Source organism: Proteiniphilum sp., assembly GCF_034927365.1.
Lineage (GTDB): Bacteria > Bacteroidota > Bacteroidia > Bacteroidales > Dysgonomonadaceae > Proteiniphilum.
This window is the reverse complement of sequence record NZ_JAYFQD010000010.1, coordinates 1-57,671: the sequence shown is the minus strand read 5'-3', so window position 1 is coordinate 57,671 and position 57,671 is coordinate 1. Positions and strand designations below refer to the sequence as shown.

Genomic DNA, 57,671 nt, shown 5'->3' with positions numbered 1-57,671 from the left:
CCAGAGAGACGGGGATTGATGTAGTTGGTCAAGATCGACTTCACTGAACGAATCCTTATTCAAAAAATAGAGTTTATCATGATGTAGAAACATATCGGGAGAAGCTTTCAGAGTCGCCACCGATTTGTCCGAATTGTCGAGCACAATAAAGTCTGAGTCATTTTTCGATATTAATGTATACTGTGGATTGCTGGCCTTTTTATAATACAAGTCATTCTTGCCATAAATTAAAACAGTTTCTAAATTGTCGGTTAGTACGAAAATACGATCTTTAGATGTCATCATCAAGTTGTAATTATAAAATTCGGAAGCCAGCTCTTTGAAAAAAGGATCATTGCCCTTACAATATATTCCGGACTCAACAAAACTGTCTAAATATTCACCCTCCTCTAATTCTAAAACTTTTTCAGCGGTCCGTACACCATCATTCAACGAATAGGAAACAATTTTTTCTTCAAAAACCACAAATATCTTATTATTTACTACCTGAAAATTACGGATAAACTCTTTCTTCTCCGGAATAGAGGTAAAGTATAATTGCTTGCCACTCTCTAAGTCGAAAGATGCGAGATAGGGATCGCCGATCATTGAAAAATTCCCGTTGTATTGTGCATAGCCGCGGTTAATCATATAAACTGTGGAATCAATCAGAAATAATGATGATTTAGAGGTCTTTTTCTTCGGTAACGAAGTAGACCATACTGTTTTGCCAGAACTATCAATCCTGGATATCTGATCTTTTGATGCGAGTATGGTATTCTCGTAAGGATCAATAAGCATGTTCGATACCATATCCGAAGATACATCCGGCTGAGCCTGATAGACATAAAGTCCGGTAAACATGCCCATGATGATGCCAAAAAGATTGATGCCAACCATTTTGCCAATTTCTTTCCTGGTGGTATTTGCCTTGTGGCTCCACCCATTTCCTGTTGCCAGATTGATGGCTTTTATGCCATCCACTGAGATCAACAGAATAGAATCATTCAGCATATATGCGTCATTCCATCCTGACGAACGGTTGATTCTTTTCTTCCATAATTCCTTTCCGGTCGTTAAATCAATAGCGGTAAGTTTATTGGACATGGATTGCAGTGGATAGCCGATACCGATATTCAGAAACGGATCAACAAAGTAAAACTCATTCCTGTTTTCCCACAACACATTGCCCGTTTGGGGGTGCAGGCAGAAATTCTTCTTCTTTTCAGAAAGAAAGTAGTAGTTTCCCTGTTGTCTTACCTCCGAAGATGTATAATTCATTGGGCGGTTCCATTTCACTTCTTTGGTTTTCAGGTCGACCATCTCAAGTATGCCACTATTTTTGAATGAAGCCTCTTTATCGTTTGATTCCTTCAATTCGAGTAATAAGTTGTCGGAAAAGCCATCCCAATGCCATCCGGATATTTTTCCGCCTGCCATATATCGTATTGTGGCAAGAGGAAGCCCTGTCACGGATGAAGTGCCAACGGTCGAATCATTTATTGAAAATAATTGAGTTGATGTTTGTGCGATTATTACCCGGAGAAAACAAAACAGTGCTATAATGGCTATAAGTCTTCGTTTCATACGGTTGCAAATTTAGGAATATAGTATTGAAAATCTCAATTATTGTTGCAAATCATATCACTTCCCATCGCTCGGGGATATAATTTGTATCGAAGCCTGATATGAACCTGTAGGTGTTGCAGGAGCCGAGGATACCGATACCGTTGACAATATTGCTATGTACCTGCACCGGTTCGATGAACGGAGTATCGTAGGATCCTTCCGATTTGTAGCCGGAGATGACGTATTGATAGAGATCTTTTGAAACTTCGGCAATTTCAATGACCAGTTCCACTGTTGCATTCATGTTACCGCGCCCGTCATCTACTTTATTTCCTTCGTAATAACTGGCAGTTTCAAGTTTATCGATGAACGTGAAGTCGAAAATGATATCTTTCCCGTTCACCAGCATGTCGGAAAAGAGATTGTCGGTCCTGTTGATCTCCCAATCATCACCATAGAGATCTTCGAAGAGATCATTATTGCCGCTAATACTATTCTTTAATAACTCGCTTAATTTCAAATCAGTTATCTTAGTCATGAAAATTTCACCATTGCGCAAGTAGTTCCGTGTGGCTTTTATAAAGTAATAATTCTCTTCACCGGCGGCATCTTTCAGTATCAGCCGGGTACTCATGTGGCGGTATGTGGTTTTGATCAACATCCGAGGATCATAAGGTGAGGTGTACTCTTCTTTCTTAACGGTGACAGTTGAATCGGCTACCGTGACGGTGGGTTTCTTCGGTACGATTGTCTGTGAGTAGACCTGATCGAAGCCATCAGCTTTCGCTTCTATCTTTATCTGATCACCGGGCTGAGGGAGGTAACTCCCCTCGTATGTCCCATTTGTGGTGTGCGAGAGTTGCTCTTTTAAAATGCCATTCACCCATACTGATACCGTACCGTTAGAGATATTTTTGACGGGATACCAGTCTCCGATGGTGAAACGGCTTTGGGAAAGGTGTACGGTGATGATGGAGTCGGGGGTAACGATGCTGTTCATCACCAATAGCGGGTCGGCAATCTCTCCTTTGAATTCGATGTCTTTTTCGCAGGAAATAAGACAAAAGGTGAAGATCGAGAGAAAAAGGGTGTATAATCTATTTCGTTGCATTGCTTTAAAATTTAATTGTATAACTTACTGAAGGAATGATGGGGAAGAGTGTGGTTTGTCGCAAAACACTCTTTGTTTTCCGTTCTCCTGTCTCCGGATTCACGATAGTCTTGCCCCAAATATATAAGTAGAAAGGGTTCAGTCGATTATAGACGTTATAGATACTGATATTCCAGGTCCGTAGGTTCCCCCGTTTGGTTATTTTGTGGAAATTCACGCCGAAATCCAACCGATGATAATTGTCATATCTGAAGTTGTTGCGGGCATCCACATGATAATAGGTATCCGGGAAATAATAGGAATCACCCCGGTAATTGGGAGAATTGATCGCGGCATATTCATGAAATGCGAAGGTGGCTGCATTTCCCGTGCTGAAGACCCACGAGGCCGACACATCTATCTTCTCTGAGAATTTGTGCGTACCGGTAATGCTGATATCGTGCCGTCTATCGTATTTCGCGGGAAACCACCTTCCTTTGTTGATGGTATTACCGGGACGGTCGAAGAGCCTGTCGGATTTTGACCAGGTGTAGCCAATCCATCCGGTTGTATTGCCGAATGACCGTTGGGCCAGGAATTCAATTCCATAGGCAACGCCACGCCCCATGCTCACCTTTTCTTCCCAGTTCGTGGAGGAACCAATAAACGATGCGCCGTCTTTATATTCGAGTAGGTTATGCATTGTCTTATAATATCCTTCCACGGAGAAATCGGCTATGTGCGGGACAGAATAGAAAGCACCCAAAGCGTACTGATGCGATTTCATCGGTTTGATCTTTGTTGTGGCGGGTACCCATAGATCGGTTGGCATACTGATACTGTTGTTGGAGAGCATGTGGATATACTGGTTCATAGAGGCATAACCCGCTTTCAAAGAGAGATTTTCAGCAAGCAACACACGTAATCCTGCCCTGGGTTGTAATGAGAAATAGTGGCTGTTTTGTACATGGAAGGAGGAGAAATGGGCTCCTAAGTTTATTTTCAGCACTCTTCCGAGGGAGAAGTTATCCTCGAGGAAAGCCATCGTTTCATGAGCATACACCTTGGGGCTACCGGCTATGGTATCAATATTTTCCTCATTATTATCGCCTGTACTGTTGAATTTCAGAGAAGTAACATCGGGTGAGAAAGTATGGTAGGTGTAGGATGCTCCGAATTTGACGTCGTGATTCACATTCGGTGTGAAGTCGAAATCGGTTTTCAGTGTCCAGTCCCGTATACCGGAGTTATAGGAGAGGCGTGTCTCTTCTTCCCGGGTAACTTTACCCTGACCCGAAAAATCCTGGCTTTCGTAGGCGCTACCCAATGCCGACCGGTAACGGGTGAATGAGGCGGTGGTATTCATGAACAGCTTGTTGTTCACAACCCGGTTCCAGCGAAGGGCTGCAATGGTATTGCCCCAGTTCCAGTCGAGTTTCGTATGCTCTTTGCTCTGGAAACTCTCACCGTAAGTGCTTTTTTCCGCCACGTCCATATAAATCGCATCGTCACCCATATAGGTGCTCAGGTATAGCTTGTCCCTGTCCGATAGCTTATGGGTGAACTTGGCGTTTATATCGTAGAAATAGTATCCCGCACTTTTTACACCTCCGTTCCCTTCGTCCTGCATCATTTTGATGATCGGCTGTGCCAGCACATCGAGATAGGTTCTTCGCAGTGATATATTGAAAGTGGTCTTCTCCTTGATGATAGGTCCTTCCAACTGTAATTTTGATGAGATCAGTCCGATGCTTGCTGTACCCCGTATTTTTTTGTCATCTCCGTCTTTCATACGCACGTCCACAATGGAGGAGAGTCGTCCACCAAACCGTGCCGGGAAGCTGCCTTTATAGAGTGTCACGTTTTTCAATGCGTCACTGTTGAATACAGAGAAGAAACCGAGCATATGGTTGACATTATACAGCGGAACACCGTCCAACAAAAGCAGGTTTTCATCCGGTCCGCCCCCACGCACATACAATCCTGCTGAACCTTCGGTGCCCGATTGTACACCCGGTAGTAGTTGTAATGCCTTGATCAGGTCATTCTCACCCAGGAGGGTAGGGATATTCTTTATCTGTTCGATGGGTACTTCCACGGTACTCATTTGGGTTCCTTTGACCCCTATCTCGGAACGGTGACCGATCACTGTCACTTCCTGCAGCATGTTATCCTGAGCCAGTTGGATGTTTAATACGGTGTCGCTTTTCAGTTGAAATTCCTGCTTCAAGGTACGGTATCCGATATACGAATATTCGAGTGTTACAGTTCCGGCAGGCAGCGTGAGCGAATAGTAGCCGAAATTATTGGTTACCGATCCTTTCGATGAGTTCGAATCATAAATTGTAGCGGAAAGGAGGGTTTCTCCGTTTTCCTTATCGGTAATGTAGCCGCTGATAGTGTAACGTTGTGCCAAAATCGGGTAGACCGACAAGCACAGCAGCATCAGGAAAAGTGTAGTGAGTTTTTTCATAAAATAAATGATGAGCAATGCTCAATTGTAATACTTCTAAGTGATATGTATGTAAGATGCACTACAAGTCAAAATAACTCACCATAGTTGGTTAAATTATTATAATTATTTTATTTTGTACAACAAAGATATTACATGCGATGATGAAATTGAAAAAAGAGTTTATAATTTTTAAGGATGAATTCCCTGAAAGTGTAGGAAAAGCAGTCACGAGAATATGGGATAAGGGAAAAAAAGAAATTATATCCCATTATGGTAAAGGATATTATGGATTTAAGTTTAAGCAGGTAGATTGGTTGGTGAACGAAAAGAAGCGTACATTGATGAATTAAAACGCCAGTACGCACCGGATGAAGAAAATACCATTAACCGTACCGGGAAAGTGACCGGGTAAAAGAGGATTGCTGCAACATTCCATTGAGTGATTTCGTCTATACAATAGATCCAACTTCGGATTGTTTACTTTGAAAGTGCTCTATGCTGCAATAAATTTTGTGAAACAACATAGAACAGAATTATTAAACACTTTTATTATGAAACCGTTAAAGCTATTTTCTCTTTTATTCTTATTATGGGTATCGATACTTTTATCCTGTTCCAAAGAAGAAAAACCACAGGTGCTTGATGTAAACAAAGCAGAACTACAATTCCCTACCGGTGCTTCCACTCGTGAATTTAACATTACAACGTCCGGAGACTGGTTAATAGAGGCAAACGGATTAGAACTTTTGTATGGAGGAAACATGGGGCGTGCCGATTGGTACACTGTAGAACCACTCGGAGGAAAAGGAGATACAAAAGTAGCCGTGACTTCAAAAGAAGAAACGGCTGGCAACACAGCCACACTTAAAATCAAATACGACGGAAAGGAAAAAACTGTTGTGTTGAAACAGGACGCCGCTCTCGAAAGTGAATAGTATTATGCCCAGATTATTATTGATTGTGGGAATCTGGCTGTTGACACTTATTGTCGTAGAAGCCCAACACTACACCATCAGCGGTTATATCAACGACCGCTCCACCAAAGAAATTCTTATCGGGGCCACCATCTTCGATGCCCGATCCGGTAAGGGGGCATCAACCAACAGTTATGGCTTTTACAGCCTGACATTACCGGCACGAGAGGTGAAAGTAAAATTTCAATCGGTTGGATATTCACCTTACGAAGATGGTTTTCATCTCACCAAAGATACGGTCATGAATATTTCCCTTTCCCAAACCGCATCGGAATTGGAGGAGGTGGTTGTGACTGCCCGGCAGGGTAGTGTCGACGCAAAACACGGTGTCACGCATATTCCCATCGAAAAGATAAGGAATACCCCGGCGCTATTTGGGGAAAGTGATTTGATGAAGTCGTTACAGTACATCCCAGGCGTGCAGAATGCCACCGAGGGTAAAAGCGACCTGTCGGTGCGGGGAGGGAGTCCCGACCAGAATCTTGTGCTTCTTGACGGAAATCCGCTTTACAACATCAATCACCTGTTCGGATTTCTCTCCGTGTTCAATACCGATGCATTGAAAAATGTAACGTTATATAAATCCGCTTTTCCTGCCCGTTTTGGGGGACGGCTTTCTTCTGTCGTCGATATCAATACCAAAGACGGCAACAAACAGAAATTCGGTGGCTCGGTTACCGCAGGTTTGCTTGCCTCTAAATTCAGTATGGAGGGTCCGATTGTAAAGGATAAAACCTCTTTCACCCTTTCTGCCAGACGCTCCTATGCCGATCTGTTCATGGGGAAATTGCAGGAATGGATAGACGAAACATCGAACAGTCGTGAAAGTTTTTATTTCTACGACTTCAATGCGAAACTGCATCATAAGGTCGACGATAAGACCTCTTTCTACGTGGTGGCATACAACGGAAAGGACAGTTATAAAAACAGGATATGGGAGAAAGATATTCCGGGCGAACGAACCAATTCTATCATCCATCAGGACTGGAGTTGGGGCAATACCATTCTGGCAACCCGTTTCAACAGGGCGCTTACCAGCAATCTGTTTATGAATGCCAATCTCTCCTACAACCGCTATGCTTACCGGATTTACATAGATGAAAAATTCAATCTCGTTGAAGATGAGAAAGAGAAGAGTGTGCGCAACACGCTACACTACGACTCGGGAATCAGGGATTATACCGGAAACCTCGAATGGGAGTATATTCCCTCTGCAAACCATTACGTAAGGGCAGGAACACAATTGATCCGGCATCATTTTAAGCCGGAAGCGTTCCGTTTCTCCGAAAATGCAGAGAATCGATCTCCTGCTTTCTCCTCGGCAATGATTAAAGCTACGGAAACCGCCGTCTATGCTGAAGATGAATGGAACCTTATAAGACAACTAACGCTGAACGGCGGATTGCGTTTTGCAACGTTTCACGCAAAAGGGAAAACATATACGGCGCTCGATACTCGCGCTTCGATAAAGTATCTTTTGGGTAGCAATACTTCCATAAAGGCAGGCTACAGCCATATGCAACAGTACATTCACTTGTTGTCCAACAACTCCCTCCTTTTTCAAACCGACCTTTGGGTACCGGTAACCGATAAGGTTAAACCGATGAACTCGGTGCAATATTCATTGGGCGTATATCAGCATCTCAACAAGTTATTCGATTTCTCTGTCGAGACCTACTACAAGACAATGGAGAACGTGATTGAATATAGGGATGGCGCTTCCTTCTCCGGTTCGCCCGTCAGTTGGGAAGAGAAGGTAGAAGCAGGCGAGGGACGCTCTTATGGTGTGGAATTCTCTGTTGAAAAGCAATCGGGCAGAGTGACCGGCACGGCATCTTATGCGTGGGCGAAAACAGAACGTCGATTTGATAAGATCAACGACGGAGAGTGGTTTCCTGCCAGATTCGACAGACGGCACACCGCTAATATTTATCTATCTTACCGCCTGAACAGGAAAATCGACTTTACAACCCAATGGACTTACACTTCCGGCGATATGATGACAATTCCCTTGATGACGGTCATTACGCCCGATATCCCTGATGCAATGGGAATTATTGATGATTTAACCCAACTCGACCACCGGAATAATTACCGTATGCCTGCCTATCACCGGCTCGATGTCGGAATGAATTATACCCGTAAGAAAGACCGTAGTACACGTTATGGCGTGTGGAATTTCAGTATCTACAACCTGTACAACCGGATGAATGCGTTTAAAATCTATGTGGTCACAGATGTAAACAAGGATGCAACCGGCAGAAACATATATACAAGACAGTTAAAGAAAATAACGCTGTTCCCTGTTTTGCCGTCACTGTCATATACTTATTATTTTTAGTCATGGGAAAAAGATATTTATACAACATATATGCAGGCTTTTGCTTGCTGGCAATATTCCAATCGTGCGAAAATGATGTTCATTTCAAGGACAAGCAATCCTCCCCAAAAATGGTGGTGAACTCCATTATCAATGCAAGTGAGGGGCAAAAACAATTAAAACTGTCGGAGAGTGTCTTTGTTTTCGGTGATCAAAAGCCCAAACCGGTGGAAAACGCTGAACTACAACTTAAAATAAACGGAATTGAAACACCGTTGACCTTTGAAGAAACAAAGGAATCCCACCGGTATTATAGCTTTCGGGCTGATTTTAAATCCGGTGACAAAGTGGAAATATCCGGCAAATCTCTTGAACACAATCCGATTTATGGAGTAGACTATGTTCCTGAACCTGTAGAAATAACCGGTGTAAAGACCGAATGGTTTACCGGTAAGGCCGATAACAAAAGCTATCTGCGGACACTTATCACCCTGAAAGATAAACCCCGTGAGAAGAACTTTTACAGAGTTGTTATCCGTGTAAAAGATATTTACGAACATAATGGCAAAGATGAAACGGATTGGATTCTGTATGATGTGCACGTAGATCAGGAACCGCTGTTCAATCATATCCCCAACACTCCGTGGAATGAGAATCCCGACACATACCGGATCTTTTCGGATGAACTGATTGACGGGAAAGAATATACGCTTAACGTCTATCTGCAGATGGATAGGGATAATCCTTGGGGGGCAGTTCCGCAAACGTTCATCAAAGCAGAAATACATACCTTATCGGAAAATCTTTACAGATACCTTCGTTCCGCAGAGTTGGCAAGAGAAACCGATTATTTTGCAGAACCGGTCAAGATATTCTCCAATATACAAGGAGGATATGGGATTATGGGGATTTATAATGTCAATGAGAAAATTACAGAAGTTGAAAGATAGGCAGACTCCACATCGAGGGTATTACTATAGACAACCATCCGAAGCAGGAAAAATGGAAACTCCTATCTGGCGACTTCCAGTGCTTTTTCCAGATATTCATCCCTGCCTTCCTTTATAGCCTTGATGGTTTTATTGACCGGATAGTCGGGGTAGAACCCTTTCAGATAAAGTTGACTCCCGTCGTGCTTTAATACTTTCATGCCTGTCCATATAACCCGATAACCGCATGGAAGGATAATATGATTGACATTACCGTTACAGCCCGCTGTCAGTTCCCCTACGGTAGTTGCCAGATTGTAATGATCAATGATGCCCATCATGGTTTCGCCCGCACTTACCACTGAAGGATCATTGATGATGATCGATTGGGATTTGAAAAAGGGTTGCTGGGGTTGGACCGTCCAATATGACGAATGAAACTCTACCTTTTTCCGGTCGGGATAAATAGTTAGTGGGACATTCCACGATGCTGAAGTAGCCGGCTCTTTAATCAGGTAGGGCAGGATTTGGAAAAAATTCAACCTGCTACTACCTCTTTGGTCATAAATTACAGCTTTTGCTCTGGCTAAAATTTCTTTTTTCTGCTCAAATTCTTTTCCGGAACAATTGGACATGTTGATGTAATATATTTCGGGTTTTATTTCGACGATCGTTTCGGACGAGTATTTTCCCTCATTTATCGGGTTGAAAATTATACTTCCGTCCCTTGAATTGGCTACGATTATATTTTGTGCTTTACCGTCGCGTTCAATCAAGAGCCGGGTTCCGCTGCTTTCCGGTTTGTTTTCCTTGTTATTATTCGCAAATTCAAACGTACTAATACTGGTTGTATTGTTTTGGTCCAGTTTTCCTCCCAGGATATTCAACGCCCTATATTTCCGTAATTGGGGTGAGCCTGATATCATTTTTTCCTTTTCATCCAATACTTCCATAACTGGTTTCGCATCTATTTCGAGGATGATATCGCCCCGTTTTAAAGTGGTATCGTTTGAAGCTGTAATGACAATCTTATTTTCGATAAACTCAGTGCGTACAGGCAAAAGATATATCGGTTCCTCGAAAACGATCCCATGCCCGTCATCAACTTTGGAAATCATCTGGCTCAATGTCACAAAAAAATCTTTCTTCCGTTTGTTGGTAAATGCGCTATTCAATGTTTCTCCCAACACTTCATTCCAGTCCGTATCAATCACATCGAAATAGGGGAAAAAATGTTGAAGCACATTCCAGGTGATAATGACACTCGCCAGATTTACCTGCAGATCAAAAAAATATCCGTTGATGTTTATATGATCCAATTCAGATTGAAGCCGGGCTAAGGTTGATCTATCCGTTTGGGGATAAGTGGAGGTGTCGTTTGTAAGCAAGGTTAATGGAACCACACAAATCAGGTTATTACCAATGGGTTCTTTGATAATTTCACCGAATGGAGGTATGCGGTCAAATATCACCGTATCGATTTCGTTTTTGTAGGTCCTGATACTATTGTAAATATTGGCCGGGTTGTCCAGGTACACACCATAATGTTGCCATGCTACCGGTTTTGCTTTTGGATCGGGAGAACGAAGAATCTCCGGATCGAATATTTCTGCTTTTTGTGTTTCATAAATCTGTAACCCTTGTACTATGGGTGAGAAAAGTTGATAAAGAGTATCCCTCAACGCTACGGTTGTCTTGACATTTTCAACTTTTTGAATACCGAGTACGGCAAACTTGTCCCAATCTATTTCCCGAGCTTCGTCACTTGGGTGAAACCATCTGGCATATCCGTACAACCGGGTAAAAGACGCTATGTTTTGTACTTTCTTATCCAAGCTTTGCCCGTTGCTGCCTGGTTTATTATGGCAAGCGACGCAAAATGATACTACAATGACGGTCAGAATGACATTTGCTTTCATAATTTTTTCTGTACCCCGATACCTTTTTACTCATCTCATTTTATTTTAGATAGTTTTTGGCTTGCGGAACTCTGGGCTCCAAATATAATCATTTTTATAATAAGGCGGTTGGTTTATTAAATTTTACACATTTGTGTATTGTCTGACTGCATATTTTTCCTGACCTTTGCATCGTCGAGTCATGTATAATGTCGAATCTTAATAAGATGATAACTAAGATGAAAAAATTACACTTGATACTGCTTCTGGTAGTTGGGACGCTTATTATCAGTAGCTGTGAAAAGAAAAGTCCTGAAGACGATTTTATGAAGCTGGAATTCGAAGATTTGCCCCATTCGTCCCAAGAGTTTCTGCAAAAATATTTTCTGGGTAATAAAATTGTCGACATCAGTTTAGACAGACCGGAAAAAGCGAGTGACCCTCACAAGGTCAATCCCGGTGCGATTACGGAGGATAATCTTACGTTGTATGTTACTTTAGAAAATGATGTCTATGTTGCTTTCTCCTCACCAAATGGTAATTGGATATATGTGCAGGCTGATAAGGGGATGCCTTTTTCAGCCGCTGAAATATTACATCCGGATGTCTATCAGGAGTTGATCAAAAAAGAACCTGATGCAAAAATCAGTATGCTTTCTTATTATACCATTTATACTATCGGTATTGTATTGGATAATGGGCATAAATATGGACAAACTCCGGCATTTACCTATAGCAATACCATACTGGCAGAAGCAGGAGTTTCCGATAAGACTCTCGAATCAAAATTCGATGCGTTTTTGAAACGCAATCGCCTCGAATCACAAATTACGACCAGCGATTTCTTAAAAATAACAGAAAGGGACAGGGTATATTATCGGTTGTATGTAGCGAATATTCTTGCTCTCGCTTTTAATGAAAATGGCGATTGGATTCGCGGGGAGATAGATTTTGGCGACCAGGACAAGATGGCAGGAGCAGCCGTTTTCCTGACACGGATTTCAGAGAATGAGCTGCCCGAAAGAGTGGGAGAGGTGTTCCGCGATATGCATGGTTTAGGGGATATAGAGATTGTTGCCTCTTATGAAAATGGATACTATGGTTTCCGTTTTGAAAACAGAGATCTGCTGGTACATGAGGAGAAAGGGATCATGCCTTCCCCGGTGGGAGTTGCCGGTAAACTGGTTGCAGATCATTACGGCAATTCTTATACACTGGTTCGACCCCAGGGATCAACCATTATTGGCGTGGATGAATTCTATTACTCTTTTTTGTTCGAGAGTGGGAACGACAACATCAGCATCGATATGGACATGTACGGTAATTGGACATGGATTGATGCCTATTATTACAATAAAGGTAAACGGAAGGATCTGATCTTATCCATGAACATGGTGGAAGCTGTGCTTCCGGATAAAATCATTGATTACCTCCATGAGAATTATAAGGATGAGGATGTCTATCAGTTGAAATTCGACAGGAGATCGGAATATCGTGTCTATATCGAGAAATACATCCTTATGTTTGCAGAGGATGGTCGTTTCAGAGGGCGTGGAGAATGGAGTATTATATATCCAAGCTAAATGTTCAGTGCTGCAATTGTCTTCTTCACCAATCCCGAATGGGTGACCTGTTGTTCGTATTCCTCGATCACCACGGCAGTACCTCCCATCCTGATGTTGGGATTGCGATAGATCATGGCACTCTCCACCGGTTTCCTTGCTGAAAGATGAAATTCTCTGGCTCCAGTCTCCCTGGCAATAGTGGCTATATTGTGCATGTTAACCCCACTTCCGGGCATAATAATAATACGTTCTCCCGCACGATGTACCAACTCTTTCAGCAGTGAAATTCCTTGTTCTGCCTGCTGTTGCTGCCCCGAAGTGAGTATCCTGTCACATTCCAGGGATATAATTTTTTCCAGACTATCGAACGGATCACGACACATATCGAATGCCCGATGAAAGGTGACACTCATTTCCCCGGCTGCATCAATCAACTCCCGGTTACGTTCCATATCCACTTCACCTTTTGCCGTGAGGCAACCAATCACAACTCCATCCACTCCCAACTGACGGGCTATCTCGATATCTTTCAACATGATTTTATGTTCCAGTGTCGAATAGAGAAAATCACCACTTCTCGGGCGAATAATCACATTCAGTTTGATATTTAAAAGTTCCCTTGCCACTGAAATATCACCATACGAAGGAGTGGTGCCACCTTCGGGAATCGCAGCACAGAGTTCTACACGATAAGCCCCTCCTTTTTGCGCTTCTACGCAACTGGCGGCTGAGTTGGCACAGATTTCCAATTTATAATCCATATCTCAATATTTTTTATTTGGTGTGATCGGATTGTTTTGAAAACAATATCGATTCATCAAATCAATTCGAGGGTACAAAGTTAGATAAGAATTGTGTTATAGCCATCATATAGGTAAAAGCTATGTTCTATTAATAACTTCAATTGAAAACCAAGCACTTTTTTCTTTGTTGTTTGTTAGATTTTATATTAATAATTTAAAAACAAAGTTATGAGCACAGTAACAGCAAAACAACCGAAAGCAAAAATAAGCTCCGCTAATAAGGAAATCGGAACTTTTATTGGAGACATTTTCTCGTTTAATAATAGTTTGAAACTCTATCACTGGCATGTTACCGGTAAAGGCAGTTATGCGCAACATATTTCGCTGGATCAGGCTATAGTCGTGATTTCGGATTTACTTGACCGTATTACCGAAACGACTTACGCGCTGAAAGGTGATCTCAATATCGTAATTCCCCAGACTTCCGTTCCGGGTGATATTGTAAAGCACGCTACGGGCTTTTACGAATACGTGGATTCCAAACGTGAATTATTTACCGAAGATTTTTCGGAATCGATACTCGACGATATTCAGGAAGCTATTCAACAGCTTCTTTATAGACTCGTCAGACTACAATGACCAAAACCATAAAATGAAAAGAGTGGAGAGCGGCTTAAGTCGCTCTTTTTTATTTTAAGACACTCTTGTTGGCAATTTTTTACGCAGATACTCAGATATGTAAATTTTAACCCGATTTGTGAGCATATTATTCGTTTTTTCTGTCTTTATGTTTTACTTTTGCCATATGAACACTCTTAAGATAATCTATAAAAATGGCTATAATAAAAATCAACAATTATTCGCTCTTAACAATCACTCTTCTGCTTGTTTCACTGATTACTTTGCAAGGTTGTAAAAAGAAGGAGGGAGAAGAGAATTATATCAAGTTTAAAAAGCTCAAAGATACCCATCAATATTTTGCTTACAGGGGAGATGGCTCAATATTGATAAGTGGTCACAGAGGGGGCTGCGAGGAAGGATACCCCGAAAATAGTATCGAAGGGTTCCAGCAGGTGTTGAGCCAAATACCAGCTTTCTTCGAAATTGATCCCCGCCTCACCAAAGACAGTGTGATCGTGCTGATGCACGACGCAACACTGGATAGGACAACTAATGGAACGGGTAATCTTTCCGATTACACTTTCGCAGAATTGCAATCATTGAGGTTGAAAGACCATGAGGGAAATATAACATCTGCCGAAATACCTACGCTTAACGAGGTGATCAAATGGAGTAAGGGAAAGACTGTAATAAACCTCGATAAAAAAGATGTTCCGTTCGATATGATCGTGGATTTGATCAAAAAAGAGAAAGCAGAAAAACATGTAATGCTTACTGTACATACCGGAGCACAAGCCAGATATTATTCCGACAGATTATCCGGAATCATGTTGTCAGTCTTCGCCAGAAATGACAAGGAGTTTGAAGATATTGCTATTTCCGGTGTACCATGGGAGAATATGATCGCCTATGTGGGGCAAACAATCAACGATTCCAATAAACATATTGTAGAGCAATTACGGGCCAAAGGGGTTAGATGTATGGTCTCATACGCACCGTCACTCGATCGACTGAAAACGGCCGGAGAAAGAGAATCAGCCTATAGGGAAGCAATCAAAATAAGCCCCGACATCATTGAATCGGATTATCCCGTTGAGGTCTGGAAGGCTCTGGTATCAAACTAAAAAGGAGTTCGTATGCGAATAACCTTACCTAATCAATTGCCTTTCTATCCCTTGTTTCGGGAAGGAATTAGACGAGCACCCGACAGAGGATTCCAACTGACGGTTAGCCAGACGAGAACGGCTTTGAAAAATGCACTACGTTATATTCCCTCGGAATTGCATGTGCACTTGGCACCTGAATTTCTGGAAGAACTGAAAACGCGTGGCAGGATCTACGGTTACCGCTATCGCCCTGAAGGAGACCTGAAGGCTAAAGTCATCGATGAGTATAAAGGTCAATGTGTGGAGGGAAAAGCTTTTCAGGTGATGATCGATAATAATCTATGTTTCGATATCGCACTCTATCCCTATGAACTAGTCACATACGGTGAAACGGGGCAGGTGTGCCAGAACTGGATGCAGTACCGACTGATCAAGATGTATCTCGAAGAGTTGACACAAGACCAGACATTGGTGATCGAGAGTGGACATCCGTTAGGGTTGTTCAAATCGAAGCCGGATGCACCACGGGTAATTATCACCAACTCGATGATGGTCGGCATGTTCGACAATTTAGCTGATTGGGAGATTGCAGCACAGATGGGCGTCGCCAACTATGGCCAGATGACTGCCGGTGGATGGATGTATATTGGTCCGCAGGGTATTGTCCACGGCACGTTCAATACTTTGTTGAACGCAGGGCGGCTGAAACTGGGTATTCCGCAGGATGACGATCTGCGAGGACGACTATTTGTTTCCTCCGGATTGGGCGGGATGAGTGGAGCACAACCTAAAGCGGCAGATATTGCCGGTGCTGTTTCTCTTATTGCCGAGGTGGATGTTTCCCGTATCGAAACACGTCGTTCGCAAGGATGGGTACAGCGTGTTACAAGAAATTTGCCGGAGGCATTCCGTTGGGTGAACGAAGCAAGAGTAGGTCTACAGCCGCTTTCCATCGCTTACCACGGGAATATCGTCGATCTGCTGGAATACGCTGTAGCAAACAATATTCAGATTGAGTTGTTGAGTGACCAAACTTCGTGCCACGAACCCTACACGGGCGGTTATTGCCCTGCCGGCATCACCTTTGAAGAACGTACCCGTTTATTGCATGAAGATCGGTTGACATTTAAGCAATTGGTAGATAGATCGCTCCGTCGTCATTTTGAGGTAATCCGAAAATTGGTGGACAAGGGCACCTATTTCTTCGATTATGGCAATTCTTTTATGAAAGCGGTCTATGATGCCGGCGTGAAGGAGATTTCGAAGAACGGCACAGACGAGAAAAATGGTTTTATCTGGCCTTCGTATGTGGAAGATATCATGGGACCCGAACTGTTCGACTATGGTTACGGACCCTTCCGTTGGGTTTGCTTGAGTGGAAAAGAGAAAGATCTGATAAAGACCGACCGGGCCGCGATGGAGTGCATCGACCCGAATCGGCGGGGACAGGATCGGGATAACTGGATTTGGATCCGAGATGCAGGAAAAAACCGGTTGGTAGTCGGTACACAGGCCCGTATCCTCTATCAGGATGCGGAAGGTCGACTGAAGATCGCTCTCAGATTCAACGAGATGGTGCGTAATGGTGAGATAGGACCGGTGATGTTGGGACGTGATCACCATGATGTGAGTGGCACCGACTCTCCGTTCAGGGAGACTGCCAATATCAAAGATGGTAGTAACGTGATGGCTGATATGGCGGTGCAATGCTTTGCCGGTAATACAGCCCGTGGCATGAGTCTGGTCGTATTGCATAACGGCGGTGGAGTGGGCATAGGAAAGGCGATCAATGGTGGATTTGGCATGGTCTGTGATGGCAGTGAGCGGGTAGATGAGATCCTTCGCTCAGCTATGATATGGGATGTGATGGGAGGTGTGGCACGCCGCTCATGGGCAAGGAATCCCAATGCGATAAATACAGTGAATAGCTTTAATCGGTCATATGCGGCCGAGTATCATATCACAGAACCTTATCTGGCAGATGGTGAGCTACTGGACAATCTTATTTTATCATAACGAGGGTTGATAGCCAAAATTATGGTTACTTTTATAGAATATAGAATAAGAACAATATAAATTCAGGTTAGTACCAAATTATGAATAGAATCATGGAATGTGTCCCTAACTTTAGCGAGGGGCGCGACAAGCAGATAATTGAGAAAATAGCAGATACTTTCCGCGGCAAAGAGGGTGTAAAACTGTTGGATTACAGTGGTGATACAGATCATAACCGGTCGGTGATTACCGTCGCTGGTGAACCGGAAGCATTAAAAAATGCGGTGATCGAAGCGATTGGACGGGCAGTGGAGTTAATCGACCTTACAGAACACCAAGGGCAGCATCCCCGTATGGGAGCAGTAGATGTGGTACCATTTATCCCGATCAAGAATGTGACGATGGAAGAGGCGATAGCCCTGTCGAAAGAGGTGGCGGAAGTAGTCGGGGAAAGATACGGCCTTCCGGTTTATCTTTACGAGAGATCGGCTTCGATTGCATATCGGGAGAATCTTTCCAACATACGTAAAGGCGAATTTGAAGGGTTAGGTGATAAGATGAAACAACCGGAATGGAAACCCGATTTCGGTCCTTCAGAGCCACATCCTACTGCCGGGGCCGTTGCGGTTGGTGCACGTATGCCACTGGTGGCTTATAACGTAAACCTGGGTACAAATAATTTGGAGATAGCGACTGCCATCAGTAAAAAAGTGCGTCATATAGGTGGAGGACTCCGTTTCTGCAAAGCGATGGGTGTTGCATTGGAAGACCGGGGTATCACGCAAGTATCAATGAATCTGACAGATTATACCAAAACGGCTATCTATCGCGCTCATGAACTGGTACGTATCGAAGCGCAACGTTATGGAGTACCCGTGGTAGGCGCTGAAGTGATCGGCCTCGTTCCGATGGAGGCGCTGGTCGATTCTGCCGCTTACTACCTGGGGTTGGAGAATTTTTCGGTCAACCAGGTGCTCGAAGCACGACTGATAGAATAATAAATATTAACTATATAGCTATTGCAATGAAAACAGTATTACAATGTATGTTTCTTTCAATTGTGTTATTGCAATTTTCTTGTAATAAAGAAGATGATGATCTGAATTCCAAATATTTAAAAGGTATGTGGGTGCATACGGATACAAAAGCAGACACCATAGATTTTAGTAATAGGATGTTCATGTCTGAGAAAACATTTGAAGTGAAACGAGGAAAAGAAATCCGAAACGGTTACGAGTTTTCCAAAGCTGGAAGTGGAATTTATACATATACGATTAAGGGTGATAGTATTTATCTGAGGGATTTGGCATCAAGTTACGGAGGATTTTTTCCCTATTATTTCAGGATAGATCTGGATAGAAAATCTTTTGATATCGGGAGTTTCGCTCCATTTACTGAAGGTTCGGTAATCAATAAATTTAGAAAAATAGAAAAATGAGTCTGAGAACTTTTCTTGCACAAAGTCACGACTTCGATTTCCTTGGTTCATGGTTCTTGCGTCTTATTTCTAAAACTTGAACTATATGAATAATCTGATCATAAAAAATACAGCCCAAATAGTCACATGTAGTGGTTTTAAGGGAAAATGCGGCAAGGAGATGAGTAACCTGCACGTGATAGAAAACGGGACGGTAATCGTAACCGAAGGTATCATATCGCATGTGCTTCATTCCGGCCAAGAGATGCCTGTTAATGAGCAGGATTATAATATAATAGATGCTACAGGCAAAGCTTTACTTCCCGGATTTGTCGATCCTCATACCCATTTCGTATTTGGGGGCTATAGGGAAGAAGAGTTTTCCTGGCGGATGCGTGGCGAAAGCTACATGGAGATTATGAACCGGGGTGGGGGTATTGTCAATACGACCCGTGCTACGAGGGAAGCAACGGAAGAAGAGTTAATGGAGGTCGGTAGTCAACGCCTCGATGCGATGATGCAGCTGGGCATCACCACCATAGAAGGAAAAAGCGGTTACGGACTTGAAAAGGATACCGAACTGAAACAACTCTGCGTGATGCGCCGCCTGAATGAGATCCATCCGATGGATATCATACCGACCTTTATGGGGGCGCATGCCATACCGGCGGAATGGAAAGGTAAAGAGGATCAGTTTATCGATTTCAATATCCGTGAGATGTTCCCCCTTGTGGCAAAAGAGAAGTTAGCGGAAGCAGTTGATATCTTCTGTGAGAAAGGAGTTTTCACAATAGAACAGTCACGCCGCTATTTGACAGCTGCACGGAAGCATGGTTTTCTGTTGAAGATCCACGCCGACGAAATAGTGCAGTTGGGTGGGGCAGAGTTGGCTGCGGAACTACATTGCCTCTCTGCCGATCATCTGTTGCAGGCATCGGACGAAGGGATACGGGCCATGGCCAAGACAGGGGTAGTGGCTACATTGTTACCTCTCACCGCCTTTTCATTGCGGGAAGAATATGCCCATGGCAGGAAGATGATTGATGAGGGCTGTATGGTAGCGTTGGCGACTGATCTTAACCCTGGGAGTTCATTCACGGCATCGGTACCATTACTCTTTGCGCTAGCCTGTATCTATATGAAGTTCTCGCCCGAAGAAGCTGTCACTGCTTTTACCATCAATAGTGCGGCGGCCATCAACCGGGCAGACCGTATCGGTAGTATCGATGTAGGCAAGCAGGGTGATCTGGTGTTACTGCAATTCCCTTCTTACAAATTCCTTCCTTACCACGTAGGGATGAATATCGTGGAGACGGTGATAAAACGGGGGAGAGTTGTAGTCAAAAATTAGAAATGAAAATGGGTCATTCTGTATTGAAAGTAAAGAGTTATCAGTTTTCTCTTCAAATAATTAGACTCGTGAAGAATTTACAAAAAGAACAAAAAGAATACATTTTGAGTCGTCAGATAATGAGAAGCGGAACGACCATTGGAGTTTTGATCAGAGAAACTGAATTTGCACAAAGTAAGGCCGATTTTATTCATAAAATGAGTATTGCTTTGAAAGAAGCGAATGAAACACTCTATTGAATTTCCCTTTTAAAAAAATCGTTCTATCTTTATATTAATGATGAAAATTTTATGTCGTTGAACTCCATCTCTAGCGAATTGATAGCTTTATTAGTTTCGATTGTAAAGACATCAAAGAAGAACTTAAAAAGCTAATTCTTCACTATTCATTTCTTCATTATCCACTTTTAATTTTCATAATATGAGACTACAGGATTTAACTTTAAAAGAATTTTTAGAAAGAACCGCGGCCAATGAGGCACTTCCGGGTGGTGGTAGTTCTTCGGCGTTGAACGGCGCTATTGCTTCGGCACTGACTGGGATGATGGCTAACCTGACCATTGGTAAGAAAAACTATACCGATGTGGAGGAGCAGATGAAGAAGACGGTCGAAATGATGGAGGAGAATAGATTACACTTTGTCAATGATATCGACCGGGATGCAGATGCATACGGTTTGGTGATGAATGTCTACAAACTTCCCAAAGAGACGGATGAACAAAAAGCTGTACGCGGAGAGAAAATCCAGGAAGCGATGAAAGTCGCCTCTCTCGTCCCGATGGAAGTGGCAGAAAGGGCATACGGTATGCTTGATATCATCATAGAAACGATTCGCCTGGGGAATAAAAATGCGGTGACAGACGGAATGGTCGGCCTGATGGCTTGCCGTACCGCTATTATGGGGGCGCTTCTCAATGTCCGTATCAACCTGGGTGGCATCGCCGATCAAGTTTTTGTTGCAGAGTTGAAAGAGAAATGCGACCTGATTGAGAAAGACACTATTATAACGGAGAATGAAATGATAGAATGGGTAAAATCACTAATCTAATCATATAGGATGAACAACATTTATTACATCGGAAAAAGCGAACTTACACTGGATGACCTGAAGTGGATCATTTCCGAAAATATTAAGGTGGAGTTGGCTCCCGAAGCCAAGAAACGTATACAGAAATGCCGTGATTATCTTGATAAAAAAATGGAAAACCAGACCGAACCGATCTATGGCATCACTACCGGATTCGGCTCGCTGTATGACCGTACTATTTCTAACGAGGATCTCAGTACACTTCAGGAGAACCTGGTGAAATCACATGCTTGTAGTGTGGGAGAAGAGGTCGCACCGTTGATCGTCAAGTTGATGTTTCTTTTGAAAGCATATGCTCTCTCGTTGGGTTATAGTGGAGTACAGGTGGTGACCGTACAGCGTATGCTCGATCTCTTCAACAATGATATCCTTCCCATCGTTTACGATAAGGGATCGTTGGGGTCTTCAGGTGATCTGGCACCGCTGGCTAATCTCTTCCTGCCACTCATCGGTGTGGGGGATGTTTTTTACAAAGGTAAAAAGCAGGATATTGGTGTGGTACTGGATGAATTCGGATGGAAGCCCATTCGGTTGAAGAGCAAAGAGGGGTTGGCGTTGTTGAATGGTACACAGTTTATGTCTGCCCACGGTGTTTACTCCATTATGAAGGCAGAACGGCTTTCCAAACGGGCGGATCTGATCGCTGCCATGTCTCTCGATGCTTATGATGGCCATATCGAACCATTCGAAGAGAAACTACAATTGATCCGTCCCCATTCCGGACAGATTGAGACGAGCCGTAATGTACGCAGGTTTCTGCAAGGGAGTGAGATCCTTTCAGGAAAGAAAAAACACCTTCAGGATCCGTACTCTTTCCGCTGTGTACCGCAAGTACATGGTGCGTCGAAAGATGCGATCAATTATGTGAAATCGGTCGTGATGACGGAGGTCAATTCTGTGACCGATAATCCTACTATTTTTCCGGATGACGATGAAATTATTTCTGGTGGCAATTTCCACGGTCAACCTCTCGCTGTGGCCTTCGACTTTCTGGCGATTGCCCTGGCAGAACTGGGTAATATATCCGAACGGCGTACGGCCCAGCTTATCCTTGGAAAGCGGGATCTTCCCGAATTTTTAGTAGCCAATCCGGGTCTTAACTCCGGATTTATGATTCCTCAGTATGTGGCGGCGTCGGTAGTAAGCCAGAACAAGATGTACTGCACTCCGGCGAGTACTGACTCGATTGTCTCTTCCAACGGACAGGAGGATCATGTAAGCATGGGTGCTACTTCGGCTGTCAAACTGCTCAAAGTGATGGACAATCTTGATATTATCCTTTCCATCGAATTGATGAACGCTGCACAGGCAATAGAATTCAGGCGACCACTTAAATCGTCACCGTTGATTGAAAAGATACTGAAAACTTATCGTAAGGAAGTGCCTTTTATCGATGAAGATATTGTGATGTATAAAGAAATACGCAAATCAACTTCATTTCTTAACCGGCTGGAAGTGGATGATATATAAGTTCATTGTATAATATGAAAAACAACGGTTGGTTTTCCCCGATAAATGGTGAAGATTAACTATATTTGTCACTTCAAAAAAAATAGACATCAAAAAATTATAAGAAAATGGTAGAAAAAATCAGACAATCGCTCAGGGATTCTGCAGCGGCGAGGTGGTCTGCACTTTTCATTGTATCCTTTACAATGATGTGCGGATATTTTTTAACGGATATCATGGCACCGCTGGCCGGCTTGCTGGAAGGGCAACTGGGGTGGTCGCGTGCAGAGTACGGTACGTTCACCAGTTCATACGGGTGGTTCAACATCTTTTTGTTGATGCTTATTCTGGGAGGAATTATCCTCGATAAACTGGGCGTAAGGCTTACCGGACTTGGTGCCGCCTCGGTGATGGTAATCGGAGCGGCTATCAAATACTGGGCAGTATCTTCGGAGTCGTTGCGTGGATCGACCTTGTTTGGCCTGGATGCACAAGTGTTATGGGCAAGTGTCGGATTTGCTATCTTTGCCGTGGGCGTTGAAGTAGCCGGTATCACTGTCTCCAAGATCATCGTGAAGTGGTTTAAGGGAAAGGAGTTGGCTACCGCCATGGGAATGCAGGTGGCTATGGCCCGTATCGGTACTGCCATGGCATTGGGTTTCTCCGTGCCGATTGCTAAAGCGATGGGTGTGGTCGACGTATCCCGCCCTATATTGTTCGCCTTGATCGGCCTCTGTATCGGCCTGATCGCTTTCATCGTCTATATGATGATGGACAAGAAGCTGGATGCTTCGGAAGCTACAGACGGGATTGAAGAAAAGAATCCGGACGATGAATTTAAAATCTCTGATATTGGAAAAATATTGGGTAATAAGGGTTGGTGGTATATCGCTATCTTGTGTGTGTTGTTTTATTCGGCCGTTTTTCCTTTCTTGAAATATGCAACGGACCTGATGGTCAATAAGTTTGGAGTGAAAGAAGATCTTGCCGGACTGATACCGATGTTATTGCCTTTCGGAAATATATTGTTGACTCCTCTATTTGGGGGAATTTATGATAGAAAAGGGAAGGGGGCTACTATCATGATCATCGGCTCATTACTGCTAATATTGGTACATGCACTTTTCTCTGTACCGGGCCTGAATAGCTGGATCTTTGCGATGGTACTAGTCGTGATACTGGGGGTCGCTTTCTCACTGGTCCCTTCGGCCATGTGGCCTTCCGTTCCCAAGATCGTTCCCGAAAAACGATTGGGTACCGCTTACTCCCTTATCTTCTGGGTACAGAACTGGGGATTGGCAGGAGTACCGTTATTGATCGGATGGGTGCTTGAGAAATATTGTATTACAGGACAGACCGTGCGTGATGGACTCACTGTAAATACCTACGACTATACACTTCCTATGATGATCTTCACCGGTTTCGGTATACTGGCGCTGGTAGTGGCTTTCCTGTTGAAAGCAGAAGACAAGAAAAAGGGATATGGATTGGAGTCGCCGAATATTGAAAAATGATAATAATTTGTAGATTTAATGATGTTATGATTTGCTGATTGATAGTCAGGTGAATTGTTCCCGTCAGAATAATAAGAAAAGGTAATCAGAATTAAATAAAGTAGATCGATCCGTTACATGTTGATGTGGCGGATTGATTTTTTTTAGGGAAGTTCAACTCGTATAGTTATCTTGCTGTTTGTTTTCGACCAGGGTGGAGAGCCCAGCAGAAGCCTTTTTATCTCGTTTTCTAACGCTGGGCAGGAATTTTTTTTGATTTTGATTTGAGCTGGTCGGCCAATCGGATCAATAAAAAACTCCACCTCGAAGTCAATATTTTGTTGCGCACAGATATTTTTATCGTAGCTATTGATAAAATAGCGTTTGAACTCTTCTTCTCCGAAGGTCACTTTATCTTTTACCATTGTAGCAGAACCGATGATAGATTCTTTTTTCTGGCGTCCAAAAGCAATAATAACTACTTCATCTAACGTCTTATCATCGTTTTTCATCATAATATCTCCCAGATTTTCTTTCAATGGGATTTCTGCCCCTTTCATGCCGATGAATGAGGCAATAAGTGGTTCCTGTTCATCTTTTGACACGGTCAGATGAAAATTGCCGTCTATATCGGAGACAGTGCCTTTTCGGTTGTTTTTTCGTAAAATGGTGACTCCGGGAATCGGGTTGCCGCTCTCATCCACTACACGACCAGAAACTCGGATCTTGTCCCTTTGATTTACTAAAGACAACGCTTCCTCGGGAATGATAATATCACTTTGTGCCTGTTCAACACTGTCTTCCATCACAATGCGGCCGCCTATTAGATCTTTTACCTCAGTTTCGGGTATTTTAAGTTCAGAGGCAGAGATAGTAGAAATTGAACCGACACTATTTACCTTTTTTTGCTTTCCAAAAGCAACGACCACTGTTTCATCTAATGTATCCGGTTGCAAAGAGATCGTTCCTGCAGTATTTCCGGTGTTATTTCGTGCCTGTACCACTTTGGTTGCTGTATCTTTTTCTTTTTTCAATGCATTGTGTTCGGCAACCAATAACGTATCGATCTTTGGTGATGGAGTTGGTATTTCTTGCTTCTGTTGGATTTTCTCTGAGGATACAATGACTGGTATTTCATTCTTGTCATAAGGCTTATGAAGCAATAGGGGAATACCGATAAGCAATACAATCACGGCTGCGGCAGCCCATATCCACATTCGTTTATAGCGACGCTTTTGAGCAGAAGTGATCCGTTTTTCTAAATCTTTGATTACAGATATATGGTTCCCTTCCACCGAATCGTACCCGTCGATGGCGTCCTGAAGAAAAGGATCATCCATGGCTTTCCGTTCCAACTGGTTGGCTTCCTTTCCTTGCCGGTGTCCCCGTATGTAATCTTTTAAATTCACTCTATTCTTCTTTATCTTCTCTTTATCAATACTATATCAATATTATTGTATCTTCAACACTCGCATGATGCAATTCTTTAAATTCCGTTTCCCATTCTGAATATAACTCTTCACCTTCTCGAGCGTGTACCCCGTAAGGGAAACGATGTCGGCATACGATTTGTTTTCGTAATAAAAGTAATGGATGCTCTTTTGCTGCTCTTCGCCTAATTCGTTCATGCAAAACATCAGGGCCGACTCCTCTTCGCTCGATTTCTCTTTATCTAATAGAGTGAAAAAATCGCCATTTTCCATAATTGTTTCATCCAAATTTACAAAATGTGTTTGTTTGATTTTGCGTAAACGATGCAGGCAATGGTTTTTAGCGACACTGTACAACCATGAATGAAAATTATCTATGTCGTATTGCTTGACCTTTTGTGAAACCTCTTCAAACAGATCCATCACTGCATCCTGTGCGTCAGTTTCGTTGGAAAGATACTTCAGGCATAATCCGTACATCATCGGAATATAACGGCGGTACAATTCACCAAAATATATCGGCAGTTCTTCTTTTTTGTAAAGAATAAACAACTCGTCATTCGATAGTACCGATATTTCCTGCCTGTTTTTCAATTTATTATCTATATGCCCATGTGAATGTTCAATACAAAAGTAAAAAAAATATTTATTCTGTTATGGAATTCGAGAGACAATTGTATCCATATATAAAATGAAGAATTAAGAGTGAGTAATGAATGATTAAGAATGAGGAGTGGAAAAGAGAGAGATAGTCTATCGTTAAATTAGTAAATCATCAAATCAACAAATCAATTATAGGTATGCAAACAATAATTAAAAAAATCAGTTTGGTTTTACTCGTGGTAGTAATGTCATTTTCAGCTTTCGCACAGGAGATAGAGGTGAAGGGAAAAGTGTATGATGCACAGGATAAAACGCCATTACCGGGAGCAGTGGTTATAGAAAAGGGTGCAACCAAAGGTGTTATCACGGATATTAATGGCGAATTCAGTATCAAGACTGAAAAAGGCAAAATCCTGCAATTTCAGTTCATTGGATATAAAATGAAAGAGGTGAAAGTAGAGAATGAATGGCTGGAAATCGGCATGGAGCAAGAGAGTGATAAATTAGACGAGGTGGTTGTCGTTGCTTTTGGCAGACAGAAAAGAGAGAGTATTATCGGTTCAGTTACTTCAGTTTCAGCATCACACCTTAGAGTGTCGAGAACCGATCTGGGGAGAATGATAGCCGGTAGGGCTCCAAACACCGAAGAGTACCAGTCATTCAAGGAAAACCGATTCTTCCCGGTTGCAAAGCAGCCACTTTCCACTTTTTCACTGGATGTGGATGCAGCATCCTATGGTAATGTCCGCCGTATAATCAATCAGGGTCAGATGCCGTATGAAGATGCTGTACGTATTGAAGAGATGATCAACTACTTCAGTTACGACTATCCGCAACCCAACGACGGGCATCCGGTCAGAATTGTAACAGAAACGACGGTCTGCCCTTGGAATAAAAAACACCAGTTATTGCGCATCGGCGTGAAAGCAAAAGAAATTCCTTCGGAGAAATTGCCGGCTAGTAATTTCGTTTTTCTGATTGACGTGTCGGGTTCAATGTACGATGCCAATAAATTGCCGCTGGTGAAATCTTCAATGAAACTGCTGGTGAATAATTTACGGCCGCAGGATCGTGTGTCGATCGTGACCTATGCGGGATCGGCTGGGGAAGTGCTCCCATCTACCAGTGGTGTGGACAAGCAGAAGATTATGGATGCGGTGGAGAGTTTGTCTGCAGGAGGATCCACTGCCGGAGGTGAAGGTATTCAACTGGCATATAAGATCGCTGAAAAGAACTTTATGAAAGAGGGGAATAACCGGGTGATCTTGTGTACCGACGGCGATTTCAATGTGGGCGTTTCATCCACAGACGGATTGGAGTCGCTGATCGAAAGTAAACGTAAGAGTGGTATCTTTCTGACGGTGCTGGGTTATGGAATGGGAAACTACAAGGACGATAAGCTTCAGACCCTGGCGCAGAAAGGAAATGGCAATCATGCTTATATCGACAACCTGCAGGAAGCCAATAAGGTTGTCGTAAACGAGTTTGGCAGTAACATGCATACCGTTGCCAAGGATGTGAAGATTCAGGTAGAATTCAATCCCGCGCTTGTCAATGCTTATCGCCTTATCGGGTATGAAACCCGGCTGCTTGAAGAGGAAGATTTCAATGATGACTTGAAGGATGCGGGTGAACTGGGTCCCGGCCATACTGTGACGGCACTCTATGAGATCGTGCCTGTGGGAGTGAAGGCACCGGCGGGCGGTGTCGATCCTCTGAAATATCAATCTTCGGAAAAAGAAGACGCTCCCCGTAAATTCAACAACAAGAGTGAATTGTTGAATGTGAAGCTACGTTATAAGAATCCCGACGAAGATGAGAGCCGCAAACTGGAAGTGCCGGTTCTGGCCAATGTAGTCAATAAAACGGCATCGGAAGATTTTAACTTTATCATGGCAGTCGCCATGTTCGGACAATTGTTGCGCGATTCTGATTACAAGGGTGATGCTACTTACGCGAAGGTCGTCGAATTGGCCCGCAAAGGTTTGGGTGACGATCCGAATGGTTATCGTCGTGAATTTATCCGTTTGGTCGAATCTGTAGAACAATTGGCAAAGTAAGCCGAAGAAATATTCCGATACAATAGATAATCCATCCCGGCAAAGAAACCATGGATTGTGATCAAATAATCAAACAAATGTTTTACATTTGCAGTATGAGCATGATACACAAAATAATACCGCTGAAAATTATTACTGCCACTTGTTTATGGGTGGCAGTAATAATCTCTTCCAGCTTATATGCGCAGGAAACAGAAAGGAAAATATCGGGTACTATAACCTCCGAGTCAGGTGAACCCATACCCCAAGTTTTTGTTACTCTGAAGGGGACGACCAGAATGACATCATCTGACACGGCCGGAAAGTATGCCATAATCGTCTCCAGAAAAGCGATCCTCTATTTTTCATCCATAGGATTTGAGAGTCAGGAAGTCGTTGTGGGAAATCGCTCCGAGATCGATATCGTAATGAAGGAAGGTGAAGGCGAGTCTATGCTCCTGAAAGATGGAGAGTTTATACCTTTAAAGGAAAGTGCTGTGAAAGGTATTACCCCGGTAAATCCTGCTGATTTGAAGATTGATACCAAAGGGATAGCGCCTGCAAAACCGATCGACCTGACGGAACAACAACAGAAAAAAGCAAATTCTGACAACGATTTTGGGTTTAAGATGTTTAGGGAGATTTCGAAATTGCAAGGAGACGATATCTTTTTTTCTCCCTTTATCCTTAACATGGCCATGGGATTGCTCTATAACGGTGCTTCGGGTGATACCTATCAGGAAATGGACGAAATCCTTAACATGGCCGCTCTTCCCGAAGAGGGCTTCAATGCCTATTATCGTACGATATCACAGAAATTGCCGGAAATCGACCCGACGACTGAGATCGCGATCGCCAATGCCATCTGGTACCGTGATGATATTCAACCGAAAGAAGCTTTTATTGAAATCGGGAAAAAATATTTCGATGCGGATGTGCAGGCACTCGACTTCAATAATGCCAAGTCAGCCGGGATTATCAATGAGTGGTGTAAGTCCAGGACAGGAGGTAAAATCAAGAATCTTAGGCTGGTTCTGCATCCGGACGACCGGATAATCCTGACAAATGCCATCTATTTTAAAAGCCAGTGGCAGAAAGAAAAAAAGTTTGATAAGAAGAAGACTAAGCCGGATGATTTTATAAAAAGTAATCAGACGAAGAGCCGGGTAAACATGATGGAACAGATCACTTACTTGTCTTATTATGTCGACCCATATCTCCAATGTGTTGAAATGCCGTACGGGAACAAGGCATTCAGCATGGTCGCCATCCTCCCCCCTGAGAATGAGGATATGGATCAATTGATTGAATACCTGAGTGATGTTAAATGGGACCAGATAGTGAATGGGATGAAAAGTCAAAGAGTCTGGTTGAAGATGCCCCGCTTCAGATTAGAGTGTGAACTCACACTCAATCAATCACTTAGAAATATAGGAATGGGGTCAATTTTGAATGGTAACTTTACAAATATTGCCGATACAGACTTGTTCCTGTCCGGGATCATCCAGAAAACCTTTGTAGAAGTGAATGAGGAGGGTACCGAAGCTGGAGCCGCAGTGGCATCAATGATAGCCGGGTCGATAGGAGGATTACCCGAAGAACCGATACCTTTTTTTGCCAATCGTCCTTTTTTGTTTATGATCAGGGAGAGAAGCACAGGAGTAATACTTTTTATTGGAAGAATAGATGATCCTCGTGAATAAAAGAACTAAACATATAAAATATGCAGAGGGATATATAGTGCGAAATCAATTATTGCTTAGGCTTATAACTGTCATATCCCTATTATTGGCAGTGTCAGTTTCTTCCGGCATATTATATGCGCAGGAGACAAAACGAAGAGTTACAGGCACTATAACCGACCAGTCTGGTGAAGTATTGATAGGTGTCAACGTAAGAATTAAGGGAACAAACGCAGGAACAGTGTCGGATATTGATGGAAAGTATGCTGTAATGGTTCCGGAAAATACTGTTTTGCAATTTTCTTTTGTCGGCTTCGAACGTCAGGAAATTGCCGTAGAGGATCGATCGGTGATCGATGTTGTAATGGAAGAGGAAGTATTGAACACAATCGAACCGGCAAAATATGTGATATTGACAAGTGAACAGCGAGATAAGGCGAATGCCGATAATGGCTTTGCTTTTGGAATGTTCCGTGAAATTTCGAAATTGCAAGGTGAGAATACATTCTTTTCTCCTTTTAGCCTCAATATGGCAATGGGGATGCTGTATAATGGCGCTTCAGCTAATACTCGAAAGGAAATGGATATAGTTCTTAATACGGTCGGTTTTTCCGAATTCGAATTCAATAACTACTATCAGACAATATCACAGGAATTACTGGCAATAGACCCGACTACAGAGATCGCTATCGCCAATGCTATCTGGTATCACAAGGTCTTTCAAGTGAAAGAGGCTTTTATCGAAACAGGGAAGAATTTTTTTGATGCGGATATCGTTGCACTCGACTTCAATGATGCCAAAAGTGTCAATTTTATCAATGACTGGTGTAGTAGTAAGACGGCGGGGCGGATCGGAAATATGGTTTCTCATCTGAACCAAGATCATCGAATGATCTTGACCAATGCCCTTTATTTTAAGAGCAAGTGGGAGAAGGAGAAGAAATTTGACAAGGAGAAGACAAAACCTGATGATTTCACGAAAAACGATCAGACGAAAACGAAGGTCAATATGATGGAGCAGACGACTTCTCTGCCTTATTATGCCGATCCATATTTGCAATGTGTTGAAATGCCATACGGAAATAAGGCATTCAGTATGATTGCTATTCTTCCACCGGAAGAAGGGAATATCGACCAGTTAATTGACCATTTGAGTAGCGTTAAGTGGGACCGGATAACCAACGAGATGAAGCAGCAGAGGGTGTGGTTGAAAATACCGCGGTTTAAGATGGAATGCGACCTCTCCCTTAATCAGCCATTAATAAATACAGGGATAAGACAAACCTTCAATGGTGAATTCCCTAATATCGCCAATGAAGATATACCAATATCCAATGTCTTGCAAAAAAATTTTGTGGAAGTCAATGAAGAGGGTACCGAGGCTGCGGCTATTACAAATATTATGATTGTAGCTTATGGAATAATAAGAATTCCTGGTGGACCCATTCCCTTCTTTGCCAACCGTCCTTTCCTGTTCCTGATCAGGGAGAAAAGCACCGGAGTAATTCTCTTTATAGGACGGATAGATGATCCTCGTGAATAAAAAAACTAAACATATAAAATATGCAGACGGATACAGTGCGAAATCAATTATTACTTAGGCTTATAACTGTCATATCCCTATTATGGGCGGTGTCAATTTCTTCCGGCATATACGCGCAGGAAACAGAATGGGAGATTTCGGGGATTGTCACAAATCGGTCCGGTGAAAAATTGATGGTTGTAACTGTCTCTGTAAAGGGTACAACAAGAAGCGTCGTGGCTGATGTCAACGGGAAATACACTATCATGGTTCCTGAAAATTCTATTTTGGTGTTTTCTCGTCAGGGGTATGATACTCAGGAAATTCATGTGGGACATCGATCCGTAATAGATGTTGCAATGGAGGAGGATGAAACGACCAAAGGACTCCCATCTGTAGTGGTAGTAAAAGCAGGGGGACAAGGAATCAAGTCGGCAGAACGGATTGATCTGAGTTGGAAACAGGGAGATAAGGCGAGTGCCGACAATGGTTTTGGTTTTAGAATGTTCCGTGAAGTCTCAAAATTGCAGGGTACCAATACATTCTTCTCTCCTTTAAGCCTGAACATGGCTATTGGAATGCTTTATAACGGCGCATCCGACGTTATCCGTAAGGAAATGGACGAGGTATCGGGGATTACTAATTTTTCAGTATCGGAATTGAACGACTATTACCGTACTATATCGGAGGAATTCTTGCAAATTGATCCTACTACAGAAATTGCGATTGCCAATGCCATCTGGTATAGAAATAAGTTGCAGGTAAAAGAGGATTTTATTGAGGCCCTTGATAGGTGTTTTGATGCAGAGGTAGCGGCACTCGATTTCAGTGATCCCGAAACTGCCAGTATTATAAATGATTGGTGTCGGGATAAGACGAGAGGAAGGATCAACAATATTGCTCCCGATCCGTTCCAAGGTGATATGTTTCTGACAAATGCCCTCTATTTTAAGAGCAAGTGGGAGAAGTCTAAGAAATTTGATAAGGAAGACACCAAACCGGATGATTTCACGAAAGGCGATAAAATGAAGAGCCGGGTGAATATGATGGAGCAGACAACCGAGCTTCCTTATTATGCCGACGAGCATCTACAATGTGTGGAGCTGCCTTACGGCAATAAAGCGTTCAGTATGATAGCCATTCTTCCTCAGGAAAATGGAAATATCGACCAGCTGATCGACTATTTGAAGGATGGTGTTGAATGGGATCCTATCGGTTCTGTCGTGAAAGAAATGAAGTATCAGAGGGTCTGGTTGAAAATGCCACGATTTAGACTGGAATGTGAACTGTCGCTCAATCAACCATTGCAAAATGCGGGTATGGGTTCGATTTTTAAAGGAGAATTTTTACATTTGGCTGATACCGTCATGGGGGTAGGCAATATTCTTCAGAAAACATTCGTGGAAGTAAATGAAGAGGGAACGGAGGCGGCAGCCGTAACAAAATTGATGCTTGTAGGAGCAGTGAACCTGCCAAGTGAACCCGTGACCTTTTTTGCTAACCGTCCATTCCTGTTTCTAATCAGAGAAAAAAGTACTGGGGTGATTCTTTTTATCGGACGGGTTGATGATCCTCAGGAATAAGATTGAAAGCATGAAGAAATTTTTGGTGTTTCTATAAAGAAGGATATTCTTTCAATTCCGGTTTTTGTCGGATTCCTATCAATAGCCTGTCCGAGAGGATATAGGGATAGTAGAGGGAAATTTATTGTATATGGATAATATATTCGATTGCGATCTCGAAAAAGAAGTTCCTCTTACAGTCCTTTTTTTAAATATGATAATTTCTTTCGATACAAATAATCGGCAATCTTAAGGATGGCATAATTCTTGTCTCGTGTGACTTCATTGAAAAACTGCCCTTTCATTATTTCATCTATATTCCGACCAAAAAGGATTGAGTTGGATCGGAATTTCAAACCCTCAAAGTTAATGATCCAGGGTGTGTAAAGATAGTTTGGTATGTCATCTGAGTTCTCAATGATTATTTTTTTACCGTCTTGAAAAACAAAGATGATTCTTCTCCAATCAGTTGTCGTACTCCAATTCCCATCCGTTTGCCAAAAGGCATTGTCTATATTTTTTGATACGCTCTTCTTCCTTATCAATGAATTTCTTGAATTTTTTGATGTCTTCTTCAGTAATTCCCAAATCACTTAAAGATCTTTTTGAGAATCTTGACTTGTCAATTATGTCTACCAGATTTTCTATTTTACTTGTTTCTATTTCACTGACCGAACGGGAAAGATATTTGGAAAAACTTCTTCTTGTCCCAATGCTGCCAATGGAATAAGTATAATTATTAATATGTGTAATAACCTTCTCATGTTAATCTTATATTATCTCAATCTCATACTCGTAAAAATCCTCTCCACTATCTGTTTTTCCTTGTTGGATAACCTTCATTCCGCATTTCTCTGAAACTTTGATTGATGCAATATTCTGTTTAAACATTCTTGCGGTTAATTTACTTAGCTTCAATTTTTTGAATCCGTAATCAATTAATGATTGGCAAATTTCAGAGCCATACCCTTGTCCCCAAAATTTATTGTCAAGTATATATCCCAACTCTAAATGTTTGAGATTTTGAAATGAGTTGAATAATCCTGCTTCCCCTATAATCCTGTTTTCATTTTTGATTTCAACAACGAAGATGCCAAAACCGTTTTCATAATCTTGATTTATCTTGCCATATTTTGCCTGGAGTTTTTCGTGAGTCCACTCAAAATCCGAATTAGGAATAAATCTCATATTTTCAGGATGCTGATAAATTTTTAATAAAGACTCAATATCATCTGTTTTTATCTCTCTGATCCAAAGTCTATTTGTTTCTATGATTATTTTCATATTCTCCTGCCGTTTGGTATGTCACTTATTCACTTTTGATTGAATTTCCCAATAACCATTTTTCCTGCCTCCTATTCTTTTTAGCCTTTCTTCTTGCTTAAGTTTCTCAATATCTCTATCTATGGTTTTTTCCGACATCTATTCCGACCCCTTTTCCGACATTGGCAAGTTTAGGATTAACTCCCTCTATCTGCTTGTCATCCGTAACTCCTAATAAAATGACTCCCCCGTTCCTGTTTAGAAAAGCAGATGTAGTTTTGGAGAGTGTTCCCTTGTGCTTGAGATCAATAATATTATTAAGAGTAATAAGTAATTTCTACTATTTAGCTCAATCAATACTTTGTAGGTTTTGGCTACCTTGACAAATTTTTCTGAAGCCTCTTGTATGCTTGATTTGCTTTTCTATTAATTGTATAACTTGCTGTAAATCTATGCTTTCCAATTCTGTCTTTTAGAGAATTCTCAAAAAACATAGTGTAGCCATATCCCACATTAAGCCACATCAACGGTATCCCAATTTTTAGCATCAAGGCTGGACTGTATTTGTCAAAGTCAGTATAGTTTATGAATTCCGCACCGAAGAAGCTTCCGTGAGTCTCCCCGATGACACTTAATTCCCAACCGATTTTTGGTCCAATTATTACTTTCTTAAAGTCACTTAAACTGATTTCTGAGGATAGATAAAATCCTGATGAAGAGTAGGGTGGGGTTGTTCCCGAATAAGGAGGTCTTGTATAAAATTGATTCAGATATAATCCAGCTTCAATTCCATATCCTTTTTGTCCATTAATGCCAAACCGGGGTACAAGGCGGGTCGACCTATATACTTTATCACTTTGATCCTGAGCATAAGTCAATCCGCAGATCGATAATCCAAGCGTCAGTATCAATAATCTTTTAATCATTTCGTTACATTTATTATACCTGCTAACGCGAAGATACATCAATCCTCTCCGGCCATATATTAGGCAATTCTCCGCTAAATCCTATTTCCGGGAGTTCGTTGATCTGTTTCATCTCTTCTTCCGATAATTCAAAATCAAAGATAGCGATATTTTCTTCAATTCGCTGAAGTATAGTTGATTTCGGAATTACAACCACATCGTGTTGAATTACCCAGCGCAGGCAAATTTGGGAGACAGATTTATTGTGCTTCTCAGCGATGGCGTTCAATATATCGTTTCCGAAAATCTTTCCTCTTGCCAAAGGAGACCAAGACTCAACAACAATATCGTTCTTTTTACAGAATGCTGTTAATTCGGGTTGCCAATAACCGGGGTGAAATTCAATCTGATTGACAGCAGGAATTACTTTTGCCGTTTGAAAAAGTGCCTCCAAATGTTCTTGCCAGAAATTACTTACGCCAATTGACTTTATTCTTCCTTCAGCTTGTAATTCTTCCATCGCACGCCAACTATCCGCATTTACTTTTTGCCAGTTGGTGTAGTTTCTTGCATTGGCGGGCCAATGTATCAAATAGAGATCAATATAAGTCAAACCCAATTTTTTGAATGACAGTTCAAAAGCTTTTTTTGTCTCTTCATATCCTAAATTCTCCCGCCATAACTTTGTGGTGACGATGATCTCTTTCCGGTCGATACCACTTTCTGTGATTCCTTTACCAACTTCTTCTTCGTTATTGTATTTGGCTGCTGTGTCGATCAACCTGTAACCTTTTGCTAAGGCACTTTTTATTGATTGAATACCATCATCATTGACAGACTTGTATGTCCCAAGACCGACAACAGGTATGCTATTTCCGTCATTTAAAACTATCACTTTCATATCTGTATTTATTTTCTTTCAATCAATAATTGCACATCAAAATCAATAATCGAAATTATTCTGCTTTAAACTCTTCTGTAACTGGACGGTTATTCCAGAACTTGCCATCTGATCTGTAAAATTTACGAATTGAGGTGTTATCGGTTTTTATGTAATCAATAACGAAAACCTGCCCTGTATCGATTTTCATGGGATAGTTATTGTAAGGTAAAACATCCCCCGTTGTGGGAACGGTTTTAAAATCGTCATATGCACCCTCCAAACGCCAGAATTTCCGATAGGCGTAATCTTTGAATCCCGATAAATTATTTCTGCCAAAATAGGATGCTCTATAATATGATCCATTTACCTTGTCAAATTGTTCTTTTTCTTCTTTTGTCATTCTGTTTCTCATTAATCTGATGGTATAACCTCCTCATAATTTATTGATGAAGTGTTTGATTAGCTGTTTTAATCGCATCATTCATTTCTATATCAGTATCGGTTACGGTAGATATTGTCGGTTCTCCGTCACATTCAATTTTTGCCGTCTTATTATTACAGCTTATAAGCCCAATAATAAGTGATAATGTCAAAATGAACCGTTTCATTTCTTTTCTTATTCTTCAAGTTTGAAATAAACTGTCACAGTGACATCCACTCGAATATCATCGAAACTAATATCCAAATTCGATTGATCATTTTCACTGTATGCTATCGAATTTACTCCAATAATGTTTACTCCCGGAGCTCGATAGCCTCCAACATTTGTCTGCATATCTGAAATGAAAAGTGCTGTCCCGACTTTTTGATCTAATGCTTTGGCCATTTCCACAGCTTGTTTCCTGGCTTTCGATACAGCCTTTCCTTTTAGCTCGATCTTGAGTTCTTCGAGTTTGGAATACTCAGTACTGATTAGCCTTACGTTAGAAATATCATTGTCGGATAGTTCTTTTAAGATTCTTCCGGCGGATGCTGCATCGTAAACTTCAAGATAGAAATTCTTTGTTTTCTGGACGTCTGTTCTTCTAAGTAAGGAACTTTGGAAATTACTTGACAAGTCTTTTAACATGAGCTGTTTGCTTATATTTATGCCATTGGCTTTCAAAATACTTCCCAATTTCCGTTCCAATTCCTCCACGGATACTTTTCCTTTAGAATTGCTTTCGGAAAGAGTAATGGATAAAGTGATCTTATCCGGTTGGACTTCCGTGGTAAATGTTGCATTAGTTTGAATCTGAGGAACTTTTGTGTAATCAAATTCCTGAGCGTGAATAGAAAAACTGATTACTAAAAATGAAATTAAGAGTTTCTGTTTCATCGTATTCATTTTTTAATGTGTTGTATATCTGTTGATTATTTTGTGTTTTGTCCTCTGCTTTATAATACAGCTACCTGTACTTTATTTTGTCCTTATCTTAAAATTTGTACTAACGTTCAAATTTAGCAAATAGTTTGATACAATGCATACCGGCTGCATTTTAGAACTAAAGATGATCCGTCATTGAATTCAGAATTTCCACTATTTCTTCTTTTTTACAATATACATTCCCAACCTTTCATGTGAAATGCTATTTTTCAATATGTAATTATAAACCGGCTCCCCATCAATAAGCAGCGAATCAAAATATTTGAAATCTATGTGAGGTGATTCACGAAGCTTTTCTGTAACTTCGGTGATATGACTTGATGGCTTCCAGATTGAAATGATTCGTAAATTGTTTTATACTGCCTATCAGTTGAGATAAACCCTCCGGGATATCATTATTCAGTCGATTAGTCAGATTCTTCATATCTTTTAGTAAGATGGTTAATTGCTGAATTCCCGATAGAATCAGGTAATAGTATCCTCATATTTTTTAATTTGCGATAAATCGTTCATAAAACCAGTAAATCAAAAATCCAACCGTAATTAGTCTTGCTACGATACTAAATGTTGAATGTTTCACCTCTCCCTTTTCGAGTACCAAGGCAAGCCGCTCTTGATTTACCCATTCAGAGTTTAGCTGCATCCCAAATTGATAGTTTTTTTTATCTGTTGTTTGAACCTTTAAAACTTGCCCTCCTCCAAATAGCGTATTAATCTTTAACAGCCGGGCCGTTGATATCGTGTCAAGTGGAATTATCCATTTACCGCATACAATTTTTTCTTCTGTCAACAAGATAACCGCTCGCTGTGAAGTAACCCAGTCAACGCCTCGTTGAATGTCTTGGTCTGAAGTAGTTGCAATACCTTTACTTGCGTCTGCTGCCAAAACTTTTTCGCCAGGATTATTAAACTCAAATTGCCTTTTTACTCGCCCGGTTCCGTAAACCAAATCGACAACTCTTTTTAGTGCTTTATTTATCATTGTAGTTAGTATTATCTTATCTGCTGCAAATATGTTGTTATAGCACGTTTTTTTCAAGTCCGTCGTTAGTCTCGGTCTTATTAATGATGAAAATAAGGGTCGAACCCGGGAGTATTGTAATTATCTTTGCTAACTTTTGAGCTTCAGGATAGTTAACGTTTTTCTGTTCCATTATTTCTCTTGTCGTTGTTAGCTCTAAAGGGTTTCTTACAAATAAAGTCAAGAACTCTGTTTCTTTATCTGAACAGTAATTAAAATCCAGTCCGGGAATTGGCATATCACAAGCCCCGTCAATAATGCCAATGCGATATGTCAAGCCATTTAATTTAATACTAAAATATTTGCAAGAGCATAAATTTCATAGGTCAAAGATGTCTTGCCACTCGTCGTCTGTGCAGAATATTCTTTTGTGCTTTTGTCATACATTTCGTCAGGGTCGTGTATAACATTCAAAGTTGTCTTGCTATTTTGAAAGTCGAGAACAAGCGTATCTTTTTCATTTTTAAGTTGAATATATCCGTTGGTCATTCCTGAGAATGTTCCTTTATCAACGGACTGAAAAATAGATTTCTCCTTGTTTGACCACCAAGTCGCATAGATGCTGTCATTAAATGTTTGTCCGAAACTGCTTGTTACGGTCAGAAATGTCAAAGCCAGTATGTAAATTGCTTGTTTCATTATTGTTACAAAATGTCCTATAACACACAAATATACGCAATAGAATTAAAAGTATAGTTGTTTATTACCGTTTTTATGATTTCGTCATACATACAGCATCCTCAAGCAGTTAAATGCAGGAGAGTTAATTTTTTGCAAAGAAAATAACGATTGTCTTTTTTGATTTTGGTTTCATATTTTCAATTTCTTTGAATATAATATTCTACTGTATTACAAATGCAATTTCTGTTTTGAAGTAGGAAAACATGATATCTGCATTCAAGAAAAAACGGCTTGAAATCTTATATCCAAATGAAACCGGTGGTGCGAGAGTAAAGTGATCGTTGGGTATTTTTCCTCTTGAATAGAGAACTTCATGTTCAAGGTTGGAGTTTCTACCGGATTGATCATTTTTCTTATCTCAATAATTTTATAATTTCATTTTCAATATTGTATATATTAATATTGCGGGCAACAACGATACCATTCCTGTCTATCAAGATATTTGCGGGCAACGAAGAATAATTATATAAACGAGTAACAGCATTAATCCCTTTTACATCAAGGAGGTTTATCCATGTAATCTGATCCTTTGCAATAGATTCTTGTAATACTTGGATATCGCGGTCTTGGGAAATTCCCAGGATTTCAAATCCTTGCCCTTTGTATTGCTGATATATTGCTTCCAGTTTCGGATTGGCTTTTCTGCAAGGACCACACCATGAAGCCCAGAATTCCATTAAAACAATTTTGTCTTTGGCAAATTTCGAAAAGGTGATATCATTATTTTGCGAGTCTTTTAACGTGAAGTCACTGGCTTTTTTACCCGGCTGGTTTCTGTCCGCATGGACGATATCATATATGTGCTTGGAATTATGCAGGCTTTTATCTAACAGACTTAATAATTCATCTACTTGCTTGGTGTCGAAAAGATCCTTGTTCTCATATAAACTATATGCAGAAACAAAGGATTTAGGATTGTTTTTTATGTATTTGTAGGCTCTCTGTCCCTTTAGCTCTTTAAGTTCAGCTGCTTGTATTTCAATTTCTCTCATTTTTAAAGTGTCATTAATGGCTTCTGCTGTATAGTATTCATCTCGCAATTGATCCAATAAGTCTTCGACATATCTATCCACTATCTTGAGGTATTGTTGGAACTCATCATGTACCAGAGAACCTTTCACAATAGACTTTTCAATATCTTTTGTATTTAATTCTATCCCTATTTTGTCATTGGGAGCAATAAAGATACTGAGCGGATTAAATATACTTTGATCAGATTTTTCAGTCATCAGGGAAAATTCTTCAGGATACTCAAGACTTCCGGTAATATGAAATTTCCCGTCTATGATAGGCGAAGTTTCTGCATCAAACCTGGATTGTCCAGCTTGGATTAAAACTACAATTGCGTCAGTGTCACCAATCACAGTTCCGGATAATTCAAATTTATTATCAACTTGTTTGCAGCCCGTCAATAAGATTAAGGTTATGATGTATAATTTCTGCATATTCTTACCTGTTAGTTTATTTCGTTTTAATCTATTGAATAACACTTTCAATTTGCGTATAGAAATTTTTACCTTCTCCCTGTTCTCTGATTATTATTGTTCCTTCCGGATCAATGACAATCTTGGTAGGGAACGCCATGACACCATATGATACATTAATAGCCGACGATTTATCATCATACACATTTATCCAAGGCAGTTCGTGTTGCTTCACTGCTTCTTTCCAACCAGCAACTGCTTCTTCGTTACAGGCAACGCCCACTATCTCAAGTTTACTTTTATGCTTTTCATAGAGGCTTTTCATTTGCGCGAAACCTGCAATACAGGGGCCACACCAACTGCCCCAGAAGTCAATAATGATATATTTCCCTTGAAGCGAAGAAAGGTTAAACGGTTGGCCGTTTATATCATTTAACATGAAATCTGGTGCTTTGCTGCCTACAACAACTTCATCAACTGCTTTTTTTGCATTTGTGTATGTAAGAGATTGCTCCATTACCCCGTCGAGCAAGCTGTGAAATATTGAGTTGCGGGCATTTTCACCAAGTTTATGATAGTATATGTCCAAACTGTCTAAAGGTTGTTGGGATAAAAGAAATGCCGATAGCGGGTTATCGAGATTTGTTCTTATAAAGTTGCCATACAATTCCTGACGGGCATTCAGTCGTTTTTGACGATTTGCCCGACCTAAATCCTCTCTCTCATTGTCTCTATCCACCATTGCCTGTTCGAAAGCCATTTCTTCTTCGACCTGATTTTTATTTATTTCAAACATCCTGTTTTGAATTGTTGAATAATCACGATTGAGCTTTGTCCCGGAAATGGTAACATGGCTTATACCTGACGAGTCAATGTAACCCCTGAAACTTATTTTATCTCCTGCCTCGAGAAATATAGCAAGGTTTGAATTATCAGGGGTATAACGTCCTCCTGTGGGTCTGTCAAGTATAAAAAATTGCGGAAAACTAAACATCAATCCGTAAGCACCGTCATTAGCAAAAGAGTAATTGAAACGACCTTTTTTACAATAAATGGTGTCTTGTATTGGCTCTTGTTCACCAAAATTGTTCAACGAGACTGCTGCCACAAAAATAGTATCATTGGTAAGCCCCTCAATGTATCCTCTCACAGTGTACTGTTGTGTACAAGCCATGAAGATGAATGTAAGAGTAATGCAAGTAATATGTAGTTTTCTTTTGATTCTTGTATTCATCGTCTTTAATTTTTTTGATTATTTTTTAAAATCTAAATCCTATCCTTATGTCTTACTTTGCATTAGAATCCACACCATCTTTGTTTTTTTGCGTTAATCTCTAAAGATTACCATCCTGATATGATTAAAGTTCTTCATGTTCTCCAGCGATATTGTAAATCCATTCGATATTTTCCAAACTTTATTTGTGTAATTGTTTTCTTCTTTGTATTCAATGGGTTCCCCTCCTTTCTGTACAATACTTTCTTCTAAAAATTTTAATTTGTTTTTGAATGTTTCATTTGCTTTTTTTTGCAAATTCTGATTTATGACAAACGGTTCTTCCCATTCAAAGAATATAACTCTAATCAGACCACTTTCTTTTGTTGCATAGTAAGTTATTGAATTTTCAATCAATGAAGTTTCATATAAATATACTCTGGCCGTATCTATTTTATATTTATTGGAGTTCGGATAATATGATTCGGCAATACCAAGTTTATGATCGGGTGTATTATCAATCGCTTCCCATTCTTCTTCTTTAAGTCTCATATCATTTAATCGTAACTTACCCAGATCAGACAAAATAAGATTCATCCGGTTTGTGAAAACATCATCCGCTTCGATAGTTACATTATCCAACTTTACAGTTCTTCGATTTGTTGAGTTTAGAGCATAAGTAGGCTTTCTAAATTCTCTTAACCCGATAGAATAAATCATATATGGCCAGATCTCTGTGGCTATCGCATTGGGATATATTCCAACATTTGAAGTTTCTTCATATTCTCCATCTTCTTCTCGCTGAATTTCAGATGTATAATTCAAGATTTCTTTCGTGTAGTTCTTCATTATTAGAAGTACTTTCATATTCTTCTCTCTTTCTTGCTCCGTTTCTCCACTTGTTCCCAAACAAAAGTAAAAAACAATAGTGTTATCTTCTCCTTTTTTCTCAAACAGATCATCTTCTTTTTGAGTATCTACGATTTCTTCAAATGGTTCAAAAGAGAGTACCGAATAGTCGAAATTCACGGAATCCTTTGGAACCAATTTGATCACAAATTTACTTCCTAAAGGGAACGCAAATCCATTTGTAGGTATAGATGGTAATTCTTGTGCCTGTGCAAAACAAGTAATCGCTAAAAATATAACTGTTAAAAATCTTTTCATCGTAGCTGATCTCTTTTTTCATTTTTTATCTTTCCTGTATCCATTTCGCAAACTTCTCAAATTTTTCATAGTTTGCTTCAAGCCATCTTTGCGCCTTGTTGTTACTCGAAATGCTGATATAATAACAGAAAACGTCCATGTAATCAGATTTAGCCAGATCGTAGAAGAACGGTACATAGAAATTCCACCAAAGGTTGTCTTTGTCATGGGGTTCATTTTCATAAAGTTCTCCTAAAACGGAGAAAAATGATTTAGTGTTGTCTATAAACAACTCATCCGGCGCTTTCTCTTTGTTCTCTTCCAAAGAGTTGGATGCTTCGAGCAGTGCAAGCAGCATGTCAGCTGTTCCAAATTCGGATTCCACACTTTTAGGATTGATAAGCACATTGATATTCGTCGGATCATCAGCATCTTTTTGAATATTACCGCCTAATTGCTCTTTTAGTAATTTATAAGCAGTTTTCGACCTGTTCGAAGATGGCTCTAACATTAAAAAGTAATACAAACTCAATAAACTTTGTACTCTATTGTTGTTTTGATGTTCCAAGAGCGCTAAAGCATAATGACTGCTGTTATGGTCGGATTTGTTTTGAATGGCGTTGATGAAAGCATTTTCCGCATTCTCTGTCTCTTCTATCTTACTGTAATCCACGCCAAGATTGTAGTATAGAAGATGATGATCTCCTACTTTTTCTAATGCTTCGTTGAATAGTTTGATTGATTGTTTTGTTTTACCCAAATTATCCAATGCCGAACCTTTTACGATATAAGCAGGCAATAGGTGGTCTTGTTTTTGTTTTATCACAAAATTGCTATGTTTGAGTGCTTTTTTGCTGTCACCTGCATATAAATATGACATTGATATTTCGTAGTTCACCAATAATGATTTTGGTGCAATCTTCAATGCCTGTTTGTAAACCTCAATTGCCTGGTTATACTCTCCATTATCGTGGTATTGTATACCAATTTGCACTAGACTGTCGATCCTATCCTGTCCTAAGCAAGATATTGTCCAAAAAAGGCAGAACACAAATAAAATTTGCTTTCTCATATTATTTTAGGTGTTTTTGGTAACATATTCTGTCAAAGTCCCTTTTACTTATTTTTTATCTGTCATATCAAGGCTTCCTTTAATCATTTAATTCTTCGACTCCGACTATCAGACCGTTTGCAATAAAATTATCTCCTGAATTTAGTTTTGAAATCGTGTAGGTTTCTTGTTCTCCTTCTAAAAAGTCAATCGAAACTAATTTTTCTGTTCCGTCTGTTGTTATAAAGAAGTCTCCAATATTTATTTCGTTTATATTTTCAAATCCTTTGTATTGTTTTGATTTATCCGGTTTCAACGAAGCCCAACCTTTATTGTCGATTTTGAATGGATGGCCTTGAGTTGCAGTTATTGTCAATCCGCTTTCAAATCGGTAAATAACGAGTCCATGATGCATTACCTTTTCCATTTTCTCAACCTTGGAAGATTTTATCGTTTTAGTATCAGGATCCATGTAGGCAACCAAGTCACCGACTTTTAAGTTCTCAATATATTCAGTTGTGTTGTTTGCTAACTGGACTTTTGTGCCTTTCGCAAAACAATGGACGTCAAGCCCGTCAAAATAGATTTCAGAAATTGCTACGTCATCATATTTTAGTCCTTTGTAAACATCAAGTATTTCAAATTTCATAGTCCAGTCCGGTTTGGTTTTGAGGACATTCCAATCCTTTCTGTCGCTATTTCCAATTGGTTCAATTTTAAAGCTCTGCGAACCGCGTATATCTTGTAGATTCAAAATTGCATAAGGCTTATCGTTGATGTATACTTTTAATTTTTTAACGCGCGAGTTGTTTTCCCATGCTGTTTTACTTTTTACATATCCATTTACAACGATTATCTCATTAATTCGTGGTGATGCTCCATCAAAAGTATAAAGTAGATACTCACCAATACCATAACCCGCAACACCTTCTATCCATGCATTCTTATAATTTAAATCATGAGCGTTACTCGGTTCATAATTGTTTTCTCCTTCTGATTTTAAATAACTTGATGCGGTAACCTCTTTGGATCCACCCCCACAATACCAACTGCAACCTCCTCCGATTATGTCCCAATAGCTTTCCATGGTTTCATCAACTTTTGAAAGCGCATCTTTGTCTTCTTGGGATAAATCCTCGTATTTTGTCCCATTTCCTAATTTTTCCATCACTTTCATGCCAGCTTCTTGATTCTTCTTGAATTCATTTTCACCTTGGACGCTTAAATCAAGTAAATGAATTGATGTTGGAGTCATTTTCTTTATTTGTGAAAATCCAACCTGTGATATTAAAATCAGTCCTATTATTAAAATCTGTTTCATATTCGTTATGTATTTCTTAATGTTTGGCAATACGATGTTGTGTGCTGGCACTTGTCCCTCATAATTTTTATTTGTTTTCTAATTAATATGTCCAATATTCCTGAATAACAAAATCTGTTGACTCTTGGAGTAAATCTAAAAGTCCGGGTTTATGCTCTAATCCGACAAGTACAACAATACGTTTGTTTTTGTAATCGTTTGCGATTTTTTTGATATTATCAGCCATGATTGAGTTTCGCTCATACCAATGTGCTTCCCATTGTCGCGCAAAATCAATCCAATGGTAAAGTTTTTCCGTATTTTCGACTATTGAAACCATTTTCGAGTAGATTATTTTTTCGCGCAACGACAAAAATTTTACCATCATATTCACATTCAAATCCTTCACCGAACTGAAAGTCATTCCATTGTAATTCATTACTAACCGTATTAGTTCAACATCTTCCTTGTCTTTTTTGCTTAACTCACTTCTTTCGTACAAACCAAGCACTTCACTCCACATTTTATTTTGATTGTCAAAATAGTTTGTTTCCTTATAATATTCATTTCTTCCTGTCATATCAAATGGTCGCAAATCCACCTTGTGTTGCGAATGATATTTTTCTGCACCAATATTCTCATTTGTAGAAAGCAGGTCGGGATATTTGTTCAAATCAAAATTGAAATTGTCAGTAAATAAAGTAGAATCTAACTCTATAAGAATGACATCAGGCTTTGCTTTTAGCAATATATTATAAATACTATCGCTGTTTATATAAGAAGATTCATTGTGGAAAGTCCCGACAATACAAAGTTCCGTTTGGGAATAGGCATTGTATAATCCACAGCATAATATCGAACAAATTAAAAATCGTATTTTCATATTAATTGTTATTGACATTCTATTTCCGAGCCATTGTAAACGCTATCGCTCGCTTGCACACAACGGTCGAGTGTATGAGCCGTAAGGGTGAGCGGAGCCACATTAGTATCAACCGAGGCGAAACGACAATGCGAGGGGGAACTTTCGCATACCACGGCCACCCTTATTGGCTATACCGCGTGTTGTGTGTAGGTTTTTTTTATTTCTTCAATTGTTATTATATTTTTTTGATTCGGTTGTCCATTTTCAATCATTGAAAAACCTTTAGAAAGAAAAAATCTAATAAGTTTTCTCTCTTGTAAATCTGAATTTACCTTCATCATTATTGCTAATTCTTGTTTATTTTCCTTTATAATCCTTTTACAATAATCAGTAGCACTGTAACTTTTAACCAGTTCTTTATCCATTTCCACAACAACGAAATGAATTGATTGAATTATAGCAGCAACTTCTTTCAAGGTCGGTGAATAATTATTTTTAAAGTTATCGAGCATTAAACTTGAATCTAATCCACGAAATCGTTCTTGTATATCTTTTTTGTCAGTGTTTCTTAAGAATGTAGCATATTCATGGTCTAATTCATTCTCTGCATGAAAATGAACTAAATTATTCCTCCATTGAATCCCTAAATGAATCAATGAAATAGGGAAGTCAGTCTGAAAGTTCAGACTTTTAACTGCTGCATTAAATTTTCTATAAACAGAACGCACCTCAATTTCTTTTAGAAAACTAGAGTCAGAAATGCAAAATGGTTTTTTTCCAAGAAATCCAATATAAGTATCAAGTGAGTCAACAGCCCAAGATAAAGCTGAATTTCTTGCAAATCTACGGCTCCTCTTTGCTGAATCCTCAATTGATTTAGGTTGCCATGTTACATTAAATGATTCTCCTTTTGTTACAATACCAGAACGAACACCTTCTAAACCGATCAAGATAGTAATCAAATAATGATTTGTTTGACCAATCAAATCTTTGAAATGGTTTAAAGCTGGAGTATGTCTTAATTCGAGCATATCTTTTAATTTGTGAGCTTATTGGATTCGAACCAACATTTCCTGCTTTATCTTAAATGTCTTTGAAGGCAGGTGACTTATCCAATTAGTCGAGAGCTCTTGTTTTTTTAAACTTATACACATCGGGCCGGAGCTTGACGTTCGGGCGGGATTTTCGGCAGAAAATTCCGAGCGAGCGACAAAAGCCCAAATTTACGAAAAAGTGTCGAACGGGAACGTTCGACCCGCCTGACGCCAAACCCTTGTTTGCGGTTCGGCTTTTTGTTTTTTCGTTGTTTGTTTATTGTTAAATTATTTTATGTTGGTCTGATAAACAAGGTTCTGCATAACCAATTATTTCCTTTTTTTCTAATTCGTCAAGTTTTTGTTTTATAAATTTATAGTCAACTAATGCTGGAACTTCCATTGAGAAATAGCCGTCATTTACTTTTTCAGAAACACACCCAAGTTCTTCAAACATTTTCCGAATTGAATTTATGTCTTTTGTCTTGTCCATAAGCACAATTTGTATCGTTGAATTGCCTGAATATTCAACTGTTTTTCTATATGTCAGCATTTGTTGTTGTTCATCAAATTCCGCAAACACAATATCTTCAGAAGCGACAAGTGGTGCATAAAACGGAATATTGTCGAGTCTATAAAGCCCTTTGTCGTTATCAAGTATTGTAGCCCACATAGTTTCAACCATTTCTTCTTCGAAGATGTCGCTATAAAACTGAAATAATATTTTCACATAGTTGTCGTCTTGCATAATCATTTTCTCGCTTGACTTTTATATTTGACAACAAATTCTTGAGCATCTCTAAGATTGTCGGGATAAGCAACATAATTTTGACAAATTGTTATTCCATTTTTAGTTTCAATTTTTTCGTAAATGTGATGAAAGTAAAAACCGTTATCAATTAGAAATTTTACTGTTTCCCATTTTTTGCTTTCTGACTTTTTGGGCGGTCGAAATCTATGTGGTAAAAGTGTCATTGGCTTTCCACATTCAGGACAAGGATAAGTTAATTCAGAACCACTGTCAAATGGTCTGTTAAGTGTTACTTTACATTCTAAACAAACTTTTTTATGTCCCATTATCTTTTTGTATTGTGTGGTTTTAAGCTGACCGCCAACGGTCGAGTGTATGTGCCGTAAGGGATTGCGGAGTAGTTTCCTGTCCACCTACACGAAAGTTTGAGCGGGTTACAAGGCTTGAATACCCACTGAAACCCATATGGCATATACACTTTGTTACAAGCTGGCCGTTCTTGTCTTTCATTTTTCCGTCTTTTATTTTTGCTGCTTAGCCTTTTTGTCCGTGCGAGGGAACAGGCACACTCTTTTACAAGCTTTGGTTTATGTGTCGGCTTGTGCGGCTTGCAAATGTGTGTGACTGTAGCGTTGGCATATCTTTTAAATTAATCCTCCTTCTCTGTCTGCCCAATATTCTTGGATTATTCTGTCTGTTTCGTCTGGTGTATAAAAGTCAGCACGAATCAGGCTCGGTATTAGTCCTTGAATATTCAGATTTATTACCTGTGGAATATTGTAAACAATACTGTTCTTTACACGTTGTGCATCAAAAAATCTTAAACGTGTCGCTAATGCAACAATTCTGTTTGTTGTTGTATTAATTTGCAAGTCTCTAAAAGGATAGCCCAATGCTCTCTTAGATGCCCAAGCTCTTTCTATTTGTTCATATTCAAACCAAGGTCTGAACTCGAAAATGCCTGAATCAAATTCTTTAATGTTTGATATTTGCATCAATGCATTATTGATTTCATCGAATAAGAGGGTGTCAATGTTGTCTATGTGTCCAGTAACGGTTCTGTAGCCATTGTTATCTTGGATTTGCTGGTGAACAATATGATTTACACGTTCATATTGAACAAAATACTCAACAACTCTGTCTTTGAAATGATTACCTTCTTCATCAAAAACATCTTGTTTCCATCTTGCGTGATAAAGTTTAAGTATGTTCATATTCTATCTTTTATGCTGCCGTTCTGAGAATTTCTCTCAGCATTTTGTAGGCACTTTGGTTAATAAATCCTTGAATGTTTTCCTGTGTCAATTCTCCGTAATGTTGCGGTGAATGGTTGATGATAAAGTCTGTATAGAGTTTGTCCATAATGCCTTTAATCACCAAATCATAAACCTGTCTTTCGTCTTGGGTCAGGTTGTTTTTGATAGTTGTTTTAAGGTCATTGTCCTTTTGTAGTGCTTGTAAATAGTTTTCTACTACCGAAACTCCTTCGGGTGAAACTCTTTCTTTGAAACGCAGATTAATTGCAATTACCACTTCTTCAACGGTTGCCATTGGTCGAACGCTAGTAATGTTTCCACCGCCACGCTGACCGCCACCGTTTCCACCTTCATCATCATCTCCGCCCTCGGGTTCCTGAACTCCTTCTGATATTTTTTCAATGTCAAAGGCTTTCAGTTTTACTTTTTTGATTTCTTCTTCCAAATCTTCGGCACTCATTGTCGGGTCAAGTTTCTTGTAAAGAAGTGTGGCGAAGATGTTGAAGTCAATCAGAATTTTGTCTTTGAAACGCAAACGGAATAAAGCACGGATAAAGCCAAACAAACTTACATATCGGGCAAGCAAGGTTCTGAATTCACGTTGTTTGTCGCTGTCGGCTTTGGCTTGCAGTATACCTTTTATTTTGGTAAGCAATACCGAAAGGGGAACTACATCAGTAGGGTTTTCACTATTGAAAAGCTTTACGCATTCTTCCACATCTTCCAGCGTGAAAATGCCACGTTTCAGCAACTCGTCTTTGATTTTATACAAATCATCTGGGTTGGCTTCTTTATGGCTTTCTACATTGCTTTGGTATTTGCGGAATGCCTTGATGATTTTATCATACGAGTTGGTAAAATCAACGGTCAGTGTATCGAATTTCTTTCCCGGATAAATTCTATTCAGTCGGCTTATGGTTTGAACGGCATTGCGGTCTTGCAGGGCTTTGTCCACAAACATTGTGTGCAGCATTTTTTCGCTGAAACCAACTTGAAACTTGTTTGCCACAATCAGAAAACGAATGTCATCGCCCTTTTCAAAGCATTCTTCAATCTTTACATTTTGCGGATTGTTGCTTTTGTTCATTTCGGTTTCGGAATAAAACGTTCCGTCATGGTTGATTTGTCCGCTAAAGGCAACCAACGATTTCCATTTTAAACCCCGTTTTTTCAGTTCTTCGTCCAGATAGAGTTTGTATTTCACGGCACTCAAACGGCTGGACGTAACAATCATTGATTTGGCTTTGCCTTCAATCTTATCGGCTGTGCGGTCTTTGAAAATGGAAACAATTATTTTGCATTTTTCCTTGATGACTTCATCATCTTCAAATGCTTTCAGTTTCAATGCACGGTAAACCTGCAAGGTGGGATATTCATTCTGCTGATGGTCGTCAGGCAGTTTGTAGTTGAGTTCGTAAAGCGTTTCGTAAGTGATAATGTTTTTTGCCACGTCCATAATGTAGCCTTCGGCAATGGCTTCATCCATACTGTAAACATCAAAGGCTCTGCCTTCTTTGCCAAAGTGCTGAATGGTTTTATCGCTTGGTGTGGCAGTCAGGGCTACGAAGCAAAGGTTTGGAAATTCCTTTCTGGCAATTTCATCCAGTAATTCTTCCTGCTCGTCATCTTCCTCTTCGATTTTCTGCTGAATTGTTTGGCCTGTGGCTTCATCAAACACATCTACCATTTTCTCGTGCAGTTTGCCTTCCTGATTGGTGTGTGCTTCGTCTATGATGAAGCAAATATTTTTTCCTGTTTGGTCGGCAAGGTCTTTCAGAAATGAGAACTTGTGCAGAATGGTTACAATGACTGGAGCATTGATAGGAATTTCGGGATTTCGATAATTATCCAATCGTTCACCTAAAGCCAAACGAACATCATTGCTTTTTTTGCAATAAGCCACTACGCCAGTTTGTCCAATGGCTTTTAAAAAGTCTTTGCTGATTTGGTCGTCAAGGTTGATGCGGTGCGTTAAGATGATGATGTGGTCGAATACCTTTTGATTTTTTACGTGCAAGTTTCGCAGGTTTTGCACCAACCAAACAATGGTATTACTCTTTCCGCTTCCTGCACTATGCTGAATAAGATAGCGAAGGTTTAGTGCTTTCTTTTTGCGGTAATGTTCTGTAATGTCATCGTAAATGCGTTTTACACAACGCTGCTGGTGATAGCGTGGAAAAATCCAGCCTTGTGTGCTTCCATACAAATAGCGTTCAATGAAATTGAGTACACTTTCAGGAGCTAGGATTTCATTATACAGGTATTGTACAGCATAATCGTCACCTTTTATTTTCTCATTGAGCAATCCTGTATTAAACTCTCTGAAATCGTCTTTGGTAGGCGGCTTGCTGAACGTGGTAGCGATTTTTGCTTTTTCATCATCAGTAGCTATATGCACAAAAGCACGGTAAAAAATAGGGCGTTCGGTGTCTCGTTCGCAGTATTGCTTTACAGCATCCAATACATTTTGCTTGGCAAGGGTGTGTTTCAGTTCAACGGTAATAATGGCAAAGCCATTCAAACAAACTACCACATCAATACTTTGGCGGTCGTCTTCTTCCTGACGGGCATTGGCGGCACTGGTAAAATGATACTGCCGGATGACGCTAAAGATATTTTTCTTAGCCAGTTCTTCCTGATGCTTATTGTCGCTGCGTTCGGGTTTGAAATAGAGTAAATCCAGTGTATGCTGACTGTTTACTTTCAGTCCGTCACGAAGCAATTGGAACAAGGGTTTTTCCTGAAGTTGTTCCGCAATCTTTTTACCTAAATCCTTTTTCCAGTCATAACCCAATTCCGATTTTACGGCTTGCAGGGTAGGGCGTTGGGTATCTTCCCAAAACTGTTCAAGCCTGTCCCAATGAATGCAGTTTTCCTTATCTACCGTTATTTCACTGTCACGGAAAATGCGGTAGCCCCACTTCGTATCTAACTGATGACAAAAATGGTCTTCAAATATTCGTTCCCAATCTTTACGCTGTTGTTTCGGCATAAGCGTTTACTTTTATCTTGCCTGTTACGGCTTCATATATTTTTATCTTTCGTAGCTCTTGCAGTTTTTCAATCTGTGCTTCAATGTTTTTAATCAGTTGGTCAATGGCGGTGGTGCGTTGTTGCAAATAGTTAGCTATTTCAGTTTGTTCTTTTTTAGGTGGAATAACAATTTTGATGTCACCCAATTTTGTAGAACTTATTGCTGGATAACTAACACCTTCAGAGTTGGCAATAACACGTTCAACTAAAATGTGACTAATCATTTGATAGTATAAATATCCTGCATCGAATATATTTTCGTTTGCGTCAATTACTGCAAAACCTGTTGATGCAATTAGATTTTCATCTGGATTTTGCACTAAGGCAATGGCTCTTAAATAGGTTCTAACAGTTGACAGTAAAATACTATTATGTTTAGGGATTCTTCTTGCTCTGCTTGGTGCTTCTGAAAATTCCATTTCTTGCAATTCAATGAATTCTCCCATTGAATTGACGTTGCTGATGTCAATGTATTTAATTAAATATTCTGGTGTTGTTTTTTCAGATATTACTGATTGATTTATGAAGGTTGTGTTTTTTAATCTGTTCACCTCCCAATATTTTGGAATTTTACCCAACCACTCAATACCGCTGTCTTTCATTTCGGCATTAGCGTTAAGCCCTTTGGTAACGGCATTGTTGATTTCTATTTGCCGTAGTTCTTTGAGTTTTTCTGCCTGCGCTTTTTTGTTGGCTATCAGGCGGTCAATCTTTTGGGTTTGGTCGTCTAAGTAGTTGGCGATGGCGAGTTGCTCTGACTTATCTTCTGGAATTACAATTTTGAAATTTTTGAGTTTGCTATTAGAGATGCTTACTTGATTAATTGCTCTATTACAAACTGATTGAGTTAGTTTTTTAAAATAGTCAGATTTTATCAAATAGATTAAGAAGTATGGCTCAATTCTATTCTTGTTAGGAATAAACCTTAACAAATTCATACCGTGCAACAATTTTATATCTAAATCAAAAATTGCGCAGTTGGCAACATACTCAAAACTATTTATGTGGCTAAAAAGAATGTCCCCATTATTTAAATAGTAATCTTCAATTCCTTTGTCTGATGGAATTATGCCTGTATTTTCAATATTAATTGTTCCATCTGAAATTGTTTCAATTCTGGTTACAGGAATTCCTTCTTCAAAAGGGTCTTGCGTTACTGTTGTTCCATTAGTCATTGACAACAAAATGTTTTTTAGACTGACTACTTTCCAATCCTTTGGAATATCCCCAATCCATTCGATACCGCTGGGCTTATATGTTTCGTATCTGCTCATAAGGTAATGCCTAAATTTTTCATCAATTCCAGATTTTCGCTTTCCAGTTCTGCCATTTCATTCACTACTTTGTCTTGTTCACGCAATGGTTGATATACATAGAAATGCTTAGTAAAAGGTATTTCGTAGCCCTTTTCCTCTTTTGTGATTTGCCATTTCTTTTCTACCTCTTTTTTCAAAAAGGCTTCTTTGTCGTCTTTCCAAGGTATGTATTCGGTGTCTTTTACAATCTTCGGTACATTGAGGGTAGCTTTCAGCCCTAGTTTGTTGCCGTCCAAAGTTTTACGAATGGTAATAGTTGTGTCAGCCGTTTTGTGTTTGGTAGCCAGTTCGCTTTCAGGGTTCAGGTTAAAGCCAAATTCGCCTTCTTTACCTTTTTTGTCTTTCAGTTCGGCTAAGCGTTTTTTATCATCGGCTGTTTTAATCAGTAAAGTGTCGTCCAGTTTGTTTTGGGCAACGGTTACTTCTTTCTCTTCGGTTATCGGGTTGCCGTTTTCATCGGTTTCCTCCAAATCCAAAAACAGCTTGCGGAAAGCAAAATCTTCCAGTTCAAAAATCTTGCTGTACGGTCCGGGTGCAAAGGCTTTATGAATGTCAATGATTTGTTTTATCTGGTCGTTGGCTTCCACGTAGCGTTCATTTTCTCCGCTGCCTTCCATACCGTTGTGTATGCGCCTGCGTTTGTTGCCCAAACTGCGTTTCATAGGTTTCCAAAAACTCGAAGCATCAATCAGTTGAATTTTGTCTTTTTGTTTTTCGGGCTTATTGTTTCGCACCAACCAGATGTAGGTTGCAATTCCCGTGTTGTAAAACAATTCGGTGGGTAGGGCTACAATGGTTTCCAGCCAGTCGTTTTCCAAAATGTACCTGCGTATTTCGCTATCACCGCTTCCTGCATCCCCACTAAACAATGGCGAACCGTTGTGAACAATGGCAATGGCAGAACCGCCCAACTCGGCAGGTTTCATTTTGCTAATCATATGCAGGGTAAAGAGTAACTGCCCATCGCTGCTGCGGGGTTGCCCCACATCAAAACGTCCGTTGCTGTTGGCAAGCACCTTCTTTTGAATTTTCTTCCAGCTTTTGCCATAAGGCGGATTGGAAAGCATAAAGTCGAACTGCTCACCTGCTGCACCATCTTCATACAGTGTGTCGCCTTTGGTGATATAGGCCGTTTCGCCTTTCAGCAATAAGTCGGCTTGTGCCACAGCCCAGGTTTTGTCGTTTACTTCCTGTCCGTATAACACCACTTTGGCGTTGGGGTTTATCTTTTCTTCAATAAACTCTTTGGCTGCCGAAAGCATACCACCGCTACCACAGGCAGGGTCGTAAATGGTTACAAGTTGTCCGTCTTTGATGGCTTTCTCGTCCATATCGAGCATATGCGTCATCAGGTCAATCACTTCACGGGGCGTGTAGTGTTCTCCTGCTTCGGCATTATTGGCTTCCGAAAATTTGCGAACCAATTCCTCAAACACATAGCCCATTTTGATGTTGCTCACTTTTTCGGGGCTCAGGTCAATCTCCGAAAAGTCCTTGATGAGTGTGTACAGGATTTTTTCTTCCGCCAGTTTGTTGATATGTGAACGAATACCCGAACGGTCAATAATGATTTTGATATTGTCGGTATAGCCGTTCAGGTAAGCAATAAAATTATTCTTAATGCTGCTTTTGCATATTCCGGTGATGCTGACCCCCTGTCCGGGATGTTGACCCCCTGCGTTCTCCCGGAGGGCACTCCGAAGGTCATCCTTTTTTGATAAATCAAAAAAGGCAAGGACAAAATTATCGTTTTTTTCTTCTCAGGGAGTCTCCCTTGAGTGTTATTTTATGTGATGCGTTCAACAATCGGTCTAAAATGGCATCGGCAACCGTCTTTTCCGTTATGATGTCGTACCATTTTTCCAGGGGAAGTTGCGAACCTATGATGATGGACTTTTTAGCGAACCGGTCTTCAATGATCTCCATTAATGTCAATGAGCTTATGTTGTCCAATGGCTGCAAGCCGAAGTCATCGAGTATGAGCAGGTCCTGCTTTTCAATCCGCTTGATCTCTTTCATGTAAGAGCCGTCCACTTTATTTATTCGTAATGCGTTAAAAAGTTTCTGTGTATTGCGGTACAGCACCTTGTAACCCATCAGGCATGCCTGGTACCCCAGGGCGGATATGAGGTAGCTTTTCCCTAACCCGGTGGCCCCTGTCACCAGGACGTTCTCCGCCCTCTCGAGGTAATTGCAGTCCACCAGCCGGAGCACCTGGTTCCTGTCCAGGTTGCGCGGATGCGAGTAGTCTATTTCTTCAAGGGATGCCGGGTAACGGAACCCCGCGTTTTTTACCAGCCGGTCCGTTTTCCGGTTCTCCTGTTCTTCCCATTCGGCCTCGACCAGGGTTGCCAGCATCTGGTCGATGGTGAACTGCCCCGATGTCTTACTCTCCAGGATAGCCCTGAAGGAGGACTGCATGCCATACAGGCGGAGCCGTCCCATTTTTTCCAATGTCACTTCATTCATGTTCCTTTTGTTTTAATCGTTACATATGTCTTTATAATAATCGCTTCCCCTGAGGTTTTCATGCCCGGGAAGTTTTTGTTTCCTTGCCGCCTGTTCCCCTTCCGCCCATAGCTTGTCGGTATTGTTGGCCAGCACCTTCGATATGAACCCGTAGTTGTAGGTCTCCATCCTTATCCCCATCCTGCAGGCTGTCACCAGGCGCTCCTTGCCCAGCTTTCTGGCGAAGGAGAGTATCCCCACGCAGGCACGGTAAAGTGTCTCAGGGTAGTTCTTCTGCGAGAGTACGCCTTCTATGTAGGTTTTAACTTCGGGACTGATCCCGGCGGCCCAATTGATGAACTTCTCCGGGTTCCACTCCGAGACGAACCGGTGGTGCGAAGGCAGGTGCTCCTTGATGGTGGTGTACTTGTAGGGTTTCCTGTCCCTCAGGTGGAAGGCCACGCGTTCGCCTTTGAGATAGACGCTGACCTCCTTCGAGGTGTAGCTCAACTTCACCTTCTCCCCGATATGCCGGTACGGGACACTGTAGTAATGCCTGTCGTCGGAAAGTTGGACATGGCAGTTCTTCATGACTGTCACCTGTCTCGTCTTCCTTATTTCAAAACGTTCGCCCGGCAGGGGTTTTAACGCTTCCCTTTCGGTTTGCTCGAACACCTGCCTGCGGGAGTGATCCCTGCCATGGAAGGGGGTCGAGTTATGCTTTTCAAGGCACCGGAGTATGGCCCCGTTCAACTCTTCCAGCGAGAAGAAGGTCATCCCCGAGAGTTCGGCGTGCACCCTCGTGTAAAGCGTGCGGATATGGTTCTCGACAAGGCTTTTATCCCTGGGCCTGCGGCTGCGGGCGGGCAAGACGCCACATCCGTAATGGTTGGCCATGTCCAGAAAGTCTTCGTTCAGCCCGGGATCATACTTGCTGCTTTTGCTCACGGCGCTTTTCAGGTTGTCGGGGACCAACACTTTGGGAACACCGCCATAGTAATGCAGCGCGTTCTGCACGCTGGCGATGAAGTCCTCCTTTTGCTGGCTGGGGGAAGCTTCCCCATAGGTGTATTGGCTCTGCCCGAGAACGGACACAAAGAACTCGCATTCGATGATTTCCCCCGTGCCGTATTCAACGTAGTGTAATTTCTTTCCCGCGTAGTCAACGAACATCTTGTCCCCGGCCTCGTGCTCGAAGTGCATCACGGCCGACCTGCTCTCCCGGTATTTTTGGTAATGGTGGCAGAACTGGGAGTACTGGTAGCCCCCGGGATGGGTCTCCTTGTATTTGCACCAGAGGTAATGCAGGGTGAAACCTGTTTCCTCCAGCTTGCTGCTGATATCGGGAAAAAGTTGTCGCAATTGGGTCAGCTTATCCCGGCCTTGCGTATTATCCTCCAACAGGATATGCTCCAATGACTCGTTGCTGTGGGAAGTTATCGCCTCCGGTGGCAACCCTTTGGATTCGGCCTGGCGCAAATAACGCTTTACCGTATTTTTGGATATGCCCAGATCCCGTGAGATCGTCTTGATCCCGTAACCAAGTCCATGTAGTTGTACTATCTGCTTTATCATACTGATGCTTTTAGGTGTCCCTGCCATCTTGATTATCGTTTATGTTTACTCTGGGAACATAAACAACTCAAAAAGGGAAAACCTTCGGCGCCCGGGCGGGGTCAGTATGCCGGAACGGCAGGAGGTGGACATTCCGGCATGTTGACCCCTGCAAGTCTTTAATAAAATGCGTATCCAGGGGAGTTTTACAGAGGGGTCAGGATCCCGGAACAGGGGTCAGCTTGTTCCGGAATGAGGGGTCAGGATAAAACGGAATTTGCAA

50 protein-coding genes and 1 pseudogene (1 of these 51 running past the window's edge) are annotated in these 57,671 nt (G+C 40.8%); 19 read left to right on the top strand and 32 right to left on the bottom strand.

Annotation, left to right across the window (positions count from 1 at the left end):
• The 3 genes in view from VB073_RS07390 to VB073_RS07380 are tightly spaced (at most 52 nt apart) and all read right to left on the bottom strand, a layout consistent with a single transcriptional unit that may run on beyond the window.
• Window positions 1-1,566, bottom strand: partial view of a hypothetical protein gene (locus VB073_RS07390; protein WP_323403517.1) — the 5' portion only. 42 nt of this gene lie to the left of the window's left edge; 1,566 of the gene's 1,608 nt are visible here — the first part of the coding sequence; its start codon is at window positions 1,564-1,566; its stop codon lies off the left edge, out of view.
• Window positions 1,567-1,618: 52 nt separating this feature from the next.
• A complete protein-coding gene (locus tag VB073_RS07385; protein WP_323403516.1) occupies window positions 1,619-2,659 on the bottom strand; it encodes a DUF4249 domain-containing protein in 1,041 nt (346 codons plus the stop codon).
• A gap of 4 nt (window positions 2,660-2,663) precedes the next feature.
• Complete coding sequence (locus tag VB073_RS07380) at window positions 2,664-5,111, bottom strand: TonB-dependent receptor (RefSeq protein WP_323403515.1); 2,448 nt, start codon at window positions 5,109-5,111, stop codon at window positions 2,664-2,666.
• 140 nt (window positions 5,112-5,251) lie between these two features.
• Between VB073_RS07380 and VB073_RS07375 the strand changes: the two genes are divergently transcribed.
• The 4 genes from VB073_RS07375 (at window position 5,252) to VB073_RS07360 (ending at window position 9,337) form a co-directional block, all read left to right on the top strand.
• Window positions 5,252-5,443, top strand: coding sequence for a hypothetical protein (locus tag VB073_RS07375; protein ID WP_323403514.1), 192 nt, complete (start codon window positions 5,252-5,254; stop codon window positions 5,441-5,443).
• A 201-nt stretch (window positions 5,444-5,644) separates the two neighbouring features.
• Complete coding sequence (locus tag VB073_RS07370; RefSeq protein WP_323403513.1) at window positions 5,645-6,028, top strand: BACON domain-containing protein; 384 nt, start codon at window positions 5,645-5,647, stop codon at window positions 6,026-6,028.
• 4 nt (window positions 6,029-6,032) lie between these two features.
• Window positions 6,033-8,408, top strand: a complete 2,376-nt coding sequence (locus tag VB073_RS07365; protein WP_323403512.1) for a TonB-dependent receptor — start codon at window positions 6,033-6,035, stop codon at window positions 8,406-8,408.
• 2 nt (window positions 8,409-8,410) lie between these two features.
• The gene (locus VB073_RS07360) at window positions 8,411-9,337 is read left to right on the top strand and encodes a DUF4249 domain-containing protein (RefSeq protein ID WP_323403511.1); all 927 of its coding nucleotides are present in this window, start codon (window positions 8,411-8,413) and stop codon (window positions 9,335-9,337) included.
• Window positions 9,338-9,399: 62 nt separating this feature from the next.
• Here the strand turns inward: VB073_RS07360 and VB073_RS07355 are convergent, their stop codons facing one another.
• A complete protein-coding gene (locus VB073_RS07355) occupies window positions 9,400-11,235 on the bottom strand; it encodes a S41 family peptidase (RefSeq protein WP_323403510.1) in 1,836 nt (611 codons plus the stop codon).
• Between the two features lie 218 nt (window positions 11,236-11,453).
• Between VB073_RS07355 and VB073_RS07350 the strand changes: the two genes are divergently transcribed.
• The gene (locus VB073_RS07350) at window positions 11,454-12,797 is read left to right on the top strand and encodes a PepSY-like domain-containing protein (RefSeq protein WP_323403509.1); all 1,344 of its coding nucleotides are present in this window, start codon (window positions 11,454-11,456) and stop codon (window positions 12,795-12,797) included.
• On the opposite strand, the gene VB073_RS07345 is transcribed toward VB073_RS07350, so the two are convergent.
• Window positions 12,794-13,540 (bottom strand): copper homeostasis protein CutC, encoded by a 747-nt coding sequence (locus tag VB073_RS07345; RefSeq protein WP_323403508.1) that lies wholly within the window; start codon window positions 13,538-13,540, stop codon window positions 12,794-12,796. The genes VB073_RS07350 and VB073_RS07345 overlap by 4 nt on opposite strands.
• Window positions 13,541-13,750: 210 nt before the next feature.
• Here VB073_RS07345 and VB073_RS07340 point away from each other — a divergent pair, with 210 nt between their 5' ends.
• The 10 genes from VB073_RS07340 to VB073_RS07295 all read left to right on the top strand — a co-directional run bounded on the left by VB073_RS07340 (window position 13,751) and on the right by VB073_RS07295 (window position 24,061).
• Complete coding sequence (locus VB073_RS07340) at window positions 13,751-14,161, top strand: DUF5856 family protein (RefSeq protein ID WP_323403507.1); 411 nt, start codon at window positions 13,751-13,753, stop codon at window positions 14,159-14,161.
• A gap of 194 nt (window positions 14,162-14,355) precedes the next feature.
• Entirely contained in the window at window positions 14,356-15,267 is a 912-nt protein-coding gene (locus tag VB073_RS07335; RefSeq protein WP_323403506.1) for a glycerophosphodiester phosphodiesterase family protein, read from the top strand.
• Window positions 15,268-15,279: 12 nt separating this feature from the next.
• A complete protein-coding gene (locus VB073_RS07330; protein ID WP_323403505.1) occupies window positions 15,280-17,265 on the top strand; it encodes a urocanate hydratase in 1,986 nt (661 codons plus the stop codon).
• An 80-nt stretch (window positions 17,266-17,345) separates the two neighbouring features.
• The gene (gene ftcD / locus VB073_RS07325; RefSeq protein WP_323403504.1) at window positions 17,346-18,242 is read left to right on the top strand and encodes a glutamate formimidoyltransferase; all 897 of its coding nucleotides are present in this window, start codon (window positions 17,346-17,348) and stop codon (window positions 18,240-18,242) included.
• Window positions 18,243-18,268: 26 nt separating this feature from the next.
• Window positions 18,269-18,682, top strand: coding sequence for a hypothetical protein (locus VB073_RS07320; protein ID WP_323403503.1), 414 nt, complete (start codon window positions 18,269-18,271; stop codon window positions 18,680-18,682).
• 85 nt (window positions 18,683-18,767) lie between these two features.
• Window positions 18,768-20,012, top strand: a complete 1,245-nt coding sequence (hutI, locus tag VB073_RS07315) for an imidazolonepropionase (protein WP_323403502.1) — start codon at window positions 18,768-18,770, stop codon at window positions 20,010-20,012.
• A 2-nt stretch (window positions 20,013-20,014) separates the two neighbouring features.
• A complete protein-coding gene (locus tag VB073_RS07310; protein WP_323403501.1) occupies window positions 20,015-20,251 on the top strand; it encodes a four helix bundle protein in 237 nt (78 codons plus the stop codon).
• Window positions 20,252-20,432: 181 nt separating this feature from the next.
• A complete protein-coding gene (locus tag VB073_RS07305) occupies window positions 20,433-21,059 on the top strand; it encodes a cyclodeaminase/cyclohydrolase family protein (RefSeq protein WP_323403500.1) in 627 nt (208 codons plus the stop codon).
• A 9-nt stretch (window positions 21,060-21,068) separates the two neighbouring features.
• Window positions 21,069-22,568: a histidine ammonia-lyase gene (gene hutH / locus VB073_RS07300; RefSeq protein ID WP_323403499.1), complete on the top strand. Its 1,500-nt coding sequence runs from the start codon at window positions 21,069-21,071 to the stop codon at window positions 22,566-22,568.
• A gap of 107 nt (window positions 22,569-22,675) precedes the next feature.
• Complete coding sequence (locus tag VB073_RS07295) at window positions 22,676-24,061, top strand: MFS transporter (protein WP_323403498.1); 1,386 nt, start codon at window positions 22,676-22,678, stop codon at window positions 24,059-24,061.
• 143 nt (window positions 24,062-24,204) lie between these two features.
• Here the strand turns inward: VB073_RS07295 and VB073_RS07290 are convergent, their stop codons facing one another.
• Window positions 24,205-25,449 carry a carboxypeptidase-like regulatory domain-containing protein gene (locus tag VB073_RS07290; protein ID WP_323403497.1) on the bottom strand — a complete coding sequence of 415 codons (1,245 nt, stop codon included), beginning with the start codon at window positions 25,447-25,449 and terminating at the stop codon, window positions 24,205-24,207.
• Between the two features lie 42 nt (window positions 25,450-25,491).
• A complete protein-coding gene (locus VB073_RS07285) occupies window positions 25,492-26,064 on the bottom strand; it encodes a sigma-70 family RNA polymerase sigma factor (protein ID WP_323403496.1) in 573 nt (190 codons plus the stop codon).
• A 206-nt stretch (window positions 26,065-26,270) separates the two neighbouring features.
• Here VB073_RS07285 and VB073_RS07280 point away from each other — a divergent pair, with 206 nt between their 5' ends.
• The 4 genes from VB073_RS07280 (at window position 26,271) to VB073_RS07265 (ending at window position 32,899) form a co-directional block, all read left to right on the top strand.
• A complete protein-coding gene (locus VB073_RS07280; protein ID WP_323403495.1) occupies window positions 26,271-28,133 on the top strand; it encodes a vWA domain-containing protein in 1,863 nt (620 codons plus the stop codon).
• 101 nt (window positions 28,134-28,234) lie between these two features.
• Window positions 28,235-29,815 carry a serpin family protein gene (locus VB073_RS07275; protein ID WP_323403494.1) on the top strand — a complete coding sequence of 527 codons (1,581 nt, stop codon included), beginning with the start codon at window positions 28,235-28,237 and terminating at the stop codon, window positions 29,813-29,815.
• Entirely contained in the window at window positions 29,808-31,337 is a 1,530-nt protein-coding gene (locus tag VB073_RS07270) for a serpin family protein (protein WP_323403493.1), read from the top strand. The genes VB073_RS07275 and VB073_RS07270 overlap by 8 nt, the downstream gene beginning before the upstream one ends.
• A 20-nt stretch (window positions 31,338-31,357) precedes the next feature.
• The gene (locus VB073_RS07265) at window positions 31,358-32,899 is read left to right on the top strand and encodes a serpin family protein (protein ID WP_323403492.1); all 1,542 of its coding nucleotides are present in this window, start codon (window positions 31,358-31,360) and stop codon (window positions 32,897-32,899) included.
• A 750-nt stretch (window positions 32,900-33,649) separates the two neighbouring features.
• Here the strand turns inward: VB073_RS07265 and VB073_RS07260 are convergent.
• The 25 genes and pseudogenes from VB073_RS07260 to istA all read right to left on the bottom strand — a co-directional run bounded on the left by VB073_RS07260 (window position 33,650) and on the right by istA (window position 57,436).
• Window positions 33,650-34,162: a GNAT family N-acetyltransferase gene (locus VB073_RS07260; RefSeq protein WP_323403491.1), complete on the bottom strand. Its 513-nt coding sequence runs from the start codon at window positions 34,160-34,162 to the stop codon at window positions 33,650-33,652.
• 115 nt (window positions 34,163-34,277) lie between these two features.
• Window positions 34,278-34,451: an ATP-binding protein gene (locus VB073_RS17435; RefSeq protein WP_416349519.1), complete on the bottom strand. Its 174-nt coding sequence runs from the start codon at window positions 34,449-34,451 to the stop codon at window positions 34,278-34,280.
• A gap of 64 nt (window positions 34,452-34,515) precedes the next feature.
• A complete protein-coding gene (locus VB073_RS07255) occupies window positions 34,516-35,067 on the bottom strand; it encodes a hypothetical protein (protein ID WP_323403490.1) in 552 nt (183 codons plus the stop codon).
• Window positions 35,068-35,089: 22 nt separating this feature from the next.
• Complete coding sequence (locus VB073_RS07250) at window positions 35,090-35,947, bottom strand: aldo/keto reductase (protein WP_323403489.1); 858 nt, start codon at window positions 35,945-35,947, stop codon at window positions 35,090-35,092.
• A 55-nt stretch (window positions 35,948-36,002) separates the two neighbouring features.
• A pseudogene (locus tag VB073_RS07245) lies at window positions 36,003-36,353 on the bottom strand (hypothetical protein); the annotation flags it as partial.
• Window positions 36,354-36,545: 192 nt separating this feature from the next.
• Window positions 36,546-37,247: an SIMPL domain-containing protein gene (locus VB073_RS07240; RefSeq protein ID WP_323403487.1), complete on the bottom strand. Its 702-nt coding sequence runs from the start codon at window positions 37,245-37,247 to the stop codon at window positions 36,546-36,548.
• Window positions 37,248-37,578: 331 nt separating this feature from the next.
• The gene (locus VB073_RS07235; RefSeq protein ID WP_323403486.1) at window positions 37,579-37,719 is read right to left on the bottom strand and encodes a hypothetical protein; all 141 of its coding nucleotides are present in this window, start codon (window positions 37,717-37,719) and stop codon (window positions 37,579-37,581) included.
• A 66-nt stretch (window positions 37,720-37,785) separates the two neighbouring features.
• Window positions 37,786-38,277 (bottom strand): hypothetical protein, encoded by a 492-nt coding sequence (locus VB073_RS07230; RefSeq protein WP_323403485.1) that lies wholly within the window; start codon window positions 38,275-38,277, stop codon window positions 37,786-37,788.
• Between the two features lie 321 nt (window positions 38,278-38,598).
• Window positions 38,599-38,955, bottom strand: coding sequence for a hypothetical protein (locus VB073_RS07225; RefSeq protein ID WP_323403484.1), 357 nt, complete (start codon window positions 38,953-38,955; stop codon window positions 38,599-38,601).
• A 395-nt stretch (window positions 38,956-39,350) separates the two neighbouring features.
• A complete protein-coding gene (locus VB073_RS07220) occupies window positions 39,351-40,442 on the bottom strand; it encodes a TlpA disulfide reductase family protein (RefSeq protein ID WP_323403483.1) in 1,092 nt (363 codons plus the stop codon).
• A gap of 31 nt (window positions 40,443-40,473) precedes the next feature.
• Window positions 40,474-41,655 carry a TlpA disulfide reductase family protein gene (locus VB073_RS07215; RefSeq protein WP_323403482.1) on the bottom strand — a complete coding sequence of 394 codons (1,182 nt, stop codon included), beginning with the start codon at window positions 41,653-41,655 and terminating at the stop codon, window positions 40,474-40,476.
• A gap of 93 nt (window positions 41,656-41,748) precedes the next feature.
• A complete protein-coding gene (locus tag VB073_RS07210) occupies window positions 41,749-42,801 on the bottom strand; it encodes a hypothetical protein (RefSeq protein ID WP_323403481.1) in 1,053 nt (350 codons plus the stop codon).
• Window positions 42,802-42,826: 25 nt separating this feature from the next.
• Window positions 42,827-43,852, bottom strand: coding sequence for a tetratricopeptide repeat protein (locus VB073_RS07205; protein ID WP_323403480.1), 1,026 nt, complete (start codon window positions 43,850-43,852; stop codon window positions 42,827-42,829).
• Between the two features lie 79 nt (window positions 43,853-43,931).
• Window positions 43,932-45,152 (bottom strand): NADase-type glycan-binding domain-containing protein, encoded by a 1,221-nt coding sequence (locus VB073_RS07200; protein ID WP_323403479.1) that lies wholly within the window; start codon window positions 45,150-45,152, stop codon window positions 43,932-43,934.
• A gap of 82 nt (window positions 45,153-45,234) precedes the next feature.
• Complete coding sequence (locus VB073_RS07195) at window positions 45,235-46,014, bottom strand: DUF5694 domain-containing protein (RefSeq protein WP_323403478.1); 780 nt, start codon at window positions 46,012-46,014, stop codon at window positions 45,235-45,237.
• Between the two features lie 170 nt (window positions 46,015-46,184).
• Window positions 46,185-47,027 carry a hypothetical protein gene (locus VB073_RS07190; RefSeq protein WP_323403477.1) on the bottom strand — a complete coding sequence of 281 codons (843 nt, stop codon included), beginning with the start codon at window positions 47,025-47,027 and terminating at the stop codon, window positions 46,185-46,187.
• Window positions 47,028-47,313: 286 nt separating this feature from the next.
• On the bottom strand, window positions 47,314-47,778 hold the full coding sequence (locus VB073_RS07185; protein WP_323403476.1) for a DUF4265 domain-containing protein: 465 nt from the start codon (window positions 47,776-47,778) through the stop codon (window positions 47,314-47,316).
• A gap of 2 nt (window positions 47,779-47,780) precedes the next feature.
• Window positions 47,781-48,107: a hypothetical protein gene (locus VB073_RS07180; protein WP_323403475.1), complete on the bottom strand. Its 327-nt coding sequence runs from the start codon at window positions 48,105-48,107 to the stop codon at window positions 47,781-47,783.
• Window positions 48,108-48,129: 22 nt separating this feature from the next.
• The gene (locus VB073_RS07175; RefSeq protein ID WP_323403474.1) at window positions 48,130-48,291 is read right to left on the bottom strand and encodes a hypothetical protein; all 162 of its coding nucleotides are present in this window, start codon (window positions 48,289-48,291) and stop codon (window positions 48,130-48,132) included.
• Window positions 48,292-48,425: 134 nt separating this feature from the next.
• Window positions 48,426-48,995 (bottom strand): hypothetical protein, encoded by a 570-nt coding sequence (locus VB073_RS07170; protein WP_323403473.1) that lies wholly within the window; start codon window positions 48,993-48,995, stop codon window positions 48,426-48,428.
• A gap of 10 nt (window positions 48,996-49,005) precedes the next feature.
• On the bottom strand, window positions 49,006-52,029 hold the full coding sequence (locus tag VB073_RS07165) for a DEAD/DEAH box helicase family protein (RefSeq protein WP_323403472.1): 3,024 nt from the start codon (window positions 52,027-52,029) through the stop codon (window positions 49,006-49,008).
• On the bottom strand, window positions 52,010-53,344 hold the full coding sequence (locus VB073_RS07160; RefSeq protein WP_323403471.1) for a restriction endonuclease subunit S: 1,335 nt from the start codon (window positions 53,342-53,344) through the stop codon (window positions 52,010-52,012). The genes VB073_RS07165 and VB073_RS07160 overlap by 20 nt, the downstream gene beginning before the upstream one ends.
• Window positions 53,341-54,846 (bottom strand): class I SAM-dependent DNA methyltransferase, encoded by a 1,506-nt coding sequence (locus tag VB073_RS07155; protein WP_323403470.1) that lies wholly within the window; start codon window positions 54,844-54,846, stop codon window positions 53,341-53,343. The genes VB073_RS07160 and VB073_RS07155 overlap by 4 nt, the downstream gene beginning before the upstream one ends.
• A 283-nt stretch (window positions 54,847-55,129) precedes the next feature.
• A complete protein-coding gene (istB, locus tag VB073_RS07150; RefSeq protein ID WP_323403469.1) occupies window positions 55,130-55,855 on the bottom strand; it encodes an IS21-like element helper ATPase IstB in 726 nt (241 codons plus the stop codon).
• A gap of 12 nt (window positions 55,856-55,867) precedes the next feature.
• Window positions 55,868-57,436 carry an IS21 family transposase gene (istA, locus tag VB073_RS07145; RefSeq protein WP_323403468.1) on the bottom strand — a complete coding sequence of 523 codons (1,569 nt, stop codon included), beginning with the start codon at window positions 57,434-57,436 and terminating at the stop codon, window positions 55,868-55,870.
• Window positions 57,437-57,671: the final 235 nt, after the last annotated feature.

Excerpts from the sequence above, each read along its gene's own strand:
- VB073_RS07370 (WP_323403513.1), top strand. The coding sequence starts at position 5,645 with ATGAAACCGTTAAAGCTATTTTCTCTTTTATTCTTATTATGGGTATCG.
- VB073_RS07380 (WP_323403515.1), bottom strand. The coding sequence starts at position 5,111 with ATGAAAAAACTCACTACACTTTTCCTGATGCTGCTGTGCTTGTCGGTC.
- VB073_RS07240 (WP_323403487.1), bottom strand. The coding sequence starts at position 37,247 with ATGAAACAGAAACTCTTAATTTCATTTTTAGTAATCAGTTTTTCTATT.
- VB073_RS07310 (WP_323403501.1), top strand. The coding sequence starts at position 20,015 with ATGAAAATGGGTCATTCTGTATTGAAAGTAAAGAGTTATCAGTTTTCT.
- VB073_RS07350 (WP_323403509.1), top strand. The coding sequence starts at position 11,454 with ATGAAAAAATTACACTTGATACTGCTTCTGGTAGTTGGGACGCTTATT.
- VB073_RS07210 (WP_323403481.1), bottom strand. The coding sequence starts at position 42,801 with ATGAAAAGATTTTTAACAGTTATATTTTTAGCGATTACTTGTTTTGCA.
- VB073_RS07305 (WP_323403500.1), top strand. The coding sequence starts at position 20,433 with ATGAGACTACAGGATTTAACTTTAAAAGAATTTTTAGAAAGAACCGCG.
- VB073_RS07340 (WP_323403507.1), top strand. The coding sequence starts at position 13,751 with ATGAGCACAGTAACAGCAAAACAACCGAAAGCAAAAATAAGCTCCGCT.
- VB073_RS07355 (WP_323403510.1), bottom strand. The coding sequence starts at position 11,235 with ATGAAAGCAAATGTCATTCTGACCGTCATTGTAGTATCATTTTGCGTC.
- ftcD (WP_323403504.1), top strand. The coding sequence starts at position 17,346 with ATGAATAGAATCATGGAATGTGTCCCTAACTTTAGCGAGGGGCGCGAC.
- VB073_RS07180 (WP_323403475.1), bottom strand. The coding sequence starts at position 48,107 with ATGGGACATAAAAAAGTTTGTTTAGAATGTAAAGTAACACTTAACAGA.
- VB073_RS07255 (WP_323403490.1), bottom strand. The coding sequence starts at position 35,067 with ATGATTAAAAGATTATTGATACTGACGCTTGGATTATCGATCTGCGGA.
- VB073_RS07335 (WP_323403506.1), top strand. The coding sequence starts at position 14,356 with ATGGCTATAATAAAAATCAACAATTATTCGCTCTTAACAATCACTCTT.
- VB073_RS07280 (WP_323403495.1), top strand. The coding sequence starts at position 26,271 with ATGCAAACAATAATTAAAAAAATCAGTTTGGTTTTACTCGTGGTAGTA.
- hutI (WP_323403502.1), top strand. The coding sequence starts at position 18,768 with ATGAATAATCTGATCATAAAAAATACAGCCCAAATAGTCACATGTAGT.
- VB073_RS07215 (WP_323403482.1), bottom strand. The coding sequence starts at position 41,655 with ATGAATACAAGAATCAAAAGAAAACTACATATTACTTGCATTACTCTT.
- VB073_RS07230 (WP_323403485.1), bottom strand. The coding sequence starts at position 38,277 with ATGATAAATAAAGCACTAAAAAGAGTTGTCGATTTGGTTTACGGAACC.
- VB073_RS07195 (WP_323403478.1), bottom strand. The coding sequence starts at position 46,014 with ATGAAAATACGATTTTTAATTTGTTCGATATTATGCTGTGGATTATAC.
- VB073_RS07235 (WP_323403486.1), bottom strand. The coding sequence starts at position 37,719 with ATGAAGAATCTGACTAATCGACTGAATAATGATATCCCGGAGGGTTTA.
- VB073_RS07275 (WP_323403494.1), top strand. The coding sequence starts at position 28,235 with ATGATACACAAAATAATACCGCTGAAAATTATTACTGCCACTTGTTTA.
- VB073_RS07185 (WP_323403476.1), bottom strand. The coding sequence starts at position 47,778 with ATGCAAGACGACAACTATGTGAAAATATTATTTCAGTTTTATAGCGAC.
- VB073_RS07205 (WP_323403480.1), bottom strand. The coding sequence starts at position 43,852 with ATGAGAAAGCAAATTTTATTTGTGTTCTGCCTTTTTTGGACAATATCT.
- VB073_RS07320 (WP_323403503.1), top strand. The coding sequence starts at position 18,269 with ATGAAAACAGTATTACAATGTATGTTTCTTTCAATTGTGTTATTGCAA.
- VB073_RS07265 (WP_323403492.1), top strand. The coding sequence starts at position 31,358 with ATGCAGACGGATACAGTGCGAAATCAATTATTACTTAGGCTTATAACT.
- VB073_RS07165 (WP_323403472.1), bottom strand. The coding sequence starts at position 52,029 with ATGCCGAAACAACAGCGTAAAGATTGGGAACGAATATTTGAAGACCAT.
- VB073_RS07220 (WP_323403483.1), bottom strand. The coding sequence starts at position 40,442 with ATGCAGAAATTATACATCATAACCTTAATCTTATTGACGGGCTGCAAA.
- VB073_RS07225 (WP_323403484.1), bottom strand. The coding sequence starts at position 38,955 with ATGAAACAAGCAATTTACATACTGGCTTTGACATTTCTGACCGTAACA.
- hutH (WP_323403499.1), top strand. The coding sequence starts at position 21,069 with ATGAACAACATTTATTACATCGGAAAAAGCGAACTTACACTGGATGAC.
- VB073_RS07360 (WP_323403511.1), top strand. The coding sequence starts at position 8,411 with ATGGGAAAAAGATATTTATACAACATATATGCAGGCTTTTGCTTGCTG.
- VB073_RS07330 (WP_323403505.1), top strand. The coding sequence starts at position 15,280 with ATGCGAATAACCTTACCTAATCAATTGCCTTTCTATCCCTTGTTTCGG.
- VB073_RS07375 (WP_323403514.1), top strand. The coding sequence starts at position 5,252 with ATGATGAAATTGAAAAAAGAGTTTATAATTTTTAAGGATGAATTCCCT.
- VB073_RS07250 (WP_323403489.1), bottom strand. The coding sequence starts at position 35,947 with ATGAAAGTGATAGTTTTAAATGACGGAAATAGCATACCTGTTGTCGGT.
- VB073_RS07200 (WP_323403479.1), bottom strand. The coding sequence starts at position 45,152 with ATGAAACAGATTTTAATAATAGGACTGATTTTAATATCACAGGTTGGA.
- VB073_RS07160 (WP_323403471.1), bottom strand. The coding sequence starts at position 53,344 with ATGAGCAGATACGAAACATATAAGCCCAGCGGTATCGAATGGATTGGG.
- VB073_RS07260 (WP_323403491.1), bottom strand. The coding sequence starts at position 34,162 with ATGAAAATAATCATAGAAACAAATAGACTTTGGATCAGAGAGATAAAA.
- istA (WP_323403468.1), bottom strand. The coding sequence starts at position 57,436 with ATGGCAGGGACACCTAAAAGCATCAGTATGATAAAGCAGATAGTACAA.
- VB073_RS07365 (WP_323403512.1), top strand. The coding sequence starts at position 6,033 with ATGCCCAGATTATTATTGATTGTGGGAATCTGGCTGTTGACACTTATT.
- VB073_RS07190 (WP_323403477.1), bottom strand. The coding sequence starts at position 47,027 with ATGCTCGAATTAAGACATACTCCAGCTTTAAACCATTTCAAAGATTTG.
- VB073_RS07170 (WP_323403473.1), bottom strand. The coding sequence starts at position 48,995 with ATGAACATACTTAAACTTTATCACGCAAGATGGAAACAAGATGTTTTT.
- VB073_RS07175 (WP_323403474.1), bottom strand. The coding sequence starts at position 48,291 with ATGAAAGACAAGAACGGCCAGCTTGTAACAAAGTGTATATGCCATATG.
- VB073_RS07345 (WP_323403508.1), bottom strand. The coding sequence starts at position 13,540 with ATGGATTATAAATTGGAAATCTGTGCCAACTCAGCCGCCAGTTGCGTA.
- istB (WP_323403469.1), bottom strand. The coding sequence starts at position 55,855 with ATGAATGAAGTGACATTGGAAAAAATGGGACGGCTCCGCCTGTATGGC.
- VB073_RS07385 (WP_323403516.1), bottom strand. The coding sequence starts at position 2,659 with ATGCAACGAAATAGATTATACACCCTTTTTCTCTCGATCTTCACCTTT.
- VB073_RS07295 (WP_323403498.1), top strand. The coding sequence starts at position 22,676 with ATGGTAGAAAAAATCAGACAATCGCTCAGGGATTCTGCAGCGGCGAGG.